Here is a 55928-nt window from a genome sequence, read left to right as displayed (position 1 = left end):
CAATACCGAATTTAAAAGGAAATGATTAGATGGGGTTTACCGCCAGCTTACTTTTCTTCAATCGATAACTCAGCACAAGTCCCCGCTAAAGGATCTTGAAATACTCTCGCGCACTGCCTTGCTCTTTGATGAACCTCTTGTTTAGTCACATCTAAACCATTAAGGACAACATTTCCTTGGATAATTGGTGTCTCACCAGTCACAGCGCCAAGTAAAGTCGATTTCCCCGCCCCATTAGAGCCAATCACTGTTAGAAATTGGCCCTTTTCAACCAAAAGTGACACCCCCTTAATCGCGGGGTTTTCTAATATAGTTCCACGGTTAAATATGACGTTGATATTATTTAGCTCTATCATACACCGCCTCCAGATCCTCAAGGCTACTTTAGCCTTTTGTTACTTGGACATAGAGTCCAATTTTTTCGCACGAATATTCGCTTTGAGTTTGGGAGCAATTAAGGCTATCGCCACCAGCACAGCAGTCACAAGGTTGAGATCAGAAGCTTGAAGGCCAAATAACCCTGAACTAAGCGCAAAAGCGACAGCAAGACGATACAATACTGAGCCAAGAATCACAGCGATGACAGACACCCATATACTGCGCCCGGGCATAAGTGTTTGACCTAGGATCACAGCGGCGAGACCCACAACTATGGTCCCTACACCAGAGGTTACATCAGCAAAGCTATTGGTCTGCGCAAACAAAGCACCTGCAAAACCGACAAAACCGTTAGATAGCGCGAGACCAAAGTAAATATAAAATGAGGTGCTGCCCCCTTGAGCTGAGAGCATGCGAGCATTCACTCCGGTTGCACGCAAACCTAAACCAAAATCACTGCTAAGGAGACGAATAGTAAAAAGTGCGGACAAAAGCACCAGCGCACCAACAATAAGTGGTCTGATTAGCATAGGGGCAGCAAGATTTTCAAAAGACGTAAGGATAGTCTCTTCACCAAGAAGTGCTATGTTGGGTCTACCCATAATGCGAATGTTAATCGAGAAGGCTGCAATCATGGTTAGGATGGAGGCGAGAAGGTGCAATATGCCGCATCTGACAGCCAGAAAAGCTGTCACCCAACCTGTTGCAGCCCCTGCCATGATAGCCATTCCTGTCGCTAACCATGGATTTAAGCCAGCCAAAATTGCTGTGGCAGCCACAGCGGCTCCCATAGGGAAACTACCATCCACACTCAGATCAGGGAAGTCGAGTACCCGAAAAGTAATAAATACACCAAGTGCAACTAGACCGTACAGTAGGCCAATTTCAAGAGCTCCGAAAAATGCAAACGCTGACATCTTCACTCCTTTTGGAGTTAATCGCTAACAAAGGGTATCGCTATTTTTATTGTTTAACTTGAGTTGCACGCTCGATGACAGAATCAGGGATGCTAATACCCAACCGTTTTGACGCGGCGGTATTCACAACCAAATCTGAACCATTAGCGACTTTCACATCCAGTACTCCGGGTTCGGAGCCTTCCAATATCGCAGCAACATACTCTGCTGTTTGAATACCAATCTGATAGTAATCAAATCCTATACTCGCAATAGCGCCTTTATCCACATAGGAAGTCGCACCACCAAATACTGGTGTATTGGCCTGATTTGCTGCAACCAACATACCTTCAATCGCACTAGCGACCGTATTATCCGTTGGTGCATAGAGAATATCTGATTTCTCAGCTGCTGATTCACAGGAGAAAGGTCAGAAAGTCCCGTTACATTTTTTCCTAGCTGAATCATACTTTTGACCAATTTAGCGCCAACAGGATCCGTAACTGCAGTGAAAACGACTGGGATAGTGCGAGTCGCAGCAACCAAAGCCTGAGCCGTCGGTGTTGCAATCCCCACTAATACATCCGGCTTTTCCCCTACATACTGACGTGCGATTTGCACTGCTATCGCTGGGTTGCCCTGGGCGGTTTTATAGTCAAAGTCTAGGTTTTTTCCTTGTATGTAACCTTTTGCTTTAAGACCATCTAACAAGCCCTGACGTGCTGAATCTAATGCTGGGTGTTCAACGATTTGAGAGACAGCGACTTTTGCTGTCTTTGCCATACTGTTTATGGGAAGGATTAGTGTTGCGCCTAGCACTAATACACTACATATAACCTTTGCTGCTTTCATCTCTGCTCCTTGATCTAAGCATTGCCAACTTGGCATGCGCTACAACTCATAGCGAGTTATACACACCATTCATTATTGGCAATAAGTTAGAAAAACTAAAAGATTGAGATAGCAATTGCAGCAATTAATTTCAGTAACAGTAAATTATGGGACGAGTCGGTATATTTGGCAGGAGCACGTTTGGATGATGGCGAATTGCTCATAATCGCCACGAGTGCCCCTTGACCTGACAGTATCATGATTTACGCGAAGCCTTGGGAGATAGAAACCTTATTTGAATGCCTGAAAGGGCGAGTCTGACGGAACCCGCGAGGGTGAGCAAGGTGATCGCAATATTGGCGTTGAACTATTGTTGGGCTTACAAAACGGATGAATGGCGCAGCGAACAAGGCGACGGAATCAAAGTGACAAAGCACGGTCGCTTAGCCAAAAGCCGATATGGAAATCGTAATTAAGGTTTGGAGTGTTGAGTTTCTCACAAATATTGCTTTCGTATAAAGCATATAGAAACTCAAATTTCACTCATTGCTGCTCTTCCAATCAACTATACCGTATTTATTGAGAATCTCTTGAAGCTCTCCTGAATGACGCAGTTCCTGTACCCCTAGGCTGAATTTCTGGGCTAGCTCCTTTGACTCAGGTAGTGCTGGAGAAAAACCTATCATTGCAGGCACTGCTCCTAAACACCCTACGACTTGAAATTGATCAGTTAGACTAGCACTTTTCAAATAGTGGGTTACAACAGAACTATCATCTATAACGACATCAATTCGTCCAGCTTCCAGCATACTAAAAAGGCGCTCAAGCATATTTTCTTCACTACCTGAAATAGCGATTACATTACCAGTACGATTCTGCCCAACATAATCATCAATTACACCGTATGAATAACTATTGATTACTCCTAAATTTACCGCATCCAAAGAAGGTATCCCATTGAACTTCCACTCGTTGCCATTCCGTGTATAGAAACAATTATTTATTTGACCGACGCTTTCTGTTGGGTAAATAAAATCAGGTGCATCACTAACGATCAACCCGACTAAAGCAGCATATACACCACGTTCAGTATCAACTAATTGTCTGCTAAATGGCGGTGTTTTATAGGTTATTTGGTATCCCAATTTTGCAAACACTCTATCAACAATCTCGATACTAAAACCGGGGTGGTTAACATCCAACGTGTCGTTCTTTTCAAATATGTATGGTCGCCAATCACCCGTTGCAAATGTAAGAGGCTTCGCCTGTAAGCCAACACAGAAAAGGAGAACAAGACTTATGGAAATACGGTACATCATAAGGTCCACCATTAAGCACTGTTAACTAGCAAATTATAGTTTTAGTACACGCGCCACTGGTTAAACTTTTCGTTTCTTATTAAAAATTGCTACTTAGTCTCAAACATAAGACTGATCATACATTTCGATTTGACGGTCTCGCACAGTTCATTGTCCGGCTCTTTTTCAGTGAATCAGCTCATTGGACCCTGACGATGGACAGAACCAACTAGCAGTACGGACGAGCCAATATAAACATTCTGATGCTTGGTATTTGTTACAAGAAGCGAGCTATCTCTGTATGTTGGACACTCCTTGAAAAGAAAGGGAACTCTAACGAAAAAGAGCGTATTGGCTTAGTTTCTCGGTTTATCAGGATATTTGGCACAGGACGTATTGATATATTACTTGCGGATCGTGAGTTTGTTGGTGGTGATTGGTTTCGCTGGCTTAGAGAGCACAACATTCCCTTTAACATCCGCATCAAGAAAAACACTATCACCACAAATAGTCGAGGACTCGATGTCGATGGACTCTTCTATTACCTGAAACCGGGAGAAGAGCAGACTCTATCAGGGGCACACAAATTATGGGACGAGTCGGTTTATTTGGCAGGAGCACGTTTGGATGATGGCGAATTACTCATAATCGCCACGAGTGCCCCTTGGCCTGACAGTATCATGATTTACGCGAAGCTTTGGGAGATGGGAACCTTATTTGAATGCCTGAAAGGGCGAGTCTGACGGAACCCGCGAGGGTGAGCAAGGTGGTCGCAATATTGGCGTTGAACTATTGTTGGGCTTACAAAACGGGAGAATGGCGCAGCGAACAAGGCGACGGAATCAAAGTGAAAAAGCACGGTTGCTTAGCTAAAAGCCTTTTTAGGCATGGGCTGGATCTACTTCAGCAAATAGGGCTTGGCTCCTGCAGTCATCCGCTCACTATAAAAAATGCTGCAACATGATGAGTCCACGGGCTGCGACACCCAAGAATATAAGCCTGTTAACATTGTGAGCAAGAGGTGTCGTGTACAGGGAAATTATGGTTTCACGGCATGAATAAAAATATTTCTAGGACTCACTTCCTCAGAGCAAAAAGTCGCAAGTGAGACTTGGTAGCCACGCTCTCTAAGATAAAGCGCTTTATCATGCACCAGCCACAATTCTAAACTGCGACGAAAAGGCTGTTGAACCAAGTTCAAACGCTCCATCTGCCAGTAGCGCTTAACTCCTCGAGCATAAAAATCATCATAGGCTATATGTTTTGGTAGGGGAAGTTGTTTTAACTCAGCCGCCCATTGGCAAAAAGCAGCGAATCCCTCCGATAACATGGATTTCTTAATACTGGGAATCGGTACATAGTCTTTATGGCCCAAGATCTCTCTTAATATCAAGTCCAACCCCAATCGGTAACTCATTTCCAGAAAGCGATGCCTTTTAACTCTTTTCCCCCCTGTTACAGTCTCCTGCAATGGAATCCGTAACTCAGATCGCGAGAGTTTTAGCTCAGATGACTGCCCATATGAAGACAAGGCTTGATAATTTTCATCTTGAGTAAGATGGTAACAACAAGGTGACAAGGTCAGTGCTGGCAAACCTACAGCAACCGCTTTTTCAATCAAAGAAACATGCAAATCCCCACAAGCATGTAGCGCAACAGCATGTTGGTTCTGAGTTAATATAGATTGAGCCTCATTGGATAAAGCATCACCTTGAACAAAGGTCATCGGCAACTTGAGGTTATCCGCTTCTCTTTGACCTAATTCACAAAGATTTTTTTGATACTCAAAGCTCGTCACAGGCTGACCACTATAACCAGCAAGAACTCTGCCTAAAAAACCCTTTCCTGAACACCACTCTAGCCATTCACTTCCATAGTGACATTTTAATGCAGCTTCTCCTAGCGATGTTATCTGTTCTAACTTTCTGCCAGGGACTCCACTTTTCACCGAAGGATCGAGTCTCAGACCGTCAAGATGAAGCCTCTCTATTTGATTCAGTTTATGTGTGGATTCCAGCTTGGGGATAAAGTCACTCAAGCATTGATTTAATTGCTGTGGATCAGATTTAAGCTCTTCTACTTGCGCATTGGTTAAATCGTCAAGAAAACATGAAAGTTTAGAATGTTTTTCATGCCATAGAGATACCCCATAGCAACTGACTAAAAATGGTTCAAACCGCCAAAACTCTTGGTGAGTGGTAAGAAATGAATCTAGTTGTAAAAACCTTGCGTGCATACTTTACCAACTCACCTTAAACCATCGAGAGGACTAACAGGAAGAAAGAAGCTTCCAAATTATCGAATCGGTAATTGTATACCTTGAAACATCTCTTCAATCTCAGAATTAGATTTTAGAGATAAAGCTTGCTCTACAACAGGACGCGTCAGATGAGGCGCAAAGCGCTCCATGAAGTCGTACATATAAGTACGAAGGAAAGTTCCCCTTCTAAACCCTATGCTGGTGGTGCTTGCACCAAACAAGTGACTGGCATCGATAGCCACTAAGTCTTCATCTTGGTCATTATCCATAGCCATACTGGCAATCACTCCAACTCCAATCCCCATACGAACATAGGTTTTAATAACATCTGCATCCGTAGCAGTAAACACAACCTTAGGAGTCAGTCCGACCTTGTTAAAAGCTGTGTCTAATTCAGAGCGGCCAGTAAATCCAAACACATAGGTAACAAGCGGGTAAGAAGCCAAATCCTCAATAGTTATCTTCGACTTTTGCGCTAACAAATGATCTTTGGGTACCACTATAGATCGGTTCCAATGGTAGCAAGGCAGCATAATTGCATCTTGATACAAGTGGAGTGCTTCTGTTGCAATCGCAAAGTTCGCAGTGCCCTTGGCAATAGCTTCGGACATTTGCGAAGGCGTTCCTTGATGCATATGCAAAGACACTTTGGGATAACGAGCGGTAAATCCCTTGATAACATCCGGCAGTGCATAACGCGCTTGGGTATGAGTCGTCGAAATGTTTAACGTTCCCATCTCAGGATGGGTATGTTCACCAGCGACCGCCTTGATACTTTCTACACGAGCAAGGATTTCTTGTGAAATACGTATGATATCTTCACCAGCCGAAGTAACTTGAGTTAAGTGCTTACCACTACGTTCAAAAATCTGAATCCCCAATTCGTCTTCTAGCAGGCGTACCTGCTTACTGATACCTGGCTGCGAAGTGTATAAGCTTTCTGCAGTTGCCGATACATTCAGATTGTGGTTAACGACTTCAACAATGTACTTCAGTTGCTGTAACTTCATTTTTATTCCTGTAATCCCTTACCCAATGCCCCACGATGGACAAACATAGATTATAATATTTAGTTATAACGCCTCTTGATATAAATTGATAGCCCAAGGAGGCATTTGGATGGCTTCTAATGAGCAATTTCTGAATTGGACGAATTTTTTTGCAATCAATAACTCAAAAATTACCCATAGATCAGAGTTTTCGTTAATAATTAGCCTAAGAAACGTATTAATATAAAATAGATGCAGTGGTTCATAAGAATCGTGTATCCTTAAATGCTAGCCAACAAAAGATACGGAATTTATGAATATTGGGTTAATCATAGCTTTAGTCGCCATCTTATTGGTCTTAGTACTTGGCTATAACATCATGCTCCAGTACAAGGTCAAAGTTGAATCGGCCAAAAAGCAAGAAAGCGTGAGATACTTAGCTATCATAGACGCGACAGAAGAGCTCATCGGTCACGCAAATCACTTGCCGTACAGCAAAGACTTATTGGTTTGTCTCAATACCCGAATACTAGATTCGGTCCAAAGCATGTACGAGCTAGACCCCAAGAATAAACAACTTGAGCAGAGACTTGTTCACGTTAAACAGCAAATCACCCAGCTGAAAAATGACAAAAGCGGTGGAGAAAGTACTGCTTTTAAAACACCGAGCAGCGATAAACAAGCCATCGTGATGTTAAAGCTGGTCAAGCGTTTGCGAGATACGATTCGTAGTGAGCACAATAAAGGGCGCTTTGACACACAAGCCTATGTCGCTGAAAATGGCCGCTTAGAAACAATTCAGGTCCGTATTAATATTGAAAACGTTCTTAAACGCGCTAATGATGCGATTGTGCGTGGCCAACCAGGCACGGCCCTTCAATTGGTGAAAAAGGGGTTAGATGCGCTCAGCACAAAGAATGACAATTACTCCAATCAAGCCCGTGAAAAGCTTCAACAAATGCACGACGACCTAGAGCAAAAACGCCAGTCTAAAAGCGCTGAAGACCTCCACCAGATGGAAGACGACCGCAAAAGCGACATGGATGAGCTCTTTGGAGAAAAGAAAAAATGGTAATATAATTGCCAAACTTAGTTTGCCGAAGGCCGCTTAAGCGGCCTTTTTTATTTTTGAAAAAGCGATGACCGATTTAAATAGCTACAATGATTTACTGGAACCTATATATGGGTTTCTTAAGTGCCCTACACCTGAGTCGTGGATAGATGAAGCCAAAAGACCTAAGAACCTAAATACCATACTAATCGATCACCTAATGTGCGAGCTAAAGGCATAGGTGTGCAAGCCGCTCAAAGATATACAAAAACAGCCTAAGTAAAACTTAGGCTGTTTTTAGATGGAGCTTTACTGAAATCAAACTTTTAGCGTTTTATTGTCTTTATGGTAATAATCTCCAACACAATAGTCACTTGTATTCAACTCCTGATCAATCATCGATGTTGTAAAGATAATCTGATGATCAACTGTTAAGCTTTCAGACAATTTAACTATCTCTCGTTGAAATAGCTGGCTTCGGTCTTCTTCCATTCCTTTATCCTCGATATTGTCCATTAATAAAAATCGAGGATATAGATAACTTGGGTCCTCACAAGAACACTTAAGCATTGCCAACCTAAAAGCATTTTTTAGATAAACCATTGAACTAGCAGAAAACAATGCTCTTTCATCGATAGTCACTCTATCTTCAGCAAAATCAAACTCTACATTTCGTCCATCGACAAAAATCTCTTCATGACCTGTATCGGCTTGTAAGATTTCAAGAGTCGCACCAGAAAGCTTCGATTTTTTAGTTCTTAGCTCTCCTTCCATTCGTTTGCGAAGTCTAGTGATATCATCATTCAAGTTGTTAACTTCATTTTGTAAAGAGTTTCTTTCATCATAAAAGCCATACAACTTAGAAAACTTTTGCTTACTGCCATTAAGAGCTTTTATTTCATTTCGAAGAGCACCGATTTCGCTAAGCTTTTGACGCAACTGAACATTCACAACTCTTTGAGGTTTTCGAATCACGTCAAGATCTCTCTGAAGTTCACCCAATTTAGTTTCAAGCTGATTCAAACTAACTTGTTGCTCTTCAAGTCTTCTTTGCTTTCTTTCAATCAAAATCGTTGACTCTGCAATTTGAAACTCAATCTCTTTGCGAACTTTAAACGTAGGATCAATATCGCTTTGTGATTCAGTACTTTCTGTACCACAAAGCGAACAACCAGATAGTTTCTGAACCACTTGAGTTTGACATGCAGGACAATGATTAAATCCAATATCAGATAGAGCACTGATTGTATCTTGAGTTTCCTTCAGAGCTTGAACTCTTCGAGTTAAAGAATCTATAAACTGTCTGGAGTCATTAATTTCAAATGATGTTTTAGCTATACTTTGCTGATTTTCAACATATTGCTCTCTAGCAATCTGTATGTCAGAAAGTAGCTTTTTCAATAAATCATCTTCTTTACTATCCTCACCACCACTATCGGCAGACATAGCCTCAATCTGTGCTTCTATGACATCAATGCTCTTTCGTTTTTCTGCGATCTCTTCATCGATTTCCTCCACCGACCTGATTGATGCCCCGAGGAAACTATGAATTGTTTTAATTTCTTTCACTCGGCTGTCCAGAGCGAGATTCAATCTCTGGAGTCTCACCCTTTTCTCATAGAGATCAAAATCAGACAGTCCAATTAGCAATTCGCCTATTGCTTGTCTTTTATTAGGTGAATCAAACTTGTCAAACTTAAACAATCGGTCAGGAGAAGTCATTTGATCGACATACAGCATACGCAGCAACTGATGCATTGTTATGCTATTTTTATCTTCTGATTTCGAATATGGCATACCAAGTTCTTTAAATAATACTTGGTAAAAACTTTCTTTAGTGTCTGCACTATACGGATGTCGGCTCCACTCCGTAACTGGAGCAACAGACGCTGACTCATAATCACCACTAAAGATGTCCATTCCTTTGCGACCACCTTCAGCTATAACTCTTTTTAACGTAAAGGTCTTTCCGCTTAATCCAACCTCCACAAAAATAAAGCTACATGTTTTAGCTTCTTCTTTTAGCTTAGTTACATCTCCACCTAGTCCATAGAACAAAAAATCAGAAATAGTTGATTTACCTGAACTATTCATTCCTCGTATGATATTCACGCCTACTGAAAATGTTTCATCATATGCGATGCTATTACCTTTAGTAATAACTAGCCTTTTGACCATTAGGAAAGGGTTAAACTGCGTCATATCTAAATTCCATTAAGCCTGTTCTTTGTTTAAGTCCTTTGTCTCCAACCAACTCGATACCATTGAGGACTTGGAAGAGCCGACAAAACAGTTGTTCAGAACCATTTGAATTGTTTTCAATTAATTTGTGTACCTGCTGAGAGTGAAAGGACTCATCAAGTCTTAGCTTTCCACCAACCTCTTTAAATACACCTTTAGCTTTCAAGATCTGAAGTGCTTGGATGTGATAATCGCCCATTTCAGAAAATAGTCTTTTCTTATCAGGTAAGCTCTCATAAGGCGAAGGAAGCTTGCTAAAGTCTTTAATCAGTGCAGCCTTACCTTTCACCCTCGGAAATTGAATCTCACTAACTAGATGAGGGAAAAGGTAAAACAAGTCGTATATCCGTAATCTTAGCCAGTCAAATTCCTCAAGGTCTTGAAGACTAGCAATATGTATAAACCTAAACATGCAGTGATATAGGTCGTTTCTTGGATGATAAATGATCACTTGTTAATCCCACTCTATATATTAATTACCTGTAATTATATACAGTAGTCCGTATAGCTCATCCTTGTCAATTTGAAGGCTACAACCTGCTACACTTATCAGCATTGGCTGGATAATCTTATCCTCAACGAAGTCATTTATATCGTACATCTTAAAATCACCAGACTTAATTCTTGGCGAGATCTCATGCAAAAAAGTACTTCGAATATTAGCAAGCATATAGGTGTATAATTCTTGAGCAGACTTGTAGTGTGAGTACTTCATTATCTTTTTAGAAACACTCTCCTTCACCTCTAGAGCGTACCCAACAACAAACTCACGACCTCCATCAACTAGCTTTTCTTCTAAGTCACGTAACTTTCCTTCAACCTTCCGCTGTAAGAAGTCATTTAACTTCTCAGAAAATTCCTTGTAGTTCGGGTCATTCTGAATTTCTTGTTCATGTTCATCTACAAGCTCTCTTAATCTATAGTCTTGCCTATACATAACTGGAGCAGCGTAGTTATTTGTCACATTATTGTGAGTTGTTGATTGGTCGTATAGATCACGCCCTGCAACATTTCGTTCTGCATGAACATTATCTAACGATGCCCTATTGGAGTTTAATACTGACACCTATTTCCCTTTTTTATCTCTGCCCACAACATCTCCCCCAGCGCTGACATTGCTTATGGTTACTTGATTTGTAGAAGACTTTTTCCTAAAAAATAGAAAAGCTAATAGTAGGCCAAGACCTGTAATCAAAAGCTCAATTACATAAACGCCCAGCCCAGAAAATAGCACATCAGCTTTCGCTTCGATCCAAGTTATAAATGCATCCATTTCCATATCCTTAATGATTTTGTTCAATTTACAGTACACTCCATCACTCAGCAAATATCAGGATCAAAAAACAACCGTAACATGCTAAAATCTCGCTAAAATAATGACAGCCTAAGACAAAGATGTATCAAGAATTGTTAGCTCCTATAAATAACTTCCTAAAATGCTCAACTCCTGACTCTTGGATTGAAGAAGCTCGTAAGCCAGAGAACCTTTCCGTGATTTTGCGGGATCATTTACTATGCGAGTTGAAAGCTTCGCAGAGTGCCGTTTTCCTTCTTAAGCGCTATGTATTAACCGATGAAGGTAAAGAGCAAATTACTCAATTGGTTGAGCCATATGAGCACTTTGCTTACAAAGGTATTGGCAGCCTTGAAACGCTAAAAGGTAAAAGCAATATTTCTAAATCAATCAAGCCCAAAGATGGCTGTGCCTACGGACAGGATATGATTGATAAAATGGTTCTACTGATTAGAGAAGAGCTACATCACTTCTATCAAGTGTTGGAGATCATTGAAGAGCAAGGCTTAGAATACCGCCCTATTACAGCAAGTCGTTACGCTAAGGGAATGATTAAGCATATCCGTACTTTTGAGCCAGCAGCGCTTATCGATAAGCTGATTATTGGTGCGTTCATTGAAGCTCGCTCTTGTGAACGATTTGCTAAACTCGCACCATTCCTTGATGAGCCAATTCAAAAATTCTACATCTCATTGCTACGCTCAGAAGCACGACACTACCAAGACTACTTGGAACTCGCAGAGCAAATTGCAGGTGAGGATATTTCAGAGCGTATTGAACACTTCGCTAATGTTGAAGCTGAATTAATTACCTCTGACGATTCAGAATTTCGCTTCCATTCTGGCGCACCAAAACTGGCTGCGTAGCATAAAAAAGCAACAATATAGGTAGCAATATGCACGGTAACTCTCTAAAGGCCAAGTCGTGCATATTGCTTTTTTGCCAAAATTTGACTTTTCCAGAAAATCCATATCACACTGTTTTAATTAAAGAATTTAGTTTGATAAAAGTTCATTCTGGTAAGTTTTCTGTCTGTTTTTCGATAGTTTCAATATTCCCATGATTTGCGTGAGCTAAAGGCTGGGCAATCAGCTATGTATCTGATTCGAAGGTATGCCGTAGACAAACAAAGTACCCAAAACTTACTAGATTGGTTTAAGCCTTATGAAGACTTTGCCTACCGAAAAATTGGCAACCTAGAAACGCTCAAAGGTAAAAGCAGTATTTCTAAAGCTATCATTGCAAAGTCAACTTCACCCTATAGCCAAGATCTGATAGATAAAATGGTCATGCTAATCAAAGAAGAGCTGCACCACTTTTACCAAGTACTTGAAATTATGGAGCAGCGCAATATTACTTATGAGCCAGTCCAAGCGAGCCGCTACGCTAAAGGGCTACTTTCTCATATGGCAACTCATGAACCCCAAGCGTTAACCGATAAGCTAATCATTGGTGCCTACATTGAAGCTCGTTCTTGTGAACGCTTTGCCAAACTCGCCCCACATATGGAAGAGGACATTGCAAAGTTTTACATCTCATTACTGCGTTCAGAAGCTCGTCATTACCAAGACTATCTAGCTTTAGCAGAGGACATAGCAGGAGAAGATATCTCGCAAAGGATCGCATATTTTGGTCAATTAGAGGCTGATTTAATTTCCAGCCCCGATAATGACTTTAAATTTCACAGTGGTGCGCCGTTAGTAGGATAAGCAAGAAGCTTAATATCCAAGCGTTCGATTAATCTCTGCCAGAACGTCTGCGGGGTGCTGAGACTGGGTTATAGGGCGACCAATAACCAAATAATCAGACCCCGCCTCTATGGCTTCAACTGGCGTCATAATGCGCTTCTGATCGCCAACATCTGAACCTATAGGACGAATACCAGGCGTTACTAGTTTAAACGACTGACCCAATGTATTTTTGAGCATACGAGATTCTTGTGCAGAACACACTACACCGTCTAAACCTGAATTTTTCGCAAGAGTAGCCAGGCGAACAACATGTTCTTGTGGGGCGACATTAACACCAATACCCAATAAGTCATTTTGCTCCATACTAGTTAACACAGTGACCCCTATTAGCAGTGGACGTTCCTTCCCGTATGGTTCGAGAATATCTCTTGAAGCCTGCATCATGCGCTCGCCACCACTCGCATGCACATTCACCATCCACACTCCAAGTTCCGCAGCAGCACGCACTGCTTTAGAACAAGTGTTCGGTATATCATGAAACTTAAGGTCTAAGAAAACCGAAAAGCCTCTTTGATGCAACTGCTTGACAAAATCAGGACCAAAGAGCGTAAACATCTCCTTACCAACTTTGAGGCGACATGACGCAGGATCAATTCTATCTATAAACTCAAGCGCATCTGCTTGGTTGTCATAATCCAGTGCGACAATTACTTTTTGGTCGATCATTTCATCTCCTACCTAGTTTTTCTTGTTGCTAAAAAAATGCAGCTGACAGAATTACCTGTCAGCTGCATTAGAATCATTCTCCATCCAATCCTCGGATTGGTTTAATCGTCCCCCACCCTTTGCAAGAAGGGCAATGCCAATACATAGAGTGCGTTGAAAATCCGCATTTACGGCATCGGTAATGAGGTTTAATCTTTAATTGTTCGCCCACCAACCTTTGTAAAGTTTGCAGACTGGCCTTAGCCCGTCCCTCTTCGGCTTCGGTTAGATGATAATCCATCAAACGATAAAAACCCTTCATGGTAGGATTCTTAACTAATTGGCGCGTAAGAAGCTCCTGTGCTGAACCTGAACTTTCATGTTGAGCGACCATCTGAGCAAGCATCAGCTCAGCAGATACTCCCGCTTTTGCTGCTATACACTGACGCAAAAAGTCCAATAATTCTTCTTCTTGACCAAGGTGATGGTAACACTCTGCAAGTGTGGGCAAAACTTCACTTACAAAGTCGGTGTCTTGTTCAAGGACCATCTCCATGTACTTGATGGTTTTGGTATAGTCTTCATTTTCCAAGTACAACTTGCCTAGTGCAATACTCGCCCGAACACACTTAGGATCTTCAGATAGGGCCCTTTTAAAGTGCAAAATAGCGCGATTACCGTCACCTTCTGCTTGCTCTTGCATGGCGAGTTCACACCAAAAGTGGGCAATGCTGCTTCGCATCCGCTTACGGCCTAACTTAACCAGTTGAGACGCATATTGAATCGCTTTCGACCATTCCCTTGTTTGCTGATAAATTGCAACCAACTGTTGCAAAGCCGCCTCTTTATGGTCTGGTTCATCAACTAATTGTTCGAAAATTTTCTCTGCGCGGTCGAGAAAACCTGATGCCATATAATCTTTGGCAAGCTGCTGAAGGGCTATGTTTTTTTGCTCGATCGTTAAGCCAGAGCGTGAGATTAGATTTTGGTGAATTCGTATTGCTCGATCAACCTCGCCTCTTGAACGGAACAAGTTACCAAGAGCCAAATGGGTATCAATCGTTTCGTTGTCGACCTGAAGTAATTCGATAAAGTGGTCCACTGCCTTGTCAGATTGATCAGACAAAAGCAGATTCAAACCCGTCACATATTGACGAGAAATCTGATTAGAGTGTTTCTGCTTGTCTTGCTGGGCACTACGATTACCCATATACCAGCCGTATGCTGCGGCTATTGGTAAAAGCAAGAAGAGTATTTCTAACATTGAGTTAAAAGCTTACCTGTAAAACTTTATTCTGCCTTAACCTGTTCAGGTTGATTATCTGGAGGTGATAGTTTCTTCACCTGTTTTTTTAGCTTACGTATCTGCAGTTGGGAACGCAAATGAATACTACCAAACATCACCCAAGCCAACACAAATCCACTAACAAATATCACACCCAAAAGAGTCGAAAGATGGAATTCACCTTGGGCGAGTAAATAGTTGAAGTTGACCACTTCTTGATTTTGAGAACCTAAAGCCAAAGCAATAAGAAACAAGGCCAGCATTATAACAATTTTTACAATTTTCATATCGGATCACCTAGGTGAGTATCTGCCGATATGATTATGCAGTAAATCCCGTAAACAAACCATGCCTATTATGGAATTTCCTCTCTTAATATTCATATATACCGCAAAATTACGGTAATGGCTCTTATGCTCTTCTCAGCTTTAAGAAAGTGTGTCTGATCCGTGATAGCAGAATAAAAAAACGGCATACTTATGTATGCCGTTTTTATGAAATAGAGGGGCATTTAGCCGATATTAACTCGTTCACGCAGTTCTTTACCTGGTTTAAAGTGAGGAACATGTTTTCCATCTAGCTCGACTTTTGCTCCAGTCTTAGGATTACGGCCTACACGAGGCTCACGATAATGAAGAGAAAAACTACCAAATCCACGGATTTCAATTCTATCGCCAGTTTCTAGTGTCGAAGCCATGTGTTCCAAAATGTCTTTCACAGCGTCTTCTATCTCTTTAGCTGAAAGATGGGTTTGCTCGGCGCAGAGCCTTTCTATCAGTTTAGACTTTGTCATAGTTTCCCTCGTAGAGTATTTTATCACTTATTATAGTAAGTAATACCAATTCCAACAAACACTTGGTAACTATTCTAGACATAAAAACGACGCTTTGCTTAGTGAAGAATCGTATTTTTTGAGTCACTTGATGAGATTGGTATTAAAACTATTTTAGCTCAATTGATAAAAAAGGAGCCTTATGGCTCCTTTTTTCATAAAGGAGAGTTATTACTCGCCTTTAGCCGCTTTGAAAGCATCAGCCATTGCATTACCAAACGAAGCTTCATCTGCTTTGTTTAGAGTTGCCATCGCTTCTTGCTCTTCTGCTTCATCTTTCGCTTTAACAGATAGGTTAATTACGCGATTCTTACGGTCTACACCAGTAAACTTCGCTTCAACACTATCGCCAACGCTAAGGATTAGAGAAGCATCTTCTACACGGTCACGAGAAACTTCAGAGGCACGGATATAACCTTCTACACCTTCTTCAAGCTCGATAGTTGCACCTTTAGCATCTACTGCAGTAACAGTACCGTTAACTAGTGCGCCTTTCTTGTTGTCAGCAACATAAGCATTGAATGGGTCATTTTCCATTTGCTTAACGCCTAGAGAGATACGCTCACGCTCTGCATCTACAGCTAGTACTACTGCTGAAATTTCGTCACCCTTCTTGTATTCACGTACTGCTTCTTCACCAGCAACATTCCATGAAATATCAGATAGGTGAACTAGACCATCGATGCCACCGTCTAGACCGATGAAGATACCGAAGTCAGTGATAGACTTGATCTTACCAGTCACTTTATCGCCTTTAGCTTGTGCTTCAGCGAAAGATTGCCAAGGGTTAGCTTTACATTGTTTTAGGCCTAGAGAAATACGACGACGCTCTTCGTCGATCTCAAGAACCATAACTTCAACTTCATCACCAACGTTAACAACTTTAGATGGGTGGATGTTCTTGTTAGTCCAATCCATTTCAGAAACGTGAACTAGACCTTCTACACCTTCTTCGATTTCAACGAAGCACCCGTAGTCTGTTAGGTTAGTTACACGGCCAGATAGCTTGTGACCTTCTGGGTAACGCTTAGCGATTGCAACCCATGGATCTTCACCTAGCTGCTTAAGACCTAGAGAAACGCGAGTACGGTCACGATCGAACTTAAGAACTTTAACTTGGATTTCATCACCAACATTTACGATCTCTGAAGGGTGCTTAACACGCTTCCAAGCCATATCTGTAATGTGTAGAAGACCGTCAACACCACCTAGATCTACGAACGCACCGTAGTCAGTTAGGTTCTTAACGATACCTTTAACTTCCGCACCTTCTTGTAGTGATTCAAGAAGCTCATCACGCTCAACGCTGTTCTCAGATTCAATAACTGCACGACGAGAAACAACAACGTTGTTACGCTTCTGATCAAGTTTGATAACTTTGAACTCTAGCTCTTTGTTTTCTAAATGAGCTGTGTCGCGAATTGGACGAACGTCTACTAGTGAACCTGGTAGGAAAGCACGAATACCGTTTAGTTCAACAGTGAAGCCACCTTTAACTTTACCGTTGATGATACCAACAACAGTTTCAGCTTCTTCGTAAGCTTTCTCAAGAACAATCCACGCTTCGTGACGCTTAGCTTTCTCGCGAGAAAGTTGAGTTTCGCCAAAGCCGTCTTCAACAGCGTCTAGCGCTACGTCTACTTCAGAACCAACTTCAACTTCAAGTTCGCCAGCTGCGTTCTTGAACTGCTCTGCAGGAATTGCAGACTCAGATTTAAGACCAGCATCAACAAGAACAAAACCGTTCTCGATAGCGACTACAGTACCTTTAACAATAGTACCTTGTTGAAATTCAGTTTCATTTAGAAACTCTTCAAAGAGTTGAGCAAAAGATTCAGTCATTTATTTAATCTTCAATAAATTAAACGTCCACGGGTATCCTACCACATGGGGTTATTAGCTTCGCTGATCATCATCCGTGCGACCAACGTCCTTACTTGGCAGTTTATACTGCCAACTTAGATTCGATATATTGTAGCGCTTTTCCTACCACTTCGTCGATACTCATAGTAGTAGAATCAAGCAAGAGCGCATCATCTGCAGGCCGCAATGGCGCCACAGGGCGATTACGATCGCGGTCATCACGCTCTTGTATTTCGCACAAAAGGTCGCCAAATTTAACATTTAAACCTTTATCTTGCAACTGTTTGAGCCTGCGATGTGCGCGTTCTTCAGCGCTCGCATCTAAGAATATCTTGGCTTCAGCGTGCGGAAATACGACCGTGCCCATGTCTCGACCATCAGCAATCAAGCCTTGACCACCTGCAAATGACCTTTGGCGACGAAGTAAAGCTTCGCGAACTCTTGGAAATGCAGCAACTTTCGACGCCGCCATCCCTGTCTCTTCTTTACGTAGCTCACCAGATACGTCTTCTCCCTCAAGAATGACCTTCACTAATTCACCCTCAGCAACAAACTGAACATCTAAGTGAGTAGCTAAGGGAACCAATGCATCCTCTGATTCAAGATCAACACCATGATGGATTGCTGCTAGTGCTAAAACTCGGTAGATAGCGCCCGAATCCAGTAGTTGGAAGCCTAGCTTATTTGCTAACAGCATACAAAGAGTACCTTTACCCGCACCACTTGGTCCATCAACAGTGACGACTGGCGTATGAGACGACATGTATTACTCCACATTAATTGAAAACAACTGCATCAGTGCAGCTCATCATTTGGCGTAAAATTATAGTGGTTATCATCTGGGTGTACCAGAGCTAATAAAAGTAATTCAATAAAAAGGAGCGCTGAGCGCTCCAGTTTCTCACAATTGTATACGAGTTCGGTTTTTATCTACCAGAGAGTCACCTATCCCTTTCACTTGAGCTAAATCTTCCACTTGTTGAAATGGTCCATTTTCATCTCGGTACTCAACGATTGCCTGCGCTTTTTTCAAACCTACTCCACTGAGAAGGGTCGCAAGTTCATCTGCTTGGGCTGTATTAATATTTACGGTGATTTCTATCTGCGAGTATTTTTCATTTACCGGCGAGTTCTGTGAGTACCCAATTGAACTGTAGCAAGCCAACATCACCAAAATAGTCGTCATAAAGTTACGTATCATAGCGCTTTCTCCTTAGATTTAATCGAGCCTTAGATACGATATGTCAAATAAAACAGGACAAAAGGAGCATTTCACTAAATTGAAAAGGGCTGCGCAAGCAGCCCTTCATATCAATATTATCAGTTTCATCTATCAATATTACTGGGTAACCGCATAATACTTGATGTCTGTTGTTTTACGCAGAATACTGATTAGCCCAGATAAATCTTGCTGAGCGTTCATCTGAGTCAGTTGAGTACCAATCTGTTGACTATATTGCTCATCCACATCAGATTTCACCTCAGTCAATTCTACGACAATGATGTCACCATTAAAGTCTTTTGCTTGACCAAATTCAACTTGACCTTGTTCTGGTTTCTTCATTGCAAAGACAACTTCAGCAAGAGGAGAACTGCGATCAATACTTTCTGAATCACCAAATGCAAGACCATTTGTTTTCATTAAATCTTGACTACCTTTCTTAAGTTCAGCAACAAGACTATCAGCCAGCTCAATAGCGCTTTGCTCCCCTTTGACTTTAGATAAAGAGGCGACAACTTGTTCACGAACCTCATCGAGAGGCAAGACTTTCTCTTCACGAGTGTCTTCTACACGAACAACCACCACATGCTCTGGCGCCACTTCGATAACTTCTGAGTTGAGGCCATCCTCTTTGACTTCAGGACTTTGAATCGCTTGAATAACCTCAGGTCCTTTCAATAGTTCAGGAACATCCGACTCAGAGACAAAATCTGTGGTGTGTATCTTCGCATCAATCGTTTTAGCAGCATCATCAAGAGCATCAGGATATTCAAAGGCTACTTTTTCCAGTTTGCTTTGCAATGCATAAAATTGGTCAATCGCTTCTTGATCTTGCAGTTCTTGCTTTATGTCTTCGGCTACTTCTTTATATGGCTTGGTAACTGAGCCCTTGAGTTCATCGAGTTTTATGATGTGGTAACCGAAGTCTGATTTAACCAAACCCGTCACATCGCCCACCTTTTTCAAAGCAAATGCTGCTTTTTCAAAAGCTGGGTCCATGACATCACGCTCTATCCAACCTAAAGAACCGCCTTCTGAAGCACTACCTATATCGTCAGAGCTTTCTTCAGCCAATGTGGCAAAGTCATTACCTGAATTTATCTTATCAAGGATTGCCTGCGCTTTTGCCTTGTCATCGCCTTCAACTAGAATATGGCTTACGCGGCGCTTTTCTTCAGAAGAGTACTTATCTAGGTGTTCTTGATAGTACTCTTCTGCCTGCTGGTCAGAAATCTTAATCGCATTTTTTAATTGCTGAGCAGACAATTCAATGTAAGAAAGTTTGACTTGTTCAGGACGAGTGTATTTGTCTGAGTTTTGCGTGTAGTAATCATTAATTTCGTCTTCAGATAATTCTGCTTTAGCAGCAAAATCTGCAAGAGAAAGAGTAACTTTCTTAATCTCACGCGTTTGAGTCAATAATTTACTTTGAGCTTCAACTTCACCCTCAAGAGAAAAGTCGCTACCCTGAATGGCGCTCAGTAATTGGTTTCTTACTAAGTCACGACGTAAATATTCAGCAAAACTATCAGGACTGAATCCGGCACGGCGTAAAGTGGCTTGATACACCTCCTGATCGAACTTGCCGTCGACCTGAAATTGCGGCATATCTACAATCATGTTTCTAACTTGTTGGTCACTGACACGTAAACCTAGCGATTGAGCATGCTGTTCAAGAAGTAGGTCATTGACCATACGATCGAGTACAGACTTACGGAAAGACGCAACATAACTAGGATCTGCTAACAGATTTGAGAAATAGTCGCCAAGCTGAGCTTGCATGCGGTTTCTCTCATTTTGGTAAGCTTGTTCAAACTCACCACGACCAATTTCTGCATTACCGACTTTCGCAGCAGAGTTGTTGCCGCCACCTACGATATAACTGCCTACACCAGCAAACACAAAAGATAGGATAATAACCCCAAGGATAATTTTAACCGCGATGCTGCTTGAGCCCTCGCGTAATCGATCCATCATAATTTAAACACTCTCCACGTGCAGTCCGTTTTAGTTCGATGACAAACTATCACGACATACGTTACAAATAAAAATCAGATAGCGCGATGATATCAGAAAAAGAAATGCGCATCAGTATGATGCGCATATTTTAAAAAGGTTCGATAGAACTGCCGATATTGGCTATTTTTCAACTAATAATCTGCCTTAAACCAACCAGCAGGCTTTAGTTACAAGAATCCTTCAGCGCTTTACCTGCTTTGAAAGCGGGTACGTTCGCCGCTGCAATTTTAATTTCTTCACCAGTCTTTGGGTTACGACCAGTACGTGCAGCTCGAGTGCGTACACTGAACGTACCAAAACCCACCAAAGCGACCTGATCACCTGACTGAAGTGTATCGCCCACTGCTTCTATAAATGCGTCTAGAGCGCGACCTGCTGACGCTTTTGAAAGGTCAGCGTTCTGTGCAATTTTTTCTACTAATTGTGTTTTATTCACTGTAATTCCCCTTTGCGCCACCAATGGTAATTTTTAAAGGCAGCTTTCGTTCCATTCCAATTTAAAACTAACCTCAACCCTTACCCAACAAGGCCTGAGGCTATGTGGGTAACGTTAGCTCTCAAAAAAAAAGCTGACAAGCCTTTTTGTGCTTATCAGCCTAATCTTTTATTTATTTTTGCTGCACATCACTATTTTACAGCAGCAATTTCGACACCTGACGGGTCTTTTTCTAGCGCGACCTTAAGAACATCATCAATCCATTGCACAGGTACAACCCTAAGATCAGCAATGACGTTATCTGGGATTTCTTCCAAATCGCGCTCATTATCTTTAGGTATAAGGACTGTTTTTATGCCCCCTCTATGCGCTGCTAGAAGCTTTTCTTTTAAACCACCAATAGGTAAGACTTCGCCCCTAAGAGTGATTTCGCCTGTCATCGCTACATCGGCTTTCACAGGATTTCCTGTCAGGCTAGAAACTAGCGCAGTACACATAGCAATACCTGCACTTGGACCATCTTTCGGTGTTGCACCTTCAGGTACATGAACATGGATATCACGTTTCTCATAGAAGTCCGTATTAATGCCTAGTCTATTAGCTCGCGAGCGAACAACCGTCATTGCGGCCTGTATAGACTCCTGCATAACGTCCCCTAAAGAGCCCGTTTGAGTCAGCTTTCCTTTGCCTGGCATTGCTTCTGTTTCAATCGTTAGTAGATCACCACCAACTTCTGTCCAAGCAAGCCCTGTCACTTGTCCGATACGATTACTGTCATCAGCTTTTCCAAAGTCATGACGTTGAACACCTAAATAATCCTTTAGGTTCTCCATGGTCACTATGACGGTTTTCAAACTAGTATCGAGCAAAATATTTTTCACTGCTTTACGGCAAATTTTTGAAATTTCACGCTCTAAGTTACGCACACCCGCTTCACGAGTGTAGTAGCGGATGATTCCAATAATAGCCGAATCGGCGATTTCAAGCTCACTTGGCTTAAGGCCATTACGTTTGATCTGCTTATCGACAAGGTGACGCTTAGCGATATTAAGCTTTTCATCTTCTGTATAACCAGACAAACGAATCACTTCCATACGATCTAACAGAGGCCCTGGAATATTCATTGAGTTAGAGGTTGCCACAAACATCACATCCGATAGGTCATAATCGACTTCAAGATAATGATCGTTGAATGCATTGTTCTGCTCGGGGTCAAGCACTTCAAGTAGTGCTGATGACGGATCTCCACGCATATCCGAAGACATCTTATCGATTTCATCGAGTAGAAACAGTGGGTTTTTCACCCCAACTTTTGACATCTTCTGGATGAGCTTACCCGGCATTGAGCCAATGTAAGTTCTACGGTGGCCACGTATCTCAGCTTCGTCGCGTACTCCACCTAACGCCATACGTGTGTACTTACGACCTGTTGCAGCAGCAATAGAGCGTCCTAGAGAAGTTTTCCCCACTCCTGGAGGCCCAACCAAACACAGAATTGGTCCTTTTAGCTTATTGATGCGGTTTTGCACGGCGAGGTACTCAAGAATACGTTCTTTTACTCGTTCTAGACCATAATGATCTTCGTTTAAAACATCTTCAGCCTTAGCCAGATTCTTTTTCACTTTCGAACGTTTGAACCAAGGAACTCCCAGCATCCAGTCAATGTAACCACGTACTACTGTCGCTTCAGCAGACATTGGAGACATCATCTTAAGCTTTTGCAATTCTTGCTCAGTTTTCTCTCTAGCTTCCTGAGGCATTTTTGAGTCAATGATTTTTTGTTTGAGTGTCTCAAACTCATCAACACCATCCTCTGTTTCACCAAGTTCCTTCTGGATGGCCTTCATTTGCTCATTGAGGTAGTACTCTCGTTGAGATTTCTCCATCTGCTTTTTCACCCGAGTTCGGATGCGTTTTTCAACTTGCAGTAAGTCAATCTCAGATTCCATCTGCCCCATTAAAAACTCTAAACGTTCTGTAATATCAAGAGTTTCTAGAACAATTTGTTTATCCGAAAGTTTGAGAGGCATATGGGCTGCAATGGTATCAGCAAGACGAGCTGCTTCATCAATACCATTGAGTGATGTCAACACTTCTGGAGGGATCTTTTTATTCAGTTTAATAAAGCCTTCAAACTGATTGATCGCGCTACGAACAATGACCTCTTCTTCCCGCTCATCAAGTTCAGACGTCATTAAATATTGCGCATCTGCTGTAAAGAATTCTTCCTCAGCAAATTTGTGTATTTTTGCGCGTTGCTGGCCTTCAACCAACACCTTAACGGTTCCGTCAGGGAGTTTGAGTAATTGAAGAATGGTCGCAACCGTACCAACACTAAATAAATCATCTTTAGTTGGTTCATCGGTTTCAGCTTGTTTTTGTGCAACCAGCAGTATTTGCTTGTTGTTATCCATCGCAGCTTCTAGGCAAGCGATTGACTTTTCACGTCCAACAAACAAAGGAATTACCATGTGCGGGTAAACGACTACGTCTCTTAGAGGTAGTACAGGGATCTCGATACGTTCGGAACGTTCCAAGTTCATATTCTTCTTCTTCTCTCTTCCGCTTAGTCTTATGAGGATTATATGGGGGCTAATTGGTTGGATTCAACGAAAGAACAAAAAAAAGGAGGTAAATCACTACCTCCTCAATTTAATCCTAAATTTATGTGAATCTCACTTAAGATTCTGCACCTGCTGCTTGATTGTCAGCGTTGCTGTAAATAAGCAAAGGCTCAGACTCACCATTGATAACTGACTCATCAATAACGACTTTACTTACTTCAGTCATTGATGGCAGTTCATACATGGTTTCAAGTAAAACCCCTTCCAAGATAGAACGCAAACCGCGCGCACCTGTTTTACGCTCCATAGCTTTTTTCGCTATCGCACGCAGTGCATCTTCACGGAACTCTAACTCAGAATCTTCTAACTCAAACAATGCTGCGTATTGTTTCGTTAGTGCATTTTTAGGTTCACACAAGATTTGGATAAGTGCTTCTTCATCCAGCTCTGTCAGCGTTGTAGTCACTGGTAAACGGCCGATAAACTCTGGTATTAAGCCATATTTAACCAAATCTTCTGGCTCGACTTGAGTGAAGAGCTCACCAACGGTCTTAGTTTCGTCTTTAGAACGGACTTCAGCACCAAAGCCAATACCCGTCCCCGTAGCAACACGCTGTTCAATCACTTTATCTAAACCGGCAAATGCGCCGCCGCAGATGAAGAGGATCTTAGAGGTGTCTACTTGAAGAAACTCTTGCTGAGGATGCTTACGACCACCCTGAGGTGGAACAGAAGCTACCGTTCCCTCGATCAATTTTAGTAATGCTTGCTGAACGCCTTCCCCAGAAACATCTCGGGTAATTGAAGGATTTTCAGCTTTGCGTGAAATTTTATCGATTTCATCAATATAGACAATGCCGCGCTCGGCTTTAGCTACGTCGTAATCACACTTTTGCAGCAGTTTTTGGATGATGTTTTCTACATCTTCACCAACATAACCTGCTTCAGTAAGCGTTGTAGCATCAGCCATGGTAAACGGTACATCAAGGAAACGAGCTAGCGTTTCGGCCAGCAGAGTCTTACCGCTACCAGTTGGGCCAATGAGAAGAATATTACTCTTACCGAGTTCTACTCCTTCACTGGTCGTATCTCCATTACGTAAACGCTTATAGTGGTTATATACGGCCACTGCAAGCACTTTCTTAGCGTAATCTTGGCCAATCACATAATCATCAAGATGGTCACGAATTTCCCTCGGCACAGGCAGTGCTTCAGACTGTTTCTTCGGTAACACATCTTTAATTTCTTCTCGGATGATATCGTTACACAAGTCAACACATTCGTCACAGATGTATACGGATGGGCCGGCGATTAGCTTGCGAACTTCGTGCTGGCTTTTGCCGCAGAAAGAACAGTAAAGAAGTTTACTACTACCGCTCTCTTTGCTTTTATCTGTCATTCGCTAACCTCTTAGCCTTTACTCATTATGATTTGAGTGTATATCAATTATAGCCAAAATGCTCTGGCAATTATTGTTCGCTGCGATGAGTCAGTACAGCGTCAACCAAACCGTAATCAACAGCTTGATCTGCTGCCATAAAGTTATCTCGGTCGGTATCACGTTCAATGATATCAAGAGGCTGACCTGTATGCTCGGCAAGCAACTTGTTGAGCTTTTGCTTGATGGTCAGTATCTCTTGAGCATGGATCTGAATATCTGATGCCTGCCCTTGGAAACCACCAAGTGGCTGGTGAATCATTACCCGTGAATTAGGCAGTACATAACGCTTGCCAGGTGCGCCACCTGCAAGCAAAAACGCCCCCATAGAACATGCTTGTCCCATACATACAGTGCTCACATTTGGCTTGATAAACTGCATAGTGTCATAGATAGACATACCAGCTGTAACACTACCACCAGGCGAGTTGATGTAGAGGAAAATATCTTTATCAGGATTTTCTGATTCTAAGAAAAGTAACTGCGCCACCACAAGGTTTGCCATGTGGTCTTCTACTTGACCCGTTAGGAAAATCACACGCTCTTTTAGCAAGCGAGAATAAATATCGTAAGAGCGCTCACCACGAGAGGTCTGTTCGACCACCATGGGTACCAGTGCGTCTAGAATGGGTGACATTGCATTTTTTTCTTGGTAGCTCATATTGTTATGTCCCTAAAATAAATGGTCCGGATGATAAATACCACACGGACCATTGTTAGCAGAAGAGTTAACGTTCCGTCAACCTTATAGGCAATATATTGCTTATTAAGCTGGCTGCTGTTGGTTCATTAGCTCGTTAAAGCTCACCGCTTTCTCAGATACCTGAGCTTTAGAGATAATGGCATCAATAGCTTGCTCTTCAAGAGCTACATTGCGCATGTTATCCATCATCTGAGTGTTCTGCTCGTAGTAAGCAATCACTTCTGAAGGGTCTTCGTAAGCTGTTGCCATTTCTTCGATCAGTGCTTTCACTTTGTCGTCGTCAGCTTTTAGCTCTTCAGACTTGATCACTTCACCAAGAAGTAGACCAACCATAACACGACGCTTAGCTTGCTCTTCAAACAGCTCGCGTGGAAGCTGGGCTGCTGCATCAGGGTTACCGCCAAAACGCTGGGCTGCTTGCTGACGTAAAGTGCCAATTTCTTGGTCAATCAAAGCTGCTGGCACTTGGATTTCGTTTTCTTGAACTAGACCTTCTAGAGCTTGCTCTTTGATACGATTTTTAACCGCTTGCTTAAGCTCACGCTCCATGTTCTTGCGTACTTCAGCTTTCAGTGCGTCAATGCCACCCTCAGAAACACCGAACTTAGCAACAAACTCATCATCAACTTTAGGAAGTTCACGACCTTCAACTTTAATAACTTTGATAGCAAACTTAGCCGCTTTACCTTTCAAGTTTTCAGCGTGGTAGTCTTCAGGGAAAGTCACATCGATTTCGAATTCCATACCCGCAGTTTTACCTGTGATACCATCTTCAAAACCAGGGATCATACGACCTGCGCCCATTTCTAGTGGGAAGTTCTCAGCTTTACCACCTTCGAACTCTTCACCGTCGATAGAACCAACAAAGTCGATAGTCGCGCGCTTACCTTCTTCAGCCGCTTCTTCAACTTCAACCCAAGCAGCTTGCTGCTTACGAAGAGTTTCAATCATTTCTTCAACATCTGAGTCTTGAACTTCTGTGGTTGGTTTTTCAACTGAAATATTTTCTAGACCTTTCAGTTCAACCTCTGGGTAAACTTCGAAAGTTGCGTTGAAAACAAGATCTTCACCTTCTTTATTTTCTACAGGTGCGAACGCAGGTGCACCCGCTGGGTTGATCTTTTCTTTAACAATCGCTTCGATAAAGTGACGCTGCATCACTTCACCCATCACGTCTTGACGTACCGCTTTGCCGTACATCTTAGCAACCATTTTCAATGGCACTTTACCTTTACGGAAACCATCGAAACGACGGTTTTTAGCGATGTTGCGCAGTTCAGCTGTCACAGCATCTTCGATGTTGGCAGCTGGAACAGTAATGTTAAGACGGCGCTCTAGGCCTTCTAGCGTTTCAACAGTAACTTGCATTATTCATTAACCTCAAAACTGGCTCAGAATTGAAACTGAGCATATGAACCCAGTAAAAAGTTCATCTTTATTGGTACTCAAAGAGCACTACTTGTAAATCGAGAATCGATAACTAAACGAGTCAGTCACCGGACTAATTAGTGATATCTTTATCGACTTAATCTCAAAAGCTATCTCCGATTAGCCTCAGGATAAAATTCAGACGCCGCATTCTACCGACCTGTTCGGTCACTGTCGAGCCTATACCCAACATCACTTCGCCTTCTGACCTAAAAACTCCACTAACCGCTAAAAAAAACGTCAATCAATCAGACAACAGTATTTGAAATGGGGCCTTTAATCACGTTTTCAAGTCAGAGACAATTATTTTCTTAAAGAAGTGGTAAAACACGATCTAAGTCGGATTTTTCATCTTAAGAGTTAATATGAACAATCAGGAGCAATTCGCAGAAGTTTAGGGGTTAACATCCAAAACTGGCACAGAAAAGCGCATAGAAAGATATAAAAAAGGCTTACTACACAACCTAGTAAGCCTAAAATGATTTGGACAAAGCAAGTCCTTGGCTAGCTTGTAAACAGAGCCTAGCCTCTTAGCATGGCGTCAAGCTGGTCAACAAGCTCAGCCCAGTCGGCATCTTCATCTATGGCCTGTTTTAAAAAAGCCGCCTGAGAAGGAGACCAAAAAAAAGCTTCATGAAGTACGGTGCCAACCACCAAACCGCTGTGTGTTTTTACAAACTCACGTATGTTGTCATCTGAGCTCTCGAGTCCAAGCTGCATAAACAAATCGGGCATCGAGTGCTGGTGCATTTCCATATCCGCCTCACTCAATATATTGACTAAAAATAAGGCGACGTTTCCGCCGCCTGTAGTGTTATTATAGATCAATTGAGTGAATGCTAAGTCGCACTGTGGTTAATCACTTAAAGTCAGTGGGCTATTTCCCGTCTTTAAGGCTGACAACGTTACAAGGTCTGAATCTATATTTTTAAGTTCTTTACCATCATTCGATAGAAAATCCACCACTAATTTTCGCATTGACTCTGTATTGGCGTATTGCTTCATTACACATTGTAAGTCAAAACCACTTTCTGCATCGCCCACAACATTTAGACACCTCTTCCCAATGTCGGGAATTAACAGTGATTTATGATCTCCTGTTGCATACTCGGCGAAGCGGCTATTAACACTAACATCTGGACCTTCTAGAACACTGCGTAAACCTTCCGTCCCAACAAAATCACTTGTTGGTATAGGTAATGTGGAGCCTGAACCATTGTTAGGCACAGTTTTATCATCCTTTACTTGAATCAGAAGAGTCGGCAAGTCTTTCGGATAAAGACCTGCACTAACCACTGAATGAGGATCCACGGTATCAATTAAGGTTTGAGCAATAATTTTATATGGTACAAGTTTTTTCTCAATCAACTTAGCAGCTTCTTTGTTTGCAGTTGCAAAATGATTATAACATTTTCCTTCTTTAAGGGGAGTAGGCTTCTCCTTCTCACAGACACCACTAACATAACCTTGATAATCAGGATTTGATTGATTTAACTTGTGCTTGATAAGGGGGCCAAACGTTTCTGAAGCAAATAACAATTCAGCAATATGCCCACCCGATTTGGCAAATACCGCCGAGCTAAACTGATATTCTGAGGCACCTGTATTATTGGCAATAGCCATCGCCGTATTACCTAAAATGCCGCCCAGTGAGTGGCCGAGGAACTTAATGCTGGCAGACTCAAGTTTTAGAGCGCTGTCGGTATTAACATTATCGCCCGAACTAAGGGCTACTCCATCAGGCAATATGTCAAGATACTGTCCTTCCAAAGCTAAACGCAGGCCAAGAATATCAAGAACACTTTGCCGCATATTATCTCTGGCTACGGGTAATGCCGCTAGATTAAGGTAAGGCGTAGCATCATCCGTATGCGCTTTCACCGCGCCATTAACCATTCTTTCGCCATGAATAGGGTGGTCAATAGCAATAACCGCTAATCCTTTAGCAACGAGGTCAGCAGCAAAAGAGTACGCATCCTCTTTTATCGAGGTAACCCCATGCTGATAAATAACTAAGCCTTTAGGTTTATCTTCATCGAGCTCACTATACTTTGGCGTAAATAAAATAAATTCCACATCTTGCAATGATTTTATTTTAGGAATCGGACTATAGCGAGTAACCGCTGAAGCCTCTGGATTGGCGGGCTCAAAAGGTGTGGTGTCGAACTTAGCACCCGTTTCCAAAAAGTAAGGCAGCTTGACTGTACCTTTAGTGACATTAACTCGCTCTAGGTCTGTAGTAGAACCGGTGCGGTCATAATAATTTTTAAATACAGCTTTGAACAACTCTCCTAAATGAGGTTTATCAACCTCTTTGGAATCAGATGCAGTACTGGTCTCCTCAGTCGTGACTGCATTAACTTCATTATTCGTATCTGAATTACCCTCTCTAGCAGGATTTTTAAAAGCCTCTACAGCTTCCAACCCAACACTAAATGGTTGCACATTCTTACCATCACTATCTCCTGTTAGCGTCAGTGAGTAAGCATCTGTGAGATCTAAATTATCTGGGTTAGGTCTAAAGTTAGCATTGTTCGCAGTTTTTAACTTTAACAGCTCTTTCGCGGTTTCAGTCATCACATCGCCAACTGAGCCAGTGGTAAAAGTAGAAGAGTACACCATGGTTTTAGGATCAATGCCGAACTTCTCAGCGATCGCTTTTTGACCTTTAAGCATGGCTTGCAAATAGCCTAACTTACCGTCATTGTAGGGGTGAGAATTCAGCCCAGCATAAGACCTAGACATACCAATCGGCTCGTTTTGTACATCTTTGATTTGATTGGTTAGTACCAACACATAGTTCGTACTGGGTTTAAAAGGCTTAAGCGGAATGACGATAATTTTATCATCCAAAGTTGAAGCTACGAAATCAACGCCATAAGTTAGCTTACTAGAAGTGTTAACATTAAATAGACTGGCTCCCTCTGCGATCTGTCCTAGGTCGTCACCAAATCCTCTGCCATCAACAGAAATATAGAGTGGCATAGATGTAGAAAACCCATCGGCATAGCCAAGAGCAAATCGAGGATCGCTAATATCGCTATTCTCTCTCTCTTCGTCAGATAAAAAATTTAACCTACCTGTATTTGGATCAAAAAACAGATTATTGTTTAGAGGCACAGATGGCTTATTGGGATCAAGGTTCATCTTAACCGTGGTACTATGAGATAACGATTCAGCGATATACGCCTCTGGCCCTGTTCCAGAGCTGCCTTTGTCATCACCACAAGCGGTTAGAGCAGCTGTCGCCAACAGCACAGCCAAGCTAAGAATATGTTTCTTACTTATCATTCCACTGACCTTAGTTAAATAGATAATTGATTTGTATTGAGGAGATAAAGGCGCGGCCTTGTGATTCAAAAGTTCGCTCATAGCCTAAACCATTCGTTTCTTTAAACGAACCATCATCACTTAATACCAGCGCAAAACCGGCATCAAAGGATAAAGCTGGGCTCCATTGGTAGGTGAAACCTGTGCTATACCAATGACGGTCACTGTCAGGAATGCTTAGTGTCGCTTTACCGGCTTGCTCATCAAAGGCGTAGCCTGCTCTTAAGGTCCATTCTTTGTTGAGTTGGTATGTTGCGCCGAGTGATAGACGATCATTATCGTTATAGTCTTCCGCTTTATAGAAGCACTGACCTTGCGTGTTCGTTGTAGGGTTTGTACATTTAGGGCTCGTGGCTTCAAGCTTAGTAAAGGTGCTCCAATCCGTGCGCTGCCAGCTATAATGCACAGCCCACTGGGAGTTCAACTGATGAAAACCAGACAGCTCAATAATCGCTGGTAATTCAACTTTAAGACGCCCAGTCACGGTAGGCTCTGTGGCAATCCCTGAACTATAAGAACTAAATTTACCCTCATCAAAATCTAGTTTGACCGCAGATCGATAAGCTAAAGAAAAGCGATGATCCTCATCAAGCTCATATAAGGTGCCGATATTCCAACCATAGCCAAACGTCTCACCCGTCATGCCGATTAATTTATCATTAGCATTACCACCAGTCGCGGTCGTGGTTTCGCCTTTATAGCGGGTTAATTCAGCTTCGGCATATACCAAATTTAGACCGGCACCAAAGCTCCAAGATTCATTCAAGCGATAGGCAATATTAGGGTTTAGATTGACCGAGCGCAGTGAGGTATTACCCGCCATATCACCCGCCGAGATATCGGTTGGGTAGTCGGTTGCAACACCATAATTGGTAAATAAGCCAAGACCCCAGGCCCAGCTTTGATTAATTGGCGCTATGTAGTAACTCGCAGGCACAACCTGAAAAGGCGCGATATCATTGGATTGCTCATTATTGCTGACATCTTTGACATCAATTTCGGGATCGATAAAAGAGATCGCGCCTGAAAAGGCTGCTTGCTCAAACCTCATCATGGCTGCAGGGTTTCGAGCCAACACACTAGCATTATCGGCAATAGCGCCTTCGCCTGAAAATGCTCGACCTAAACCGGATGCGGAATGCTCCGCCACTTGAAAGCCTGCCGAGTGTGCTTGGCTGGCGAGTAGGATGGACACTGCTAACAAGGAGCACTGCTTTGTGTTCATTCTTGCCTCTTTATATGGATAGAGTTAGACATAAATTGGTGATGCGTTTTTACGCTTAATCACCTCAAGATTTATTATCAAAATGACGGATTCAATAGGAAATAGTCACGCTAGTAACAAAACTATAATCACATTGCTCTCTAGAAGGATTAAACGCCTCTGAGCGCCCCAATCAGATTGATGTCAACAATTTGTTAAGGACGTGGTATTAGATACGAAAATAAACAAAAAGTGGTCCGAGCAGATAACAATTACTGTCTCTTTAGTGCGACAAATGAGCAAAAACCACATCTAGTTACACAAAGGTTAATAAATAGGTGAAAATTTGAAGGGTAAAGAGAATATCGGGAAATTAACACTTACAAAAATCGCTACATAATTGAGCAAAACAAACGGCAGCTAATGGCTGCCGTTTTATAAGGTGGGAAGTGAAAGTCATAAAGGAGACAGAACTGCCTTTCATTCCCAAGCGCAAACATGGATTACACAAAATACTCCATGTCGATATAACAAGCATAGACTCTATTGTTTTATTTATCACTTAAGAGAGCAGTGATCCGTAGTTAGGCTAATCAGACCAAAACAAGCGAGCGCTTTTTCGGCGCACTAAAACACACTACTTTCACTTTACATTATTTAATGGTAACAATAGGTTACTTAAGGGTTAAACAGAAGCGTAGAAAGTTATCATCTTCATAATCGACGTTATGCTCAAATATCGAAGATGCGTATATGATACGTAATATGGCGTGTTTCTCCCCTCGAGAACCACGAAATAACATTGAAATACCCTTGGCCAAGCGATTTCTGTTATCAAAATGCACATTAAGATCTGATGATAAAACACAAAGTAAACAGCTCGTTGAGTTATAGGATAAATCAACACTCTCCGGGCTTGATACCAATACCGTCGTGTTGAGTTCTTTTTCAAGCATATTAATAAGCAGAAGGAAACTATCCAAATGAGGAAGTTCATCACCGTACAAAGGTGATAATAAATTATCTAGCATCGACTCCATATCTAAGCGCTGTGAACGAGCATGAGTCACTAGAGAACGTATTTTCTTCTTAAAGGGTTTGTATTTCTTGCTATTCCCTGCCTTATTAAGCCAAGCAGAAAGAATATCATTAATTTCAGGTCGAGATTTGTGCGCTAATGCTTTAGCGCTGTAATTGGTTCTTAGATGAAGTAAAGCATGTATCGCTAACTCAGACAATAAAGGCTCAAACTCGGGTTTTATGTTGGTGTGAATACTACGCATGATGTCCGAACGTTTATATGCCGTCCAAGCCTTGTCAGTTAGGGAAATTAAGAAGGAGCGACATGCTACCGAAAAGCGCAGCTTATGTACAGTTAGAAAAAAGGTTGCGTATCACAGCTTTTCTCTGAACAAGGGTCTCTTCTATTCAATGTATAGATAATTAATGCCTTGTCGTGAGTCAGATCTTCAATCAGCGTTATCGTATATTTGCCCTAGTGCAACTGATAAGCGGCTTATCTGCTGACTGAGTTGGTGATTAAGCCATACATAAGTGCACTGGTTTAAATATTGCAGATCTAGATTTTGATAATGCTGAAGAAAGTTGAAATGTGGATAGCGGCTGACCCGCCCTCCAGCTAGCTCCAAGCTGAGAAGATTCATGGATTCAAGCAGTTGATGACTATGATCCGACATAGTTGGCATTGATTGTGGCCATTTTTCGGTTAACAAACTTTCAACCAAACCTATTATACGATGCTCTAAAGTCAATATTTCAGAGATTTTGTCTGCTTGTCCGTTTGACTCGGTTTTTACATGAGTCGCAATTGCCCTTTGCTGGGCTAAATTTTGACTCAACACGTCCATATTCAAATCAAGGTTAGGACTAGAGCTATGATGCTCGGGCAAGTGCAGTAAATAGTAATCTGCTGTGAGCTGTAAAAACTGGGAAACCATCAATTGAAAATGGTTCAAAGCACGCTCAGGAAACACATATCTGCTACAAACCCATATAATGCTCGTACCTAGGATTACATTGAATACTCTCCACTCTAAAGCAGAAAGATCACCAATTGGAACATCTGAAACAATAGCAAGAGTCACAGCCGCCAAAATAGCGGCGTAGGAATAGCGGCTCCAGAAAAAATAGGATGCAAGAGCCAGTAATCCTATTAGTAGTGTTCCATGAGTTACGCTATTTTCTGCTGGAATAAGATGAAGTGATAAACCTGCGAGAGCTCCAATCAGCGTCCCTACTAAGCGCTGGTTTGCCTTCGAAAGCGTGGTGCGAAAATAGGAAGCAGGCCCCATGACCACAATAATAGTGACCAGCGCCCAACTCGAGTGCGGAATATCAAAAACGCGAGTAATACCATAAGCAATCACACATGCCGTTGTCGTTCTTAGGGCGTGTAAACCACTCCGGTAGTCAAACCATGGCGCCGCTAAGGTTATCAATCGCTGCCTTAGCCACACATCATACTTTTTTGCCCTGTTTCGCCAGTACATATCACAACTTCAAGTTTGGACTAATTATGGGAATAGACAGCCCGAGTCACCATTACCCATATAGATTTTGGTGATCACACTGTGAACCGTTTTCCATTGTAACTGGCAATAACACTGTTATTCGTTGACTTACATCATTCGTGTTATTGAAAGCTAGTTTGATTTTGATAGTAAGATTGCTAACTGATGAATTCGCCAGATCTCCAAGTCACTGGCGAACCAAAACATAGCTTATACCGCTACAAGGTGACTTTTTTCACCATACCCGCCTCAGCATGTCCTGGAATATTACAAGCAAACTCCACCTTGTTGTCCCCATGAAAGTGCCAAAGTAGCTGTTTTGCTTCCCCTGGCTTAACAGTGACAGCGCTACCTGAGTCATGCATGTGGTGAGGCATGGACTTCATCATTTCTCTATGCTCTAACTGCTCTTTCGCTGAGCCAATAGTGAGCTCGTGGTCAATTTTTCCAACATTCATCACCACAAACTGGACCACATCATTAGGCTCTATATTGACCTCTTTTTTAAATTGAATCGTCATATCATCATTCAGCACAACATGAATGACTTTGTCTGGCTGAGCCCCCTTTGCTGGCATACCAACTTCAGACATACCGTCCATATTCATCATTGAATGATCCATTTTGTTTTGGTTCATGTTTGAATGATCCATACTTGCAAATACCGAAGTCGCAGTCGCTGATAGAAGTATTGCCATTAATATCTTATTCATCATTTTTCCTTACTAGATTGACGGTTAAAATCAATGGGGAGAGGCTAAGACTTCTCCCTTGCTTACATGACCTTAATACGTTGGTTTTCTTGGCTCTTGGCGAGTCTCATGCAATTTCCAAAGCTTGAAGATTGCTGGTATGACCAAGAGAGTGAGAAGCAGTGCAGATGCCATACCTCCTATCATGGGCGCGGCAATGCGCTGCATCACCTCAGAGCCAGTGCCTTCACCATACATAATGGGGATCAAACCAATAATGACGGTCAACACAGTCATCATGACAGGACGAACTCTAAGCCCCGCTCCTTCTCGAATAGCATCGATTAGATCTGATTCTTGAAGCATTCTGTCTTGAGATGCGGCATCAATTTTAGTGTGATGCCATGCTTGATTAAGATAAACCAACATAATCACACCAATTTCTACAGCTACCCCCGCAAGAGCAATAAAGCCCACGCCAACAGCAATGGAGAAGTTGTAATTGAGCAAATGCATCAGCCACAATCCACCCACCATAGCCAGAGGCAAAGTCAGCATAATCACTGCAACTTCACCAACTCTGCGGAAACTAAAATAAAGCAGCAGCATGATGATGGTAATAGTGATAGGAACCACAACTCCAAGTCGCTGCTTTGCTCTTTCCATATATTCATCTTGCCCTGACCATGCCAATGAATACCCTGCAGGTAAACTAAGTTGCTGCGTGACAGCCTGCTTCGCTTCGTCGACGTATGAACCTAAGTCTCTCCCATCAATATCAACAAACACCCACCCATTAGGCCTAGCGTTTTCTGTTTTTATCATTGGAGGACCATCTTCATAACGCACATCAGCAACATCAGCCAAGGCAATACGAGCACCATTTGCTGTTACCAAAGGCAAGTTATTTAACTTGACCACAGAATCGCGATAGTTTTGAGGGTATCGGACATTAATTGGATAGCGCTCAAGCCCTTCTACCGTTTCACCGACATTAAGCCCCCCGACCGCAGTAGAGATAACTTGCTGCACATCCTTAATACTTAATCCATAACGTGCTGCCGCTTTACGGTTAATATCGATAGTGACATAACGGCCACCCGCTACACGTTCAGCGTAAACTGATGCTGTACCCTCAATGCCATTTAAAATGGGCTCTAGCTCTGCACCTATTTTCTCTATTTCTTTGAGATCAGGACCCGCAATCTTGATTCCGATAGGGGTTTTAATCCCAGTTGCCAACATATCAATTCGTGTTTTGATTGGCATGACCCAAGCGTTCGTTAAGCCCGGAAATTGAACCAGATCATCAAACTCTTTGCGCAGCATTTCGGGGGTTAGCCCCTCTCGCCATTGCTCCCTTGGTTTAAGTTGTATGACAGTTTCTATCATGGTCAAAGGAGCTGGATCGGTTGCGGTTTCTGCTCGACCTATTTTTCCCCACGCCGTTTCAACTTCAGGCACAGTCATAATGAGTTTATTGGTCTGTTGAAGTAGCTCTCTTGCTTTACCAATCGATATACCAGGATAAGTAGTGGGCATGTACATTAGGTCCCCTTCATCTAAAGGAGGAATAAACTCACTACCAAGCCGAGTTGTGGGATAATAAGCAGAGCCCATCAGCACAATAGCCAAAGCTAGTATGGATTTAGGGTACTTCAAGCTAAAGTTCAATAATGGCTTGTACAAATTAACTAAGCCTTTGTTGATAGGGTTTTTGTGCTCTGGAAGCACTCTGCCTCTTATCAAATAACCCATAAGTACAGGAACAAGGGTAATCGCAAGACCTGCCGATGCTGCCATTGCGTAAGTTTTAGTAAATGCCAAAGGTGAGAACATCTTCCCTTCTTGCCCTTCTAACGCAAAGACAGGCACAAAGCTCAAGGTGATAATCAGGAGTGAGAAGAAGAGTGGCGCTCCCACTTCTTGCGCAGCATTACCTATGACTTGCCAGCGGTTTTTATCCGTTAAGGGGGTTCGCTCTATGTGCTTATGCACATTTTCTATCATGACAATGGCACCATCAACCATGGCCCCAATGGCAATGGCAATGCCCCCTAGAGACATGATATTGGCATTAATTCCTTGCCAGTGCATGACAATAAAGGCAGCAAGAATGCCCACAGGAAGGCTAAAAGCGATAACCAGAGAAGAGCGAATATGGAACAAGAATAAAGCGCATACTATCGCAACGACGATAAATTCCTCTGCAAGCTTATTCCATAAGTTATCAACCGCTGCATTAATCAAAGTAGAGCGGTCATAGGTAGTGACTATTTCTACCCCTTCTGGAAGGCTGTTTTGCAACTGTGATAGCTTCTCTTTGACTTCAGAAATTACCTTGCTAGCATTTTCTCCAAAACGCATCACTATCACACCGCCAACCGCTTCACCTTCGCCATTAAGCTCTGAAATTCCGCGCCTCATTTGTGGGCCAAGATTAATATCGGCGATATCACCAAGTAACAGAGGTATGCCTTTGCCAGTCACCTTGAGAGGTAATGCCTTTATATCTTCTATCCCCGATAAGTAGCCAGTGGTGCGGACCATATGCTCTGCTTCAGCAACTTCAACAACGGATGCCCCTGATTCTTGATTGCCATTTTGAATAGCCGTATTCACTTGTTGTAAGGTAAGGTCGTAGGCTCTGAGCTTGGCAGGATCAATTTGTACTTGATACTGTTTAACCATTCCTCCCACAGTGGCAACTTCCGAGACCCCGTCAAGCGTTTGCAATTCATATTTTAAAAACCAGTCTTGCAAACTGCGCAGCTGCGCCAAATCATGCTGACCTGTTTTGTCTTGTAGAACATAGCTGAATATCCAGCCAACGCCTGTCGCATCTGGACCTAGGGTTGGCTTAGCACTTGGTGGAAGTTTGGATGAGACCTGACTCAAATACTCCAATACTCGAGATCTTGCCCAATACATATCTGTGTCATCGTTAAAAATGATATAAACGTATGAGTCACCAAAAAATGAATATCCCCTCACCGTTTCAGCGCCGGGGACCGCAAGCATGGCGGTGGTCAAAGGATAAGTGACCTGATCTTCTACAACCTGAGGCGCTTGTCCCGGATAGCTGGTTTTGATGATAACTTGAACATCAGATAAATCTGGAATGGCGTCCACAGGGGTATTCTTAATGCTATAGACACCTGAAACAATCAAAGCAAATGTCGCAACAAGCACTAAAAAGCGATTGCTTATCGACCAACGAATGATGGTGTTAATCATTATTTACCCTCACTCATTTTTATCTGCTTCAAGACAAATTCACTTCCCTTCTTTTCGATTAAGAAATCAACTCTCTGGCCTTCTTCAAAACCAACCAGCTTGGCTTTCTCTTCGACCGAAAAATTCATTTCTCCCGCCTGCCAATTCCACTGGGATACGGGTTGATGATCTAGAGTGATCATGCCAAAGTCAGACATAAGCATGGTAATATCCCCACTTATCCAGAGTTCCTTAGCTACTTTCTCCTGAGACAGTTTGTAATCAACAATTTCATACTGGCCTGACTCTGCTTTTTTCATCTTAAATTCAAGCTGCTGACCATTTTTAAATGACTGGGTATCAAGATTTTCCGCAAGGTTAAAATTCATCACCATACCCGGCCAATCCCACTCTAGAACAGGTTGGTGGTTGATGGTTAACATACGATGATCAGCCATCACATTGGTAATTTCACCTTTGGCCCATGCAGTCTCCTCGATGACTTCCAAACCATTGATTCTTGATAGATCAGCTGATTGACTCGATTCAGAGTCGAGCATAAAGTGTGCGGAGGTCACGATACGCTCCCCTTGCGTTAGACCACTTATGACTTCGACTTTATCTGCGGCCTCACGACCCGTTTCAATTCGAGCAGAACGATATTTTCCTTTACCTTGGGCAAGGACAACCCTAGTCATCCCTCCTGAATGAATGACAGAGTTACGTGGAATGGTGAGCACTTTTTCGCTAGTGACTGGCTTTAAGGTCACGTTGGCGAACATGTTCGGCTTTAATTCCCCTTTAGGATTAGGGAAGCGTAAACGAACGCGTAAAGTGCGAGTACTAGGATCTAAAATTGGATAGACATAATCGACTTCACCTTTCCATTTACCTCCAGGAAGGGCATCCAGCGTCATAGCGGCTTGACTACCCTGTTTAATCCACTGCGATTGACGTTCGAACACTTCAGCATCGACCCAAACATCATCAAGAGGACCAGCACTGATAACCGCTTGAGCAGGAGATAAATAACCTCCTTCTCGAATGCTAAGGCTAGCAATAACACCATCAGCAGGCGCTTTTACTTCAATGGTATGAGACGCTTTACCACGACTCGCGATCTGTTTCACCTGTTCGACATCAACACCTAAGGTGACCAACCGCTCGGTCGCCGCTTTTATCATTCCCTTTCGTTTTGTTTGGTAGGCATTGAGCAATTCTTCTTGAGCCTTAACCAGCTCAGGAGAATATAAAGTAAACAAGATTTCGCCTTGTTTTACTTTCTCGCCCACCGCATTAATGTAGAGCTTTTCAACCCAACCGGAAACGCGCACATTGGTTTGCCAAAGTAGGCTCTCATCGAAAGTAATATAGCCAACCGTTTCTATTCTGGGCGCTAACACTTCATATTCAGCAACAGCTGTTTTAACCCCTAAGTTGTTCTCAACAGCAGGATCGATTTTCACTGTTCCCGGCTTGTCATTATTACTATTTAGGTCATCCGCATAAACTGGAATCAGATCCATCCCCATGGGTGATTTGCCTGGTTTATCTCTTTGATAATTTGGGTCCATAGGGGCTACCCAATACAATGGCTCATTAGCTGAGCTGGAGCCCCCGTCTTTTGTTTCTGACATAGGATGGTTTATTCCAGTCACCACACTTTTAATACCAAAGCCCAAGACCCCGCCAATCAGTAAAGCGAAGCAAGCAACTCTATATGAATTCATAGATTTATCCTTTATTGTTATTGGTATTTGGCAGTAGGAGCCGCAACTTGATATTCAAAACCACCCAGCAAAGAGGCAAGCTGGCTATTAGTTTGGTTTAAGTCTGTAATTAGGCGTGTAAGCTCGATTTTTAATGCAAGCTCGTCAGTTGAAGCCGTTATCACTTCACCAAATTCGGTTGTATTGTTCTGATACCCTCTCTCAACAGCTTCAATTCGGGCTTTTGCTTGAGGTAGTAACCGCTCTTGGTAACGCTCTATGCGCTCGGTCATATTGGTTCTGTCATTTAATAAAGCACTCACTTGAGCGGACATCTGCGCTAGTAAAGTGTCTTTTTGATATTGTGACGCTCCAACCTGATATTGAGCTGCGGCAAGATTCTTGTCTTGTCTATTGCCTATAAATAGAGGAATGTCCATGGTGAGATAAGCACTGACCAAGTCGGAGGCGGGCTCTCCCATCATGTTGTTTGCTTGACGATAAGCGTACATAACTTCCACACCAAACTGAGGAGTAAAAGCTTGTTCTGCCACCTCTACTTGGGTGCGATTCACAGATATATTACTTTCGGCCACTTGCACCAAAGGATGTTGATTAAGCAGAGGATAATACTGGCTTTGGCTACCAGCATTGCTCAAAATTGACTCTAACTGAGTCCAAGGTAGCTGATAACTAACGCTATTGAGCAAGCCTTCCGTTTGCCAATCTGCGCCAAGCCATTCGGATAACTGCGCGATCAGCCTATTTTGTTTTTGGCGATTTAACTGCAGCTTTTCATCCAATTTACCCACTTGGATTTGGGTATTGAGTAGATCTTGAGCTTCACTTTTACCTATGGAGTAGTTTGTTTGCATGTACTGCTCCATCTCTTGCATAAGTTTTTGGTTTTGATGAATAAGAGACGCTGTATATTGTAAATATCCCAGCTCCAACCAAAGCTGAGTAATGCTGTTGGCAACTTCTCTTTCGCGCACCTTGATTTGATAGGCAACAGCATCAGCTTTTTGATTAGCACCTTGTCGGTTTAAATCTAATGTCGAGCCCCGTTCGAATTGCTGCATCAAACCAAGAGAGACGTTAGTCATAGGGTCTTGATCAAACTCGAAAGAGTCCACTGGCAAGCCACCAAACCCTACTTTTAGCTTGGGATCCATTAAAGTAGCGCTCGCGACTGCGGTCTCTCGCATCGCTTTAGACTGTGCGGCATATTGTGCACGGCTGGTATCATTTACCAGCGCTGTTTCAATCATTAAGGTCAGTTTCTGACCAGCAGCAAGATCACTTGGCAAACTCTGCGTCTTAGCGCTAGACAATAAAGGCGCAGTAGAAACGAGAGTTGCAATCGTAATGCTCAAGGTTTTAGGAAAACCAAGGCGATAAAATTCAATAATCACAATGTTTATCCATGGAAAAATATGGACTACCTCAAACACAGCTCCTGTAGCGAGAATGCTTGAGAACGACAAAAATGAGGATTGAACTACAAGGAGGGTGGACGCAGTAAGCCATCGATATGTGCGACAGCCAGTTCCGACTTGAGTGATTGATGAAGAGCTAATGAGATAGGCACTATACCCAGCGAACCAAGCGTACCTATTGGGTATGGCACACCGGAACAAACAGAAGGACAGCAGTTATCAATGCTTGAGTTTGCTCCCTGACAATGAGTCATGGTATCTGAGATTGCTTTATCAGAGCCACCAAATGGCGAGTTAACCATTGAATGGCAGTTCTCATTGGGACTTGTTTGAGTGCTTTCGGTTGATGTGTCCAAAGCGTCAATTTTTTGTGTATAACAAGGCATGTCGCTCGATGGCATCAAAGCAGAAGGTATACTATTTCCAGCCATTGCACGCGTACTAGACACATAACTTGTCATCAGCATCGCTAAGATACTGAGTAACGTAATCAATGTGTGTTTAAGTGAGTGCTGCATAGTATACCTTCGGTTTGAAGGTTGAATATAGACCTTCCCCTAAGGGTAAGGTCAAGCGCTTTAAAAATTTATTTAAGTATAGATAGTAGAGCTAAATATAATCAGCTATAACTTGCTTCTCGCATAACAAATCGCTCCGTCGACGCGTATATCAGGCTAATGACTGGCGATACCCAACATGCAAACGCGAGAGGTATGTAGAGTAAGTTTTCTATATTTCCCTCGGCAATCCCGAGCCCTAACGCGCTGATCACCACAGCACCACCAGCATTCCAAGGGACAAGCGGCGAAATAAGCGTTCCTCCTTCTTCCACTGCCCGAGACAAATTCAGCTTAGAGTAACCTTTTGCCTCATACACAGGCACAAACATCCGCCCAGGTAAACTAATGGATAGATATGGATCACCAGCCACTAAATTGGTTGCCACTGATGTACCCAGTGCTGAGGCTTGGAGCCGAAAGAATGAACAGCTTTTGCTCAGTATCGCCTCAACGATAGTTTCCAAGCAGCGGGTTCTTTCCAGTGCACCACCAAAACCAAGCGATATCATGATCAAAGTGATCACCCATGCCATTGACTGAATGCCCCCTCTTGCAAGCAGGCTATCAAGTTCTGATACCCCTGTTTGTATTTGATACCCGCTCTGTGCATATTGAAATAACTCATGCAAAGACACACTCTGCATAAAGTGTGCAATGACAGCGCCACTCACCACACCAGCAAACAAAGAAGGTAATGTAGGTAGCTTAAAGAAAGAACACGCGAGCACTAAAAAAGGCGGAATTAAAAGCCAAGCAGATAAATTGAAATTGGCTTCAATATTGGTGTTAATCAGGTGTATCTGACTTAATGCATCGTCTCCCAAAGGACCATTATTGAGACCAACGAATAGATAAATACCAAATGCAATTAACATGGCAGGAACTGTAGTGGGCAACATGTTTTTTATATGTTGAAAGAGGTCTACGCCTATTACAGCAGGGGCTAAATTCGTTGTGTCCGATAAGGGAGACATTTTGTCGCCAAAAAACGCACCTGAAACCACCGCTCCAGCCGTCCAATAAATCGGAATATCAAAGCCAGCGCCAATACCCACCAAGGCTAATCCAACTGTACTAACCGTCCCCCAAGAGGTGCCAAGAGACAAAGAAACGATTGAACACAACACCATACTTGCTGCCAAAAATATCTGCGGATTCAGCATAGTCAGACCGTATTGTATCAATAAAGGCACAGTGCCACTGGCAATCCAGATACCAACTATCATACCGACCAGCATTAAGATAGCGAGAGATTGCATCGCAAGACGAACCGTATGCAAAATACCATCTTCAATATCATGCCAACGATAACCTCTAAACCAAGCCAAAAAAGCGGTAACGCTAATACCAACAATCAGTGGTATATGAGGCGTAAAATCATTAAAAACAAAAAGTTGTATCGCCAAAATACAAAGAGTAATGGCGATAGGTGCTATCGCCATGGCTAAGCTAGGCTTAGAGGTTTTATCTATTTTCGTCATACCGAATCTTCCTTATTTCTCGTTTGAATGCGAAATTTGGGGTGCAAAAAGCCTAGCTCGACTTTTGTTGTCACTGAGGTGACAGGTCGAGCTATCGTTTGCTTTAGTTTTTCTTGAACTTACAGTGCGAAAATACCGGCCTTAGCCGAATAGACGATAAAACAAGTTAGGAACGTTCAAAAACTATCGTTTTGTCGTTAAATAAAAATACACGCTTTTCAATATGATATTGAATGGCTTTGGCGAGCGTTAGCGCTTCAATATCCTTACCTTTTTTGATCAGATCTTTGGGGTAATAGGTATGATTAACGTTTGCCATACCTTGAGTAATAATTGGCCCTTCATCTAGATCGCTACTGACATAGTGGGCTGTGGCTCCGACGAGTTTTACGCCTTTGTCATAAGCTTGATGATAAGGTTTTGCGCCTTTAAAACCGGGTAACAAAGAGTGATGAATGTTAATGGCTTTTCGTGACCATTGTTCACACATTTCATCAGACAAAACTTGCATGTATCGGGCAAGAATCAATAACTCGCAGCCAACATCATCCAATACTTTTTGCACCTGTGCTTCTTGTTGTGACTTAGTTTCATGGGAAATAGGAAAGCAGTGGTAAGGAATATCATGCCATTCTGCCAGTGATCTCAGATCTTCATGATTAGAAATCACGGCTTTGATATCAACAGGCAGATTATGGGTGCGATAGCGATAGAGTAAATCGTTCAAACAATGATCATATTTAGACACCATGATCACCACAGATGGTCTGTAACTCTTATCGGTCAATTCCCATTCCATATCAAAGGCTTTGCTGCGTTCACCAAAACCTTGCTTAAAAGCTTGCTCATCAAACTTTCCACTGCCCTCTTGAGCAAACTCGACTCGGATAAAAAAGCGCTGGTTCAACTCATCATCAAAAGAGTTTAACTCAGATATATAACATCCAGATTCACATAAAAAGCGGGTCACTACATCCACTGTCCCAATACGGCTTGGACAGCTTGCGGTTAAAATGTAGTTGGAATTTGATTGATTCATTAAGTCACCTTAAGACTGTTATTATAAGTCGCCAATACCAGATCGGTTTGGCGACTGGTTGCCTGGCTAGTCTTTATGAAAGACCACACCATACTCACGCCCTGCATCCATTAGCCACATCCATATGTAATCGGCGAAACTTCGACGAACCACAAGCTCAAATGCCTGTTCACCAATACGCCGAATTTGAATTTGTGATTTGGCAAACGTAGTTCCAGCCACATGACCTATCGGGAACTGACGAATATGGACATCATACAAGGTTGATTTTTTTATTACGTTTTCAGCATTTGCCCCGCTCAGACTCAGAAGAGTTTGACCACTACTTACTTCAGTGACCGCATAATGCCCCTCTAAATGCTGATGCAAAGCTAATTCGATTGCCGTCGCTGAATTAGGCTCTCCAATAATCAACCATTCATCAGGAGATTGCCAGAAAACACGCAGACTATCGGTTTGAACAGACGTTCTCGGTGCAATAGGAAGCGCTACGCCAAGCGCCTTTTCAACCCCAGAAGTAAAAGCGGGGTTCTCTGTTTTTCCCCTCAAGATAAAGTGGGTTAAACCTTTTATCTCACGGATGTCAACGCTCGTCTCCTGATATAATTGGTCAGGTGTTATAAATTCCACATGGGAGAGAGGTGAAGCCTCTCGGGGCATCCATTGCTCTATAGGGCTGGGAGAGGCGACTTTGTTGTCGGCCCTAGCTTCAAGAGTGATATCAGACATTTTGGCGCTCTCCTTTTGGATCATAAAATACAGAGGTGGTAATTTCAGCTTCTACTGATGTTCCATCAGGCAACGGGAAATAAACCTTTTCGCCTACCCGAGACAAACCGCCTTTGATAACGCCCAATGCAATAGAGCGATCTAATACTGGGCTGTAATAACTTGATGTGACATGCCCAACCATTGTCATTGGGATTGGCTCACTCGGGTCAAAGACAGCTTGGGCACCTTCAGGTAACACGACACTTGGATCTTTAGTTAGTAGTCCAACAAACTGTTTTCTATCTTGCCGCTGGTTGTCTTCACGCTCCCATGAGCGCCTACCGATATAACTAAACGTCTTGTTTTTACCGACGATCCAGTTCATATCCATATCTTGCGGAGATACCGAACCATCCGTGTCCTGCCCTGCAATAATAAAGCCTTTCTCGGCACGAAGAATGTGCATGGTTTCGGTGCCATAAGGCGTGATACCAAACTCCTCACCAGCATCCATCACTTGTTCCCAAACATATAAGCCATAATTGGCTGGCACGTTAATTTCAAAAGACAGCTCACCAGTAAAACTGATGCGAAAGACTCGTGCATCTACGCCAGCTACCTTAAATGACTGCCAACTCATATAGGGAAACGCGTCATTTGACACATCATGACCATCAACCAACTTTTCGAGCAAAAATCGGCTATTCGGACCAGATATTGTCATCGTCGCCCAATGATCTGTCACACTGGTAAAATATACTTCTAGCTCTGGCCACTCTGTCTGATGCCATAGCTCTAACCATTCGAGTACAGCCGCAGCTCCGCCTGACGTAGTGGTCATAATAAAGTGATTGTCATTGATACAAGAAGTCACGCCATCATCGAAGATCATGCCATCTTCTTTACACATAACGCCATATCGGCAGCGGCCTGGAGCAAGCTTTGACCAAGGGTTGGTATAAATTCGGTTGAGGAACTCTCTTGCATCCTTACCTTGAATATCAATTTTTCCAAGCGTAGACGCATCTAAAATACCTATGCTATGGCGAGTTGCCATGCACTCTCGCGTGAGTGCATCCTGCATGCTCTCGTCTTGCTTTGGAAAATACCAAGGTCTCTTCCATTGCCCCACATCTTCAAACTTTGCCCCGTGAGCAACATGCCACTCATGAATTGCGGTAAACCTTGCAGGGTCAAACAATTTGCCCGTATCTCTTCCAGCTAACGCACCAAAGGTTACTGGTGTATACATAGGGCGAAAAATGGTTGTGCCTGTCTCTTGGATGGTTTGATTTAACGCTTTGGCTACGATAGCCATCCCATTGATATTGGACGTTTTCCCTTGATCGGTACCAAATCCCATCGCGGTATAACGTTTTACATGCTCAATCGACTCAAAGCCTTCTCTTGTGGCAAGCTCGATACCCGCTGCGGTTACATCATTTTGAAAATCAACAAATTGCTTAGGCGCTCGACTGGTTGGTTTGATATGAGGAACATGGTAGAGCGCCATTGGCTGTGACTCATTGTATTTATGAGCTTTAGGGGTAATGAAGTTGGACTCGATTAGCGCTCCGCCCAACTCCTCACCACTGACGAGCCCTGCCCCAGCACCTTGCTCTAAGACAGCGCCTAATGAGTAGGTTCCCACTGCGCCGCCAACAAAGAGTTGGTTTTGAGAGGCAGGGCCTGGAACAAAACCTGCGATATCTGGGTTCCAGATAGGCTTGCTCCCCGTGTGGCAGGATAAGTGAACAACAGGACTCCAGCCACCAGAGCTTGCCACAGTATCACAAGTCAGCTGAGTTGCTTTACCAATAATTTCGCTACCGTCAGAGTTAAGGGCAGCGACCTTAACCCCTGTCACTCGTTTGCTGCCAGAGACCTCTATGACCGCTTTACCCGTTAGTATATTGATACCCAAGCTGCGCGCTTTTGAAACGAGATCGCCGTTTGATTCCTGCCGAGTATCAACTACTGCCACGACTTCCCGTCCTGCATTATGCCAATCAATTGCCGTTTGGTATGCGTGATCATTGGTGGTCATCAATACAAGTTTGCTTCCCGGAGCAACAGCGTAGCGATTAATGTAAGTAGAGACCGCAGACGCTAACATACACCCTGGCACATCGTTATTGGCAAAAACCAGTGGTCTTTCCAAAGCACCCGTCGCCAAGATAACTTTCTTAGCTCGAATGCGATGCAAACGCTGACGAATTCCCGATACATTTTCGCCTAAATGATCGCTGCGCCTTTCAACCGCTCCGACAAAATTATGGTCGTAGTAACCAAAAGCCGTCGTTCTCGCCAACAAGGTAAAGTTAGGATCTGAATACAAAACTCCCAAAGTCTCAGCAACCCAGTCCATGCAAGGTTTACCATCAAGCTTTTCAGTACTAGACAGTAACGAGCCACCAAATTCGTTTTGCTCATCTAGAACAATCACACGAAGGCCAGAACCGACTATCGTTTTTGCGGCCGCAAGTCCAGCTGGCCCCGCACCAATAATCAGCACATCGGCATGATGATTAAGCTTATCGTACTGATCTGGGTCTTGATCTGCTGGAACTTTGCCTAAACCTGCGGCCTTTCTGATGTATTTCTCGTAAGTTGGCCATAGGCTTTCAGGTTGCATGAAAGTTTTATAGTAAAAGCCTGGCGGCATCATGGCACCGCCTACCTTTCCAACCCCTGCCATCATATCCAATTCAACACTTGGCCAACCCGCTACTGAAGTCGCCGTCAGGCCTTGATATAACTCAGCTTGAGTAGCGCGAATGTTGGGAATAGTGGTCGATGGGCTACTGCCGACCTGTAAAATGGCATTGGGCTCTTCTGCCCCAGCAGCCAAAATTCCTCTTGGACGAGAATATTTAAAACTTCTTCCCACTACATCAACGCCATTAGCTAGCAAGGCCGACGCAATAGTATCGCCTTTACAACCTGTGTAGCGCTTACCGTTGAATGAGAATGTGATACTTTGTGCTCGCTCAATACGACCGCCTTTCTCAAGCCTGTTAAGCTCAGTCATTGTGCTGCTCCTCTTTGTTCAATAAAGCAGAGCTACTGCTCATTTTGTACACCTCTTCTATCTGGTAAGTCACTGTATTGCGAACAACATTAAAAAACTTACGGCACCCCGCACTGTGCGACCACATTTCCTGATGCGAGCCTTTGTTATTTTTTCGGTGAAACAGATAGTTACCCCATTCTTCATCGGTCACTGCCTCTGGTTCAAGAGGCCGGACAATATGCGCCTCTCCGGCGTAGTGAAACTCATCTTCTTCTCGTATTTCATCGCAATACGGACAATAGATTTGCAACATTACTCTTTCTCCTAGAACTAGTGTGCAACGCCGGCTGCGCCGTGCTCATCAATTAAATGCCCAGTAACAAATCGATTGAGATTAAAGGCATCAGCGAGAGGGTGTGGGTGATCGTTCGCTATGGTGTGCGCAAATACATGACCAGATCCTGGTGTTGCTTTAAAGCCTCCTGTTCCCCAACCACAGTTAAAATACAAACCATTAATATGAGTTTTACTGATGATTGGGCAAGCATCTGGCGTGGTATCAACAATGCCTCCCCAATGGCGATTGAGCCTGACTCGGCTAACGATGGGAAACATCTCAATAATGGCTGCTATGGTGTGTTCAATGACAGGAAAAGAGCCTCTTTGTCCATAGCCAAGGTAGCCGTCAATACCGGCTCCAATCACCAAATCGCCTTTATCTGATTGGCTCATGTATCCATGGACATGATTGGACATCACCACGGTATCTAGACAAGGTTTTAAAGGCTCAGAAACCATAGCTTGTAGCGGGTGAGATTCTAATGGCAGGCTCATATTGACCATCTTGGCTAGCTCACCAGAGTTACCTGATGCCACACAAGCCACTTTACTTGCACCAATAAAACCTTTCTTGGTCTCGACACCAACCACTGAGCCATTTTCTACTCGAATGCCAGTCACTTCATTTTGCTGAATAAGATCAACACCTAACTTATCGGCTGCTCGCGCATAACCCCAAGCCACTGCGTCATGACGGGCAGTTCCACCGCGCTGTTGCCAGCTTGCTCCCAACACAGGATACCTGGCATTTGGCGAGCAATTTAATATTGGCACCAAGTCTTGCACTTCTTTGGTGCTCAGCACCTCGCTATCTATACCATTGAGCCGATTTGCATTCACTCGCCTTTCTATATCCCTCATGTCTTGTAATGTGTGGCCGAGGTTTAACACACCTCTTTGACTAAACATGAGGTTATAATTGAGCTCTTGAGACAAACCTTCCCACAATTTCATTGAGTGCTCGTAAAGATGTGCAGCCTCATCCCACAAGTAGTTGGAGCGCACTATGGTGGTGTTTCGCGCAGTATTGCCACCACCTAGATAGCCTTTTTCAACCACAGCAATATTGGTAATACCATGTTCTTTCGCCAGATAATAGGCAGTGGCTAGGCCATGTCCGCCGCCACCTATAATGACAACATCGTAGTGCTTCTTGGGTGTGGGATTTCGCCAAATTCGTTGCCAGTTTTCGTGATAGGTTAAGGCATGCTTAAATAGGCCAAACCCTGAGTAATCCTTCATTGTTTACCTTCCAAAAAACGTTAAAGTCCAAGCGTCTTGTTATAGGCGCATCGATTTTTAATTGAGTATTGTTGAGCGCCTATTGGCTGAGATCATCGATAAACGGGAAACTCTGCGCACAATTCAGCTACCTTGGCTTGCACAGACTTGATTTTCTCTTCACTGTCTAAGTCATCTAAAATGTCGCAAATCCAATCGGTAAGCATGGCCGACTCGGTTTCTTTAAAACCTCTAGTAGTGATAGCAGGCGTACCAATTCGAAGTCCACTGGTGACAAACGGCGATCTAGGATCATTAGGTACAGAGTTTTTATTGACTGTGATGCAAGCTTTACCCAAGGCCAAGTCCGCATCTTTTCCGGTGATCCCTTGCTTTATCAGACTCACTAAGAACAGATGATTATCCGTTCCGCCAGATACGACCTCATAGCCACGTTCGATGAATCCTTTTGCCATCACTTGGGCATTTTTCACAACCTGAGCTTGATACTCAGTAAATTCTGCCAATGAGGCCTCTTTAAATGCTACGGCTTTAGCCGCAATGACATGCATGAGTGGTCCACCTTGACCAGCAGGGAAAACCGCTGAGTCTAGTTTTTTCTCAAGCTCTTGATTAGATTTGGCGAGGATAAGGCCACCCCTTGGCCCCCTGAGTGTTTTATGGGTTGTGGTCGTGACGACGTCCGCATAAGGAAGTGGGTTTGGATAATGACCAGAAGCAACCAGTCCCGCGACATGTGCCATATCAACAAACAAATAGGCATTGACCGAATCAGCGATATCTCTAAATTTTTGCCAATCAACCACACGAGAATAGGCAGAAAAGCCAGCAATGATCATTTTAGGTTGATGCTGTTTGGCCAGTTCCTCGACTTGATCGTAATCGATTTCACCAGTGGCGTCATTTAAACCGTACTGGACAGAATGATAGATTTTTCCTGAAAAGCTGACTTTAGCCCCATGAGTTAGGTGACCACCATGGGCAAGGCTCATTCCTAAAACCGTATCGCCAGGGTTGAGCAAAGCCATGAAAACGGCCGCATTCGCTTGTGAACCAGAATGAGGCTGCACATTCGCATAATCGGCGCCAAACAAGCTCTTTGCGCGTGAAATAGCAAGCCGCTCGATAGTGTCAACATGTTCACACCCCCCATAGTATCGCTTGGCTGGATAGCCCTCTGCATACTTATTGGTCAACTGTGTTCCCTGCGCTTGCATCACTCTCTTGCTGGTATAGTTTTCAGAGGCAATTAATTCGATATGCTCTTGCTGACGGGTATCTTCACTGTTAATAGCACTAAGCAATTCATCATCAAACCCTTCAATGGTGTCATTTTGGTAGAACACACGTCTCTCCTTCAGCACATTAATGTAACAATAGTGTTAACAAAATATCCTGCATCCCTATTCCATGACCGACTGTGTGCGTCAAGAACTGTTGCTTTTGCGACAAATCACCGAATCATTGCGTTGGATATTGAAAATAATGTGATGTGAGTAATAAATTTATATTGAGAATACTTGTAACAAGTCGCTTACCTGAGACACTGCCATAGCACTCAAACCTCAAGGCATGGTGATGAAAATAATAAGAAAATTCTCAGCTCCAATGAGAGATACCAACCAATGTTTTATCGCGAAAGAAAAAACCACATATAACCAAACCTCAGTGCTATTTGTTGTGCTAGAGCATTTTTCCCTAATGTCATTTACTTGTGCGGTCGATTGTTTAGTGACGTCAAACTTGGTGGAAGGTTCGACGCGATTCACCTTTGCTACGGTTGGATTAGGCAATGGCGAGGTGCTCAGCGATCTTGGTATTGGCCTTACACCTGATCACTCATTAGACGAAGTAAAGGCATTACAAGATATCGATGCTGTGATCGTTTGCGGAGGCTATCGAACTTGTCTGAATGAACAGCCTCAGTTGTCAAAGCTGATTGCATTAAGTAGTAAGTACAACACCATTCTAGGGGGCATTTGGAATGGGGCTATTTTTCTTGCCCATGCAGGGGTTCTTGATGGAAACCAATATGCCCTTCATCCAGACAATCATGCCTATGCAAAAGAAAGGTTTCCCCGTAGCGTTTTATCATCAAATTCCTATGTGGGACATGAAAACATCTTCACTTCTTCTGGAGCAAGTAGCACGCTCGATATGATGTTAGCGATAGTGCAAAAAATCACCAGCCAGCCCAATTCTAATGCAGTGAGAGAAATCCTTTCTTGTGACCGAGGCATCCCATTAAACTCCAAACCGCAACTTCAAACTTGCCTGCCCGACTCTGCGCCAGCGATTGTCAAAGAAGCCAATCTATTGATGGTCAGTAATCTTGACGAGCCACTTCATATCGAGGATATAGCCCTTTACCTCAAGATATCGCGCAGAAAATTAGAAAGAATGTTTAAGACGCATATTCAAACCTCGCCTTCTAAGTACTATTTAGAACTGAGATTAACCTATGCAAGGCAATTACTGATCCAGTCAGAGGATTCAATCTCAACCATTGCAGCATCGACAGGCTTTTCTTCAACCACCCATTTTAGTCGATGTTTTAAAGAGTTTTTTTCCGTATCGCCTAGCGTGATGAGAGAGAAAATGCATGTCAGTTAGGATTATTTGAGGCCCAAGAAGCAAAAACCCCAACATCAGATGATGCTGGGGTTTTCTAAATAAATGGCACGCCCTGCAGGATTCGAACCTGCGACCACATGCTTAGAAGGCACGTGCTCTATCCAACTGAGCTAAGGGCGCGCTACAGGGAAAGGATTATACGAGTTCAGCGTCTTAACACAAGACCTTTTCGTAACATTATGAACTGAATGACTAAAAAAAGCCCACCAGGTTGAGTTTTGATTAAAAACAACCCAAGGCAAACGTTTGCCTATGGATGTTCGTTGGATAATTTGCGACAATGCGCCCAGCAAAATAGCCATTCTGTTTTAAAGGAACGTCATGACCGCTCAAAATATTGATGGAACTCTTATTTCTCAAACTGTCCGTTCAGAAGTCGCTGCGCGCGTAAAAGCACGTCTTAATGCAGGCTTGAGAGCACCTGGACTCGCGGTAATATTGGTTGGTGAAGACCCAGCATCACAAGTATATGTTGGGAGTAAGCGCCGCGCTTGTGAGGAAGTTGGCTTTGTATCCAAGTCATATGATCTCCCCACAACGGCAACCGAGCAAGAGTTGCTGGCTCTGGTTGATGAACTTAACAATGATGATCAAATAGACGGTATCCTTGTCCAACTGCCCTTGCCGGCTGGTATTGATGCTACTCATGTTCTTGAGCGTATTCACCCTGAAAAAGATGTTGATGGATTTCATCCTTATAATGTCGGCCGCCTAGCTCAGAGAATTCCTAAGTTACGCTCATGTACACCAAAAGGGATCATCACATTACTTGATCGCTACAACATTAATTTACGTGGCCTACACGCGGTTGTTGTTGGTGCCTCTAATATTGTCGGCCGCCCAATGACGCTTGAATTATTGCTTGCTGGCTGTACCACAACTACGTGCCACAGATTCACTAAAGATCTTGAAAGCCATGTTCGACAAGCAGACATTGTGGTCGTTGCCGTCGGCAAGCCTAACTTTATTCCAGGTCAATGGATTAAAGAAGGTGCCGTGGTCATTGATGTGGGCATCAATCGCCTAGATTCGGGCAAATTAATTGGTGATGTGGATTACGACAACGCCAAAGAGCGTGCAAGCTTTATTACCCCAGTCCCTGGCGGCGTCGGCCCTATGACAGTGGCGAGCCTGATCGAGAACACCATGCTTGCCTGTGAGCAGTTCCACACCAAGAAAAAGTAACGAGTGAAGCTCATCGTTTAGAGCCATAGAACCGGTAAACTGATTATCCCCATCAGCTATGTTGATGGGGATTTTTTAAGTTTGACCCTTTAAGCACAAAGCTTGGGCAAAGCGCCAACTAGGAATATGCCCGCAAAAAACCAAAGCCCTAGAGTATTCCACCACATAAAGATACTAAATTTTGTAGAGATCGTTGACGCTCTTCGTCTGATAAACGGATAGGCAATACAGTAATAGATAAATCTACTTCCGATTTCCCAAGATAATTGATATCGGGGGCGCATATAATCATTGGGGTCATAATATTTCCCTAGATCTTTAGCTAAGTTTTTATCTATAAAAATTATATATTTATAGCTACCAAGTGAAATAATCGGAAAAGTAACAATTGCTGTTAGAGCCCAAGCTATAGTGTAAATCGCGATAATCTTTCGAGCCGATAGTAGAAAAACGTCTATCAATTCCATCATTCATTCGCCCATTCATAAATCACGTCACCTGTAGCCTTACCAGCAGCGCCTCCCGCAACACCACCAACGAACCCTCCTGCGACTGCTCCTCCAAGAGCAGCGACAGCTAGAACAGGTGCAGAAGCCGTAACACCTATAAATATCGCTATGCCAGAAACCGCGGTTACTACAGCACTAGTTCCCGCAGAACCACCTACAACACCCCCAAGAATACCACCAATAAAGCCCACAACTTCACGCGCTGTTGTCTGCCCGCAATCCCCTTTACCGTCGACCTTACAAGCTTCATAGATGCTATCGACGCCACTCGCTGCACCGACCATTAAGCCAATGTATCCCAGACCTCTCGCGGCGGAAATACCGATACTAATGTTGCCGATACGCTTGCCTAAATCTTTAACAAAACCTGTCTTTAGAATTTCGTCTGCATTATGGATTACTGACTTAGTCGATAACTTCAGGTTGCGTTTAATTTGAGTGTAAATAGGGAGTTGTACACTACGCTTAGACAACATAGCAAAGGAGCCATCAAGCTTTTTAAATAAGCCAGCACGTTCAGAGACAAAAGTTCCATAGTTCACCCCGCCGGTTCTGCTTGCCATCGCTACTTGAGCGGCATACAAATCGTTAATTTCTAAAAGCACACCTTGGATGTTTTTCAGGTTCTGCTCGACCAGCGCCGAAGTCGCACCCACGCCTGTGGCAACTTGCGCATAGTAGTCGGAAGGTAAACCGTCAGCCCTAATTCGCTCATCGAGTTGATGGGAGAACAAGTCAAAGTGGCGGTTTAGCGTATCGACTTCTTCATCAAGCAGCTTGCCTAACTCCTTACTCGCAATCTTGGCTTGCTCTAGCCACTCATCGAGGAGCTTGTTATCTTCTGCTGTTTTTGGCTCTGTTGTGGGAAGCAGTACAATCTCACCCTGCCTTACAGGCTCGTTTAGGTGAGCATTGCAACTTTTGATGTATTGTTTCTGGTCTTCTTTGGTGTCGGCAGTAAATAAGCTTGCCCACAATGCCTCTTGAGACTGTGTGCATGGTGATTGCATCCAGCCAAGTTCAAACACACGGGCGGCTTTTTCACGCTCTGCAAGAACGCGCTCTCTATTTTCTGCCCAACGTTTCTCGTCCTTAGCGGTGTAGGTGAGTTCCGCTCTGCGCTCTTGACGTTGTCGCGCTGCTCTTTCTCTTGTGGTTTCTTGCCTTTCTTCTGGGGCATATGGGAAAGATTCATACCGCATGTGAGTTGGCCTTAGTAAAAAATAAGCCAAATCATATCAATATTTTCAGTTATTTATCACGCCTTACAAGGTGTTTTGAGGCATTTACCAACCAAATAGTTATTTTGACTAGTAAAACGCTCAAAGTGACGCTTTTAATCTCCAGTGTTCGAGAAGCAAATATAGACAGTTTCGTGTTTTGGTTTTTCAGAGTTGGTGAATAGTTGGATTAATTTGGTTAGGGCAAAATGAAAGAACCTGACCCCGAGCACTCACTTACTTAGTCCGTCTTAGTTAAAATCACTATAAATTCAGTTACTTTGTTGTCTTTTCAATAACCTTGTGGGACGTTAGAATAGCTGTAAGTAGTTGAGTACAGGACTAAAAAATGGCTAAACGCGAATACTGCAAAATACAAGGCTTAAAACCGTCACCTCGCACGATCGATTATATCGAACAAATGAACCACATTACCGATATGTCAACGGT

At 43.0% G+C, this 55928-nt stretch carries 46 protein-coding genes, 1 tRNA gene and 4 pseudogenes; 8 read left to right on the top strand and 43 right to left on the bottom strand.

Annotation, left to right across the window (positions count from 1 at the left end; genetic code table 11):
* Window positions 1-53: 53 nt before the first annotated feature.
* The 3 genes and pseudogenes from AAFM34_RS07215 to AAFM34_RS07205 form a co-directional block, all read right to left on the bottom strand.
* Window positions 54-356 (bottom strand): annotated as a pseudogene (locus tag AAFM34_RS07215) (ATP-binding cassette domain-containing protein); the annotation flags it as partial.
* Between the two features lie 39 nt (window positions 357-395).
* Window positions 396-1295, bottom strand: coding sequence for an ABC transporter permease (locus AAFM34_RS07210; protein WP_341661373.1), 900 nt, complete (start codon window positions 1293-1295; stop codon window positions 396-398).
* Between the two features lie 46 nt (window positions 1296-1341).
* Window positions 1342-2126 (bottom strand): annotated as a pseudogene (locus AAFM34_RS07205) (ABC transporter substrate binding protein).
* A gap of 323 nt (window positions 2127-2449) precedes the next feature.
* On the opposite strand from AAFM34_RS07205, the gene AAFM34_RS07200 reads away from it, so the two are divergent.
* Entirely contained in the window at window positions 2450-2581 is a 132-nt protein-coding gene (locus AAFM34_RS07200) for a hypothetical protein (RefSeq protein ID WP_341661370.1), read from the top strand.
* 63 nt (window positions 2582-2644) lie between these two features.
* Here AAFM34_RS07200 and AAFM34_RS07195 read toward each other — a convergent pair whose 3' ends face one another.
* Complete coding sequence (locus tag AAFM34_RS07195) at window positions 2645-3424, bottom strand: transporter substrate-binding domain-containing protein (RefSeq protein WP_341661368.1); 780 nt, start codon at window positions 3422-3424, stop codon at window positions 2645-2647.
* A gap of 242 nt (window positions 3425-3666) precedes the next feature.
* On the opposite strand from AAFM34_RS07195, the gene AAFM34_RS07190 reads away from it, so the two are divergent.
* Complete coding sequence (locus AAFM34_RS07190) at window positions 3667-4146, top strand: transposase (RefSeq protein WP_341661366.1); 480 nt, start codon at window positions 3667-3669, stop codon at window positions 4144-4146.
* A 296-nt stretch (window positions 4147-4442) separates the two neighbouring features.
* On the opposite strand, the gene AAFM34_RS07185 is transcribed toward AAFM34_RS07190, so the two are convergent.
* Both AAFM34_RS07185 and cysB read right to left on the bottom strand, forming a co-directional pair.
* A complete protein-coding gene (locus tag AAFM34_RS07185; RefSeq protein ID WP_341661364.1) occupies window positions 4443-5639 on the bottom strand; it encodes a methyltransferase in 1197 nt (398 codons plus the stop codon).
* Between the two features lie 59 nt (window positions 5640-5698).
* Window positions 5699-6673 (bottom strand): HTH-type transcriptional regulator CysB, encoded by a 975-nt coding sequence (cysB, locus tag AAFM34_RS07180; protein ID WP_341661362.1) that lies wholly within the window; start codon window positions 6671-6673, stop codon window positions 5699-5701.
* 292 nt (window positions 6674-6965) lie between these two features.
* Here cysB and AAFM34_RS07175 point away from each other — a divergent pair, with 292 nt between their 5' ends.
* Together AAFM34_RS07175 and miaE (AAFM34_RS07170) are read left to right on the top strand one after the other, a co-directional pair.
* Window positions 6966-7727: a DNA repair protein gene (locus AAFM34_RS07175; protein WP_341661360.1), complete on the top strand. Its 762-nt coding sequence runs from the start codon at window positions 6966-6968 to the stop codon at window positions 7725-7727.
* A gap of 64 nt (window positions 7728-7791) precedes the next feature.
* A pseudogene (gene miaE / locus AAFM34_RS07170) lies at window positions 7792-7941 on the top strand (tRNA isopentenyl-2-thiomethyl-A-37 hydroxylase MiaE); the annotation flags it as partial.
* An 80-nt stretch (window positions 7942-8021) separates the two neighbouring features.
* Here miaE (AAFM34_RS07170) and AAFM34_RS07165 read toward each other — a convergent pair.
* The 4 genes from AAFM34_RS07165 to AAFM34_RS07150 are packed head-to-tail and all read right to left on the bottom strand — an operon-like array spanning window position 8022 to window position 11217.
* Window positions 8022-9881 (bottom strand): AAA family ATPase, encoded by a 1860-nt coding sequence (locus tag AAFM34_RS07165; protein ID WP_341661379.1) that lies wholly within the window; start codon window positions 9879-9881, stop codon window positions 8022-8024.
* 10 nt (window positions 9882-9891) lie between these two features.
* A complete protein-coding gene (locus AAFM34_RS07160) occupies window positions 9892-10395 on the bottom strand; it encodes an ABC-three component system middle component 5 (protein WP_022590086.1) in 504 nt (167 codons plus the stop codon).
* 21 nt (window positions 10396-10416) lie between these two features.
* Window positions 10417-11010, bottom strand: a complete 594-nt coding sequence (locus tag AAFM34_RS07155) for an ABC-three component system protein (protein WP_341661356.1) — start codon at window positions 11008-11010, stop codon at window positions 10417-10419.
* Window positions 11011-11217, bottom strand: a complete 207-nt coding sequence (locus tag AAFM34_RS07150) for a hypothetical protein (RefSeq protein WP_341661354.1) — start codon at window positions 11215-11217, stop codon at window positions 11011-11013. It abuts the gene before it with no gap.
* A gap of 122 nt (window positions 11218-11339) precedes the next feature.
* Between AAFM34_RS07150 and miaE (AAFM34_RS07145) the strand changes: the two genes are divergently transcribed.
* Together miaE (AAFM34_RS07145) and miaE (AAFM34_RS07140) are read left to right on the top strand one after the other, a co-directional pair.
* Window positions 11340-12104 carry a tRNA isopentenyl-2-thiomethyl-A-37 hydroxylase MiaE gene (gene miaE, locus AAFM34_RS07145; protein WP_341661352.1) on the top strand — a complete coding sequence of 255 codons (765 nt, stop codon included), beginning with the start codon at window positions 11340-11342 and terminating at the stop codon, window positions 12102-12104.
* Between the two features lie 192 nt (window positions 12105-12296).
* Window positions 12297-12947, top strand: a pseudogene (gene miaE, locus AAFM34_RS07140) (tRNA isopentenyl-2-thiomethyl-A-37 hydroxylase MiaE); the annotation flags it as partial.
* A 9-nt stretch (window positions 12948-12956) separates the two neighbouring features.
* On the opposite strand, the gene pyrF reads toward miaE (AAFM34_RS07140), so the two are convergent.
* From pyrF to glyA, 30 genes are all read right to left on the bottom strand, one after another.
* Complete coding sequence (pyrF, locus tag AAFM34_RS07135; RefSeq protein WP_341661350.1) at window positions 12957-13655, bottom strand: orotidine-5'-phosphate decarboxylase; 699 nt, start codon at window positions 13653-13655, stop codon at window positions 12957-12959.
* 73 nt (window positions 13656-13728) lie between these two features.
* Window positions 13729-14898, bottom strand: a complete 1170-nt coding sequence (gene lapB, locus AAFM34_RS07130; RefSeq protein ID WP_341661348.1) for a lipopolysaccharide assembly protein LapB — start codon at window positions 14896-14898, stop codon at window positions 13729-13731.
* 26 nt (window positions 14899-14924) lie between these two features.
* On the bottom strand, window positions 14925-15206 hold the full coding sequence (locus AAFM34_RS07125; RefSeq protein WP_341661346.1) for a lipopolysaccharide assembly protein LapA domain-containing protein: 282 nt from the start codon (window positions 15204-15206) through the stop codon (window positions 14925-14927).
* Window positions 15207-15430: 224 nt separating this feature from the next.
* Window positions 15431-15712 (bottom strand): integration host factor subunit beta, encoded by a 282-nt coding sequence (ihfB, locus tag AAFM34_RS07120; RefSeq protein ID WP_341661344.1) that lies wholly within the window; start codon window positions 15710-15712, stop codon window positions 15431-15433.
* A gap of 210 nt (window positions 15713-15922) precedes the next feature.
* Window positions 15923-17593, bottom strand: a complete 1671-nt coding sequence (rpsA, locus tag AAFM34_RS07115; protein ID WP_160929975.1) for a 30S ribosomal protein S1 — start codon at window positions 17591-17593, stop codon at window positions 15923-15925.
* Window positions 17594-17696: 103 nt separating this feature from the next.
* Window positions 17697-18377 (bottom strand): (d)CMP kinase, encoded by a 681-nt coding sequence (gene cmk, locus AAFM34_RS07110; protein ID WP_341661340.1) that lies wholly within the window; start codon window positions 18375-18377, stop codon window positions 17697-17699.
* A gap of 138 nt (window positions 18378-18515) precedes the next feature.
* A complete protein-coding gene (locus AAFM34_RS07105) occupies window positions 18516-18815 on the bottom strand; it encodes a helix-hairpin-helix domain-containing protein (protein WP_341661338.1) in 300 nt (99 codons plus the stop codon).
* Between the two features lie 138 nt (window positions 18816-18953).
* Window positions 18954-20813, bottom strand: a complete 1860-nt coding sequence (ppiD, locus tag AAFM34_RS07100) for a peptidylprolyl isomerase (protein WP_341661336.1) — start codon at window positions 20811-20813, stop codon at window positions 18954-18956.
* A 205-nt stretch (window positions 20814-21018) separates the two neighbouring features.
* A complete protein-coding gene (locus AAFM34_RS07095; RefSeq protein ID WP_308218903.1) occupies window positions 21019-21312 on the bottom strand; it encodes an HU family DNA-binding protein in 294 nt (97 codons plus the stop codon).
* A gap of 170 nt (window positions 21313-21482) precedes the next feature.
* Window positions 21483-23834 (bottom strand): endopeptidase La, encoded by a 2352-nt coding sequence (gene lon, locus AAFM34_RS07090; RefSeq protein ID WP_341661333.1) that lies wholly within the window; start codon window positions 23832-23834, stop codon window positions 21483-21485.
* 136 nt (window positions 23835-23970) lie between these two features.
* Complete coding sequence (gene clpX, locus AAFM34_RS07085; protein ID WP_114787210.1) at window positions 23971-25254, bottom strand: ATP-dependent protease ATP-binding subunit ClpX; 1284 nt, start codon at window positions 25252-25254, stop codon at window positions 23971-23973.
* A 70-nt stretch (window positions 25255-25324) separates the two neighbouring features.
* Window positions 25325-25954 (bottom strand): ATP-dependent Clp endopeptidase proteolytic subunit ClpP, encoded by a 630-nt coding sequence (clpP, locus tag AAFM34_RS07080; protein WP_114787209.1) that lies wholly within the window; start codon window positions 25952-25954, stop codon window positions 25325-25327.
* 105 nt (window positions 25955-26059) lie between these two features.
* Entirely contained in the window at window positions 26060-27364 is a 1305-nt protein-coding gene (gene tig / locus AAFM34_RS07075) for a trigger factor (RefSeq protein WP_341661330.1), read from the bottom strand.
* Between the two features lie 582 nt (window positions 27365-27946).
* On the bottom strand, window positions 27947-28180 hold the full coding sequence (locus AAFM34_RS07070; protein ID WP_114787207.1) for a DUF2789 domain-containing protein: 234 nt from the start codon (window positions 28178-28180) through the stop codon (window positions 27947-27949).
* Window positions 28181-28279: 99 nt separating this feature from the next.
* Window positions 28280-30715 (bottom strand): hypothetical protein, encoded by a 2436-nt coding sequence (locus tag AAFM34_RS07065; protein ID WP_341661326.1) that lies wholly within the window; start codon window positions 30713-30715, stop codon window positions 28280-28282.
* Window positions 30716-30725: 10 nt separating this feature from the next.
* On the bottom strand, window positions 30726-31979 hold the full coding sequence (locus AAFM34_RS07060) for a porin (protein ID WP_341661324.1): 1254 nt from the start codon (window positions 31977-31979) through the stop codon (window positions 30726-30728).
* Between the two features lie 653 nt (window positions 31980-32632).
* A complete protein-coding gene (locus AAFM34_RS07055; RefSeq protein WP_341661322.1) occupies window positions 32633-33241 on the bottom strand; it encodes a DUF2913 family protein in 609 nt (202 codons plus the stop codon).
* A 186-nt stretch (window positions 33242-33427) separates the two neighbouring features.
* Complete coding sequence (locus tag AAFM34_RS07050) at window positions 33428-34468, bottom strand: FUSC family protein (protein WP_341661320.1); 1041 nt, start codon at window positions 34466-34468, stop codon at window positions 33428-33430.
* A 239-nt stretch (window positions 34469-34707) separates the two neighbouring features.
* Window positions 34708-35202 (bottom strand): cupredoxin family protein, encoded by a 495-nt coding sequence (locus AAFM34_RS07045; protein ID WP_341661318.1) that lies wholly within the window; start codon window positions 35200-35202, stop codon window positions 34708-34710.
* 72 nt (window positions 35203-35274) lie between these two features.
* A complete protein-coding gene (locus tag AAFM34_RS07040) occupies window positions 35275-38418 on the bottom strand; it encodes an efflux RND transporter permease subunit (RefSeq protein WP_341661317.1) in 3144 nt (1047 codons plus the stop codon).
* Window positions 38418-40127: an efflux RND transporter periplasmic adaptor subunit gene (locus AAFM34_RS07035; RefSeq protein WP_341661316.1), complete on the bottom strand. Its 1710-nt coding sequence runs from the start codon at window positions 40125-40127 to the stop codon at window positions 38418-38420. Before AAFM34_RS07035 ends, AAFM34_RS07040 begins: the two co-directional genes overlap by 1 nt.
* Before the next feature lie 17 nt (window positions 40128-40144).
* Window positions 40145-41521, bottom strand: coding sequence for a TolC family protein (locus AAFM34_RS07030; RefSeq protein ID WP_371833257.1), 1377 nt, complete (start codon window positions 41519-41521; stop codon window positions 40145-40147).
* A gap of 86 nt (window positions 41522-41607) precedes the next feature.
* Window positions 41608-42063: a hypothetical protein gene (locus AAFM34_RS07025; protein WP_341661314.1), complete on the bottom strand. Its 456-nt coding sequence runs from the start codon at window positions 42061-42063 to the stop codon at window positions 41608-41610.
* Window positions 42064-42164: 101 nt separating this feature from the next.
* Window positions 42165-43586, bottom strand: coding sequence for a Na+/H+ antiporter NhaC (gene nhaC, locus AAFM34_RS07020; protein WP_341661312.1), 1422 nt, complete (start codon window positions 43584-43586; stop codon window positions 42165-42167).
* Window positions 43587-43752: 166 nt separating this feature from the next.
* Window positions 43753-44625: a formyltetrahydrofolate deformylase gene (purU, locus tag AAFM34_RS07015; RefSeq protein ID WP_341661310.1), complete on the bottom strand. Its 873-nt coding sequence runs from the start codon at window positions 44623-44625 to the stop codon at window positions 43753-43755.
* 66 nt (window positions 44626-44691) lie between these two features.
* Window positions 44692-45354, bottom strand: a complete 663-nt coding sequence (locus AAFM34_RS07010) for a sarcosine oxidase subunit gamma family protein (RefSeq protein ID WP_341661307.1) — start codon at window positions 45352-45354, stop codon at window positions 44692-44694.
* Window positions 45347-48367, bottom strand: coding sequence for a sarcosine oxidase subunit alpha (locus tag AAFM34_RS07005; protein ID WP_341661305.1), 3021 nt, complete (start codon window positions 48365-48367; stop codon window positions 45347-45349). The genes AAFM34_RS07010 and AAFM34_RS07005 overlap by 8 nt, the downstream gene beginning before the upstream one ends.
* The gene (locus tag AAFM34_RS07000) at window positions 48360-48662 is read right to left on the bottom strand and encodes a sarcosine oxidase subunit delta (protein WP_341661303.1); all 303 of its coding nucleotides are present in this window, start codon (window positions 48660-48662) and stop codon (window positions 48360-48362) included. The genes AAFM34_RS07005 and AAFM34_RS07000 overlap by 8 nt, the downstream gene beginning before the upstream one ends.
* A 17-nt stretch (window positions 48663-48679) precedes the next feature.
* Window positions 48680-49930: a sarcosine oxidase subunit beta family protein gene (locus AAFM34_RS06995; RefSeq protein WP_341661301.1), complete on the bottom strand. Its 1251-nt coding sequence runs from the start codon at window positions 49928-49930 to the stop codon at window positions 48680-48682.
* A 92-nt stretch (window positions 49931-50022) separates the two neighbouring features.
* A complete protein-coding gene (gene glyA / locus AAFM34_RS06990; protein WP_371833256.1) occupies window positions 50023-51276 on the bottom strand; it encodes a serine hydroxymethyltransferase in 1254 nt (417 codons plus the stop codon).
* A gap of 232 nt (window positions 51277-51508) precedes the next feature.
* On the opposite strand from glyA, the gene AAFM34_RS06985 reads away from it, so the two are divergent.
* The gene (locus tag AAFM34_RS06985; RefSeq protein WP_341661299.1) at window positions 51509-52543 is read left to right on the top strand and encodes a helix-turn-helix domain-containing protein; all 1035 of its coding nucleotides are present in this window, start codon (window positions 51509-51511) and stop codon (window positions 52541-52543) included.
* 64 nt (window positions 52544-52607) lie between these two features.
* Here the strand turns inward: AAFM34_RS06985 and AAFM34_RS06980 are convergent.
* Window positions 52608-52684: transfer RNA gene (locus tag AAFM34_RS06980), tRNA-Arg, on the bottom strand.
* Between the two features lie 201 nt (window positions 52685-52885).
* Here AAFM34_RS06980 and folD point away from each other — a divergent pair.
* Window positions 52886-53749 carry a bifunctional methylenetetrahydrofolate dehydrogenase/methenyltetrahydrofolate cyclohydrolase FolD gene (folD, locus tag AAFM34_RS06975; RefSeq protein ID WP_114787193.1) on the top strand — a complete coding sequence of 288 codons (864 nt, stop codon included), beginning with the start codon at window positions 52886-52888 and terminating at the stop codon, window positions 53747-53749.
* 148 nt (window positions 53750-53897) lie between these two features.
* Here folD and AAFM34_RS06970 read toward each other — a convergent pair whose 3' ends face one another.
* A complete protein-coding gene (locus tag AAFM34_RS06970; protein ID WP_341661297.1) occupies window positions 53898-54050 on the bottom strand; it encodes a hypothetical protein in 153 nt (50 codons plus the stop codon).
* A 165-nt stretch (window positions 54051-54215) separates the two neighbouring features.
* A complete protein-coding gene (locus AAFM34_RS06965; RefSeq protein WP_341661295.1) occupies window positions 54216-55460 on the bottom strand; it encodes a hypothetical protein in 1245 nt (414 codons plus the stop codon).
* Window positions 55461-55928: the final 468 nt, after the last annotated feature.

Origin of the sequence: Vibrio sp. (genome assembly GCF_038138445.1) — a bacterium.
Taxonomy (GTDB): Bacteria; Pseudomonadota; Gammaproteobacteria; order Enterobacterales; family Vibrionaceae; genus Vibrio.
The sequence above is the reverse complement of the archived record's forward strand: the minus strand, read 5'-3'. Positions and strand labels throughout refer to the sequence as shown.

Bases quoted from the DNA above. Each gene is read 5' to 3' on its own strand.
- AAFM34_RS07060 (WP_341661324.1), bottom strand. From the start codon at position 31,979: ATGAACACAAAGCAGTGCTCCTTGTTAGCAGTGTCCATCCTACTCGCC.
- ppiD (WP_341661336.1), bottom strand. From the start codon at position 20,813: ATGATGGATCGATTACGCGAGGGCTCAAGCAGCATCGCGGTTAAAATT.
- folD (WP_114787193.1), top strand. From the start codon at position 52,886: ATGACCGCTCAAAATATTGATGGAACTCTTATTTCTCAAACTGTCCGT.
- AAFM34_RS06995 (WP_341661301.1), bottom strand. From the start codon at position 49,930: ATGAAGGATTACTCAGGGTTTGGCCTATTTAAGCATGCCTTAACCTAT.
- purU (WP_341661310.1), bottom strand. From the start codon at position 44,625: ATGAATCAATCAAATTCCAACTACATTTTAACCGCAAGCTGTCCAAGC.
- AAFM34_RS07175 (WP_341661360.1), top strand. From the start codon at position 6,966: ATGAATATTGGGTTAATCATAGCTTTAGTCGCCATCTTATTGGTCTTA.
- AAFM34_RS07025 (WP_341661314.1), bottom strand. From the start codon at position 42,063: ATGCAGCACTCACTTAAACACACATTGATTACGTTACTCAGTATCTTA.
- ihfB (WP_341661344.1), bottom strand. From the start codon at position 15,712: ATGACAAAGTCTAAACTGATAGAAAGGCTCTGCGCCGAGCAAACCCAT.
- AAFM34_RS07035 (WP_341661316.1), bottom strand. From the start codon at position 40,127: ATGAATTCATATAGAGTTGCTTGCTTCGCTTTACTGATTGGCGGGGTC.
- cmk (WP_341661340.1), bottom strand. From the start codon at position 18,377: ATGTCGTCTCATACGCCAGTCGTCACTGTTGATGGACCAAGTGGTGCG.
- AAFM34_RS06985 (WP_341661299.1), top strand. From the start codon at position 51,509: ATGAAAATAATAAGAAAATTCTCAGCTCCAATGAGAGATACCAACCAA.
- AAFM34_RS07185 (WP_341661364.1), bottom strand. From the start codon at position 5,639: ATGCACGCAAGGTTTTTACAACTAGATTCATTTCTTACCACTCACCAA.
- AAFM34_RS07105 (WP_341661338.1), bottom strand. From the start codon at position 18,815: ATGATACGTAACTTTATGACGACTATTTTGGTGATGTTGGCTTGCTAC.
- lon (WP_341661333.1), bottom strand. From the start codon at position 23,834: ATGAACTTGGAACGTTCCGAACGTATCGAGATCCCTGTACTACCTCTA.
- AAFM34_RS07125 (WP_341661346.1), bottom strand. From the start codon at position 15,206: ATGAAAATTGTAAAAATTGTTATAATGCTGGCCTTGTTTCTTATTGCT.
- AAFM34_RS07000 (WP_341661303.1), bottom strand. From the start codon at position 48,662: ATGTTGCAAATCTATTGTCCGTATTGCGATGAAATACGAGAAGAAGAT.
- AAFM34_RS07195 (WP_341661368.1), bottom strand. From the start codon at position 3,424: ATGATGTACCGTATTTCCATAAGTCTTGTTCTCCTTTTCTGTGTTGGC.
- AAFM34_RS07210 (WP_341661373.1), bottom strand. From the start codon at position 1,295: ATGTCAGCGTTTGCATTTTTCGGAGCTCTTGAAATTGGCCTACTGTAC.
- tig (WP_341661330.1), bottom strand. From the start codon at position 27,364: ATGCAAGTTACTGTTGAAACGCTAGAAGGCCTAGAGCGCCGTCTTAAC.
- lapB (WP_341661348.1), bottom strand. From the start codon at position 14,898: ATGTTAGAAATACTCTTCTTGCTTTTACCAATAGCCGCAGCATACGGC.
- clpX (WP_114787210.1), bottom strand. From the start codon at position 25,254: ATGACAGATAAAAGCAAAGAGAGCGGTAGTAGTAAACTTCTTTACTGT.
- AAFM34_RS07065 (WP_341661326.1), bottom strand. From the start codon at position 30,715: ATGATAAGTAAGAAACATATTCTTAGCTTGGCTGTGCTGTTGGCGACA.
- AAFM34_RS07070 (WP_114787207.1), bottom strand. From the start codon at position 28,180: ATGGAAATGCACCAGCACTCGATGCCCGATTTGTTTATGCAGCTTGGA.
- AAFM34_RS07050 (WP_341661320.1), bottom strand. From the start codon at position 34,468: ATGTACTGGCGAAACAGGGCAAAAAAGTATGATGTGTGGCTAAGGCAG.
- AAFM34_RS07040 (WP_341661317.1), bottom strand. From the start codon at position 38,418: ATGATTAACACCATCATTCGTTGGTCGATAAGCAATCGCTTTTTAGTG.
- miaE (WP_341661352.1), top strand. From the start codon at position 11,340: ATGTATCAAGAATTGTTAGCTCCTATAAATAACTTCCTAAAATGCTCA.
- AAFM34_RS06965 (WP_341661295.1), bottom strand. From the start codon at position 55,460: ATGCGGTATGAATCTTTCCCATATGCCCCAGAAGAAAGGCAAGAAACC.
- AAFM34_RS07055 (WP_341661322.1), bottom strand. From the start codon at position 33,241: ATGCGTAGTATTCACACCAACATAAAACCCGAGTTTGAGCCTTTATTG.
- AAFM34_RS07045 (WP_341661318.1), bottom strand. From the start codon at position 35,202: ATGAATAAGATATTAATGGCAATACTTCTATCAGCGACTGCGACTTCG.
- AAFM34_RS07005 (WP_341661305.1), bottom strand. From the start codon at position 48,367: ATGACTGAGCTTAACAGGCTTGAGAAAGGCGGTCGTATTGAGCGAGCA.
- AAFM34_RS07010 (WP_341661307.1), bottom strand. From the start codon at position 45,354: ATGTCTGATATCACTCTTGAAGCTAGGGCCGACAACAAAGTCGCCTCT.
- AAFM34_RS07150 (WP_341661354.1), bottom strand. From the start codon at position 11,217: ATGGATGCATTTATAACTTGGATCGAAGCGAAAGCTGATGTGCTATTT.
- clpP (WP_114787209.1), bottom strand. From the start codon at position 25,954: ATGAGCTACCAAGAAAAAAATGCAATGTCACCCATTCTAGACGCACTG.
- AAFM34_RS06970 (WP_341661297.1), bottom strand. From the start codon at position 54,050: ATGACCCCAATGATTATATGCGCCCCCGATATCAATTATCTTGGGAAA.
- pyrF (WP_341661350.1), bottom strand. From the start codon at position 13,655: ATGATCGACCAAAAAGTAATTGTCGCACTGGATTATGACAACCAAGCA.
- nhaC (WP_341661312.1), bottom strand. From the start codon at position 43,586: ATGACGAAAATAGATAAAACCTCTAAGCCTAGCTTAGCCATGGCGATA.
- AAFM34_RS07165 (WP_341661379.1), bottom strand. From the start codon at position 9,881: ATGGTCAAAAGGCTAGTTATTACTAAAGGTAATAGCATCGCATATGAT.
- rpsA (WP_160929975.1), bottom strand. From the start codon at position 17,593: ATGACTGAATCTTTTGCTCAACTCTTTGAAGAGTTTCTAAATGAAACT.
- AAFM34_RS07190 (WP_341661366.1), top strand. From the start codon at position 3,667: ATGCTTGGTATTTGTTACAAGAAGCGAGCTATCTCTGTATGTTGGACA.
- cysB (WP_341661362.1), bottom strand. From the start codon at position 6,673: ATGAAGTTACAGCAACTGAAGTACATTGTTGAAGTCGTTAACCACAAT.